We start from the raw sequence: 57671 nt of genomic DNA, 5'->3' as shown, positions 1-57671 counted from the left end.
CGCGCCCGGTACGCCGCCGAACGGGGCACCCCACCGTCCCTGATCTACGTCCACCGGCCCGGACCGAATGCGCTGACCGCGGCAGGCCCACGACCCAGAATCGGGGAACTCACCGCTACGGACCGTTCGCGGTGAAGCTGGCTCTAGCGGCATGAGATTGGAAGTTCCGGCCGGCGTTTCGTTGATGGAGACCCTCGAAAAAGCAGGAAAAAGCATTCCGAACATGTGCGGCAAAGGCATCTGCGGCGAATGTTCCCTGTCAGTGCTTCAACGGGCACCCCTGCACCGGGATCTCTGCCTGACCGACCAGGAAAAGGCCGGGAACACCACCATGATGTGCTGCGTTTCCCCGCAGCCCGGACCAAGAATTGGAGTTGGACCTTGAGTACCACCACCATCGACAAAGACCCAGACACCGCCGAACTCATTGAGAACCCCGGGCCAAGGGTCAACTGGCGTGTTTTCATCATCGCTTCAGCCATCATCGTAGCCTTCTCTATCTGGGCGATGCTGGCGCCCGCAAACGCGAACGGCACCATGAAAACGGTGGTGGCCTGGATCGCAGAAAACCTCGGCTGGTTCTATGTCATCACCGTCACTGTAGTAATCATTTTTATACTGTGGGTGGTGCCTTTTTCACCACCGGCACCCTCGACACCGTGGCCGCAGATAAGACCCACCGCGGGCACGCGATCATCGAGCAGGTCAACGCCGATCTGAACGACAGCGCCCTGGGAAACCCCCTGGACGGACCTGTTCAACCTGATCGTTCCGCGGCTGGCAAAGACCTGACCGGCCGCCCCGTACCGAAACAACCAAGGACCACGGTGGGACACCACCGGCAGCGGTGCCGGGCGACCCGGCCTGCCCCGAACCCGACGCGCCCGGCCAAACCAAATCCCGGGGTCCCAACGGGCCCGTCGGCGGATCAAGGCTACGGGCCGGTTGGGCAGAGAGTCGGTGAGGCCGGGACGTTGGAAGTCAGGTGGCCGGCTCCGGGGGAGCCGGGTACAAGCTCACCGCCTTAGTGGGTGTCCACTGCCTCGATTTCGGACTTGTCCTCGCCCCAGAGGGTGTGGAAGGTGCCCTCGGCATCGACGCGGCCGTAGGTGTGGGCGCCGAAGAGGTCACGCTGGCCCTGGATCACGGCGGCCGGGAGGCGCTTGCGGCGCAGGCCGTCGTAGTAGGCCAGCGAGGAGGAGAACACCGGCACCGGGATGCCGAGCTGCACGGCCGTGGAGACCACCCGGCGCCACGCCGGAAGGACCTCCGCGATGGCCTTGGTGAAGGCCGGGGCGAACAGCAGGTTGGCCGGCTTGTCCTCCAGGGCGTAGGCGTTGGTGATCTCCTTGAGCAGCTCCGCGCGGATGATGCAGCCGCCGCGCCACAGCGAGGCGATCTCGTCCAGCTTCAGGTCCCAGCCGTATTCCTTGGCCGCCGAGGTGAGCATGTCCAGTCCTTGGGCGTAGGAGACCAGTTTGGAGGCGTAAAGGGCCTGGCGGACGTCCTCGACGAAGCCTTCGGGGACCTGGACGTCGGCCTCGCCGCCGGCCAGGAGCTCCTGGGCCAGCTTGCGCTGCTCCGTCTGGGAGGACAGGGCGCGGGCGAACACCGATTCGGCGATTCCCGAGACCGGGGAGCCCAGTTCCAGGGCGGAGATGACCGTCCAGCGGCCGGTGCCCTTCTGGCCGGCGGCGTCCACCACAATGTCAACGAACGGCTTGCCGGTCTTCGCGTCGACGTGGCCGAGGACCTCGGCGGAGATTTCGATCAGGAAGGAGGCGAGGTCTCCCTTGTTCCATTCCGTGAAGATCTTCGCCTGTTCGGCCGGTTCGATCCCCGCGCCGGAGCGCAGCAGGTCGAAGGCCTCGCCGATGACCTGCATGTCGGCGTATTCGATGCCGTTGTGGACCATCTTGACGAAGTGTCCGGCGCCGTCGGTGCCGATCCAGGCGCAGCACGGCTTGCCGTCCACCTGGGCGGCGATCTTTTCCAGCAACGGTCCCAGGGCGTCGTAGGACTCCTTCGAGCCGCCGGGCATGATCGAGGGGCCGTTCAGCGCGCCCTCCTCGCCACCGGAGACGCCGATCCCGACGAAGTGCAGGTCCTTCTTCGCCAGCGCCGCTTCGCGGCGGCGGGTGTCCTCGTAGTGCGAGTTGCCGGCGTCGATGATGATATCGCCGGCCTCCAGCAGCGGCTCAAGCTGCTCGATCACGGAGTCGACCGGCTTGCCGGCCTTGACCATGATCAGCACGCGGCGCGGTTTCTCCAGAGAGTCAACGAGCTCCTGGAGCGTCTCCGTGCGGACAAAATCGCCGTCCTGGCCGTGCTTTTCCAGCAGCGCGTCGGTTTTCTCCACCGAGCGGTTGTGCAGGGCAACGGTGAAGCCGTTCCGGGCCAGGTTGCGGGCGAGGTTGGCCCCCATCACCGCAAGGCCGGTAACACCGATGTGTGCTGACATCAAAACTCCAAGGTTAGAGGGTTACAAGTGATTGAAAACGAGGTATTGCCGTTTTTGCTGTGTCTATTGACGCCCGGAGGACATCGCCGAAGACTTCGTCGGGGTCGAGGCGGCGGAGTTCTTCGGCGAGGCAGTCTTTGAGGGTGCGGCGCGGCAGGGAGATGCGTTGGGCGGGCTGGCCGGGTTGGGTGAGTTCGGCGATGGTGGGGCCGGGCCGGTACAGCTGGATGTCGCCGGAGGTCCGGGTCAGCCGCACACGCCGGATCCCGGTGCCGGCGGGGTCCGCGACGATAGTGACGGGGGCGTCCAGGGCCAGGGTGAGCCAGGCCGCGAGCAGGATGGTGCTGGGGGAATCGGAGGCGCCTTCGACGGCGACGGCGGTGACGGGTGAGCCGTCGGCCTGGTCCAGGACCGCGGCGAGCTGGATCCGCCAGTTGGTCAGCCGGGTCCAGGCGAGGTCGGTGTCGCCGGCCTTGTAGGTGTTCCGGATTCTGTCCAGGGCCGCCTGGGGGTCGGCCTCGTTGGCCGAGTCCGTGATCCGGCGGTGCGCAATTTTCCCGATGGAGGTCTGGCAGGCGTTGTTCGGGGCGCCGTGCGGCCACCACGCCACGATCGGGGCGTCGGGCAGCAGCAGGGCCGCGACGAGGGATTCGCTTTCCTGGGCGAGTTCACCGTAGCCGCGGAGCAGGATCACCTCGGAGGCGCCGGCGTCCCCGCCCACCCGGATCTGGGCGTCCAGGCGGGTGGGTGCGTCGGCGCCGGCGTCGGCGAGCACGATGATCCGGCAGGGGTGTTCCCGGCTGGCCTCGTTGGCGGCGTCGATGGCCTCCTCTTCCAGTCCGGATTTGGTGACGACCACGAGGGTCAGGACCCGGCCCAGGGCGATCACGCCGCCCGCCTCGCGCAGGGCCATGATCTTCTTGGAGATCTTCGAGGTGGTGGTGTCGGGCAGGTCTACGATCATGGCCTTCTCCAGGTTCGTCCGTCACGGGCCAGCAGCTCGTCGGCGGAGGCGGGGCCCCAGCTGCCGGGGGCGTAGGGTTCGGGCTGTCCGGGCAGGGACGCCCAGTAGTCCTCGAACGGGTCCAGGATCTTCCAGGACAGTTCCACTTCCGCGTGCCGGGGGAACAGCGGCGGTTCGCCGAGCAGCACGTCCAGGATGAGCCGTTCGTAGGCCTCGGGGCTGGATTCGGTGAAGGAGTGGCCGTAGCCGAAGTCCATGGTCACGTCACGGACCTCCATCTGGGTGCCCGGGACCTTGGACCCGAACCGGATGGTGGCGCCCTCGTCGGGCTGGACCCGGATCACGACGGCGTTCTGGCCGAAGTCGTCCTCGCCGTGGTCGGTGAAGAGCAGGTTGGGGGCGCGCTTGAACACGACGGCGATCTCCGTGACCCGGCGGCCGAGGCGTTTGCCGGCGCGCAGGTAGAACGGCACCCCGGACCAGCGGCGGGTGTTGATGTCCACCCGGATCGCGGCGAACGTCTCGGTCCTGGAGTCGGCCGGGATGCCGTCCTCCGCCAGGTACCCCACGACTTTTTCGCCGCCCTGCCAGCCGCCGGTGAACTGGCCCCGGGCCGAGTGCGCGGACAGGTCCGCCGGGAGCCGGACCGCGGCGAGGACCTTTTCCTTCTCGGCGCGCAGGTCATCGGCGTTGAACGAGATCGGCTCCTCCATGGCTGTCAGGGCGAGCAGCTGCAGCAGGTGGTTCTGGATCACGTCGCGGGCCGCGCCGACGCCGTCGTAGTACCCGGCCCGGCCGCCGGTGCCGATGTCCTCGGCCATGGTGATCTGGACGTGGTCCACGGAGTTGGCGTTCCAGAGCGGCTCGAAGAGCTGGTTGGCGAAGCGCAGCGCCAGGATGTTCTGCACCGTCTCCTTGCCCAGGTAGTGGTCGATCCTGAACACCGCGTCCGGCGGGAAGACCGACTCGACGATGTCGTTGAGCTGCCGGGCCGATGCGAGGTCGTGCCCGAAGGGCTTCTCGATCACCACGCGGCGCCACTTGTCCCCCTCGGCCTGGGCCAGTCCGTGCTTGGAGAGCTGCCGGCAGACCAGTTCGAAGGCCTTCGGCGGGATGGACAGGTAGAACGCGTGGTTTCCCCGCGTTCCCCGGTTTTCGTCCAGTTCCTTGATCGTGTCGCGGAGCCGCTCGAACGCGGCGTCGTCGTCGAACTCGCCCTGGACGAACCGGATGCCCTGGGACAGCTGCTTCCACACCATGTCATCGAACGGGGTCCGGGCGTAGGCCTTGACGGCTTCCTTGACCTCGGCGGCGAAGTCCTCGTTGTCCCATTCCCGCCGGCCAAAGCCGACCAGGGCGAAGCTCGGCGGCAGCAGCCCCCGGTTCGCCAGGTCGTACACCGCAGGCATGAGCTTCTTGCGGGCAAGATCCCCCGTCACCCCAAAAAGCACCAACGACGACGGCCCGGCAATACGGTTCAGCCGACGATCCCGCGGATCCCGCAACGGATTACCCCCCGGGATCCTGTGCGGGTCAACATAGGTTTGAGGCATTATTACTTTCTTTTCCGGGGCCGGTAGGGTTCAACAGCGGCCGGATGGGGCTTGACGCCCCGTCATACGTTCGGACACAGCCGCCTTAGGAGAGGTATTGAGGCCCGAAGGGCCGACTGAAGGCACTCCTCCTCGGCGCAGGCCCAGCGGCAGGTTCGGCTCTGGTAATAGCCAGGAGAGCAGTGGATTTTCGTATGTGGCCCCTCATCGAAGCGAGCGACCATGCGTCTTAGACCAGATACAGCGTTACAGGATCACCAAGAACAAAGAGACGGCGGCAGCCGGTGCCGTTCTCGATAACCCATACCAGCCGACCGTCGTCACCGCGGTCATCGACATAGGCCACATAGTATGACGAATCCGTGGACCAGACCTCAACGCAATCCCCGTGCCGAAGGGAGTCCCATCGCCGAACAGACTGCTGATTGGGGAGTCTGCAACTTCCGCTCAATGTCGCCAGTGATTCCTGACTCATGTTCTGGTCCTTCCCGCGGCCCATATCAGCCTGCGCGACGCCTCGACGTTCGGCGGCGTCGAATTTGGTGGGGCACGCAGTGACTGCAATACCTGACAGCTACGATGCCGGGTGCATGGGGCCGCTGCTCGTTGGGCGTGGATGCGGCGGCCCGCGCCGTTGTCAGGTGCGGGACGCCGCGGTCATTGGGGCGGCCGGAGGGTTAGTTGATGGCGTTGCGGAGTTGCTTGGCGGCCAGGGCGGGGTCGGCTGCGCTGTAGATGCCGCCGCCGACGACGGCGACGTCGGCGCCGGCCTGCTGGACAGCTTCGATGGTGGCGAGCTTCACGCCGCCGGCGACGGAGAACGGGACGCGTGCTTCTGCTCCGGCGCTCAGGAGTCCGGTCAGGTCGAAGCCGGGCTTGGCCTGTTCGTCCAGGCCGGCGTGCATCTCGACGAACTTCGCACCCAGGGCGCGGGCTTCCTTGGCGCGGGTGACCTTGTCTGCGACACCGATGAGGTCCACGACGATGCCCTTGTTGTGGGCCTTGGCTGCCTTGACGGCGCCGGCGATGGTGGAGTCGTCCGCGGTGCCGAGCACGGTGACCAGGTCGGCGCCGGCCTTGAAGGCGATGTCGGCTTCGAGTTCGCCGGCGTCCATGGTCTTCATGTCGGCGAAGACGATCTTGTCCGGGTGGGCGTTCTTGACGGCGGTGACGGCGGAGAGCCCTTCGGCCTTGATCAGCGGGGTGCCGAGTTCGATGATGTCGACGTATTCGGCGACCTGGCCGGCCAGTTCGAGGGCGGCTTCGGTGGTCAGAACGTCCATAGCAACTTGGAGCTTCATGATGTTTCTACTTTCTGTAAGGAACTGCGGTTCTCTGCAGGTAACTGCGGTGGGTGTGGAAAAAGAGGGGCCCCGGTTATTCGAGGTTGGCGTGCCGGAGCCAGAGCTCTTCGGCGGGCACATCGGTGTTGTCCCACAGGGACTGGAAGAGGGCCTCGGTGGCGAGGAAAAGCACCTGTTCGAACAGGGACCCGGAGTACTGGCGCGAGACGCTGGAGCCGTGGTCGGTCTTCTGCGCGGCGGGAATGGTCACCAGGGCGTCGGCGAGCCCGGCGAGCGGGGAATCCGGGTTGGTGGTGAACGCGGCGATCCGCGCCCCGGCCTTCGCCGCCGTTTCCGCTGACTTGACCACCCCCGAGGTCGTCCCCGATCCGGAGGCCACCAGGAGCAGGTCCCCGGAAGCGATTGCGGGCGTGGTGGTGTCACCGGCGATGTGGACATTCAGGCCCAGGTGCATCAGCCTCATCGCCGCCATCCGCAACACCAGCCCGCTCCGGCCCGCGCCGGCAACAAACACCCGGCCCGGCTGGGTGAGGTGACGGGCCAGGCCGGCCAGCTCCTGTTCGTCGATTCCAGCGGCCGTGACCGCAATCTCGTCCTGGACAAGAGAGAGATTGGGGGTGACGGTATACGCGCCGGTTGCTGCTGGACTCACGATGTGTCCCTTTCGATTCGGTCATTGGGCCTGTAGCGGGCCGGACGAGGCTTTCTGGTTGATATCCATAATCCCGAAGCAAACGGGCAGGGGTAACACTGTTTTCTGACGGTTCTGACTACACTTTCGGATAGTCAGCGCGGACTATTCCCGATAGCCTGTACCGATGAGCCCGGGGTATCAGGCATAAGGGCCAGCTCGTGTTGGTCCTGGCCCTGCCATCGGCCGCCGCTGAAGAAAAACGGACCCGCAACGGCGAGCCCTGCCGATTGCCACGCCAGGGTGGCGACGGAAAACCGGGCCGCGAGCACGCCCGCGTACGCCGCCACCGCGGCCAGCGCCCGGCCGGCCGGTGCCGGGGTCGGGCAGGCCAGAGTCCGGCCGCGTCGGCGCCGTCACGGTGGGAAAGGGCGGTGAACACTTCGGTGATCGGGCCGGCGGAAGCGGCGAATGCGCGCAGCCAGCCGCGCACCGTGGACGCCGCCCGGCCCAGCAGGGCCGCGATCACCCGGTGCCCGTGGCCGGTGGCAGCCTTGGCCTCGATGGCGGAGGCGATCACCGCGGCCGTATCGGCCCGGCGCGCAGCCAGGCCCGCTTCGAGCAGCACATGCGTCCCCGCGCCCAGCCCCACGGACGCAGCACCCCCTCGCAACCAGGACACGCCAGGCGCCCGCCGGCCAGATCCGACTCGACAGAGACACCCTCATGATTTACCGTGAGCATCAGCGCGGCCTTTACGCGTCGGAACGGCCAGCGTGGTGCTTCGAAACTCTCATGCCGGCCGTTCGTCTTATCCGGTCATCGTCAGCCTGACGCCGCCCACGACACTAAATCAAGACCCCACAGCAAAAACCAGCGTCGTCAGCGGCAAAGACACCCCCACCGCCAAACACTGCGACGCGTAACACGTGTGCAGCGAGCAGCCGGTCGGGCGGGCAGCGGGTCGACCATATTAAACACGCTGCTGGTCGGTGCGCCGAAGGCACCTGCCTGACGCCAGCTCATCGCTCGCACCCCCATCTTTCGAGTGTCACGCCCGGGGGAACGTTGCTGTTCAGGCGCGCTTCATAGCGTCCCGGGGCGAGCCGCGTCACCGAGATGCCGACCTGTTCAGTTATCGCCGCCGGTTTCAGGCGATCCACCGCTTCATTCAGGGCGGCGTCTAATTCCCTTCGGGTTTTTACGGCTACGACGAGACAACGGTTTGCTGTGTGCATGGTGATGAAGTCCTTACTCTCAGGGGGGATCTGTACTTTGGACACACCAGATGCCCTTGGCGTGGAAGGGAGATGTGCTGGCCACTGGCATGGTCAACAGGAGTCTGGATCGAGGCGGCCGGCGGCCCCGGGGGAACTAGGGGATCAGGTTTCCAGCAGAAGAAGGGGCCGGGCCCCGGGGCGCTTCAGAACGGTGCGGCTTACTTCCGACAGTCCAATGATGGTGGCTTCCACGTCCCCGGGGCCGCTGGATCCACGCGAGTGCGGCCAGGTCGTCGGACCTTTGAGCCGGGTCATTCGCTGATGTCTCCAGGAGAGCCGCCCTGCGGTTGATCTTGACGGAAAGCCCGCGTCGAGCTCGGCCGCGCCAAAGGCTTCTGAGTGCAGCAGGCCCTCCGGCCAGCCAAGATCCCGAGCCTGCCCGAGGACTGAATCCATGAAGGCATCCGGCCCGCAGACATAGAGGTGGGTTCCGAGTTTCTGGGTGGTGGGCTTTTCCGTCAGAACCTTCTGGAATCTGCCGCGATCACTGCATTCGGTCAGGGCCGGTCCCAGCCGTTCCCTGGCTTCCGCCGCGCGTGCCCCTTCCCCGGGCCGGTGGACGTAGATCAGGGACGGTGGGGTGCCCCGTTCGGCGGCGTACCGGGCGCGCGACAGCCCCGGGGTGATCCCGGTTCCTGCCGCAACAGGCAGTTGATGAGTGGCTGTTGCGGCCGGGGCGAAGGCACTGCGGGGACGCGAAACCTGGACCCGGTCACCGATGGCGAGCCGATGCATGGCCAGGGGGCCGCTGGCGCCGTCTTCGATTTGGAGGACCGAGATGGTGTATCCGGAAGGGGCGCTACCTGAACCGGTGAGCGAATAGGCGTTGGCGTCCCTTCCGTAGTGGACCACAAGGTGGCTCTCCGGGACACAGGAAGGCAGCGGTTCCCCCGACCTGGTTTGCAGCCGGTGCCTGCTGCCGGCGGCGTGGACGGGGAACCCATGGAGTGTCCCTAGGGTGCGAAGGTGCGGTCGCCGGCGAAGAACCCCAGGGCGTACTCGGGGGTCTCGAACTTGACGGTGGTGCCCTTGGGGAAGAACAGCACATCGCGTTCCTTGGCGTGCGTCACTTCTCCCGTCGTCTGGTCAGTGAGGATGAATTCACCCTTGATGACGACCTTCATTTCGTCGTAGGTGTACGTGTACACCAGCGGATCTGAAGCCTTCAGCTCGAAGAATCCGGCGCACATGACCGAGCCCTCGGGGTTGTGGAGGGAATCGCCGATCGCAGCGACCGTCCCCGGCTCGTTCATCGACGGCAGCCCGATATAGCCGTTTTCTACCTTGTGGATGGATCCGGCCTTGCTCAGTGTTCCTACGAGGGTGGTTTCCATGGTCTCTCCTGTGAATAGTGGTGTGAAAGATTTGTCAGAACTGTTCATCTTTGTCAGAACTGTTCATCTTTGGTGCATAGGGGACTGCGCTGACGATCACCTCAGAAACCCCGGTTGGGGCTCCGGAAGGGATCGTCTGCAAACCGGCATCCTCTAACTGTCAGAGGCCCAGCCGAGCTCTGTTCTGAGCCCTGCCGGCGTGATGACAGTCACGTACGTTCGTTCCAGAAACTTTGACATGAACAGAGGTTCAAGTCAATCGTTCAAGTTGAAGATGTAGAACCTTTTTTATGGCCCATGCGAGGGTCTTAAGGAAGGCTCTCGCGTTTGGTGAGGCCGGGGCGCAGGTCTACAGGCGGCTCGGCTCGGCCAATAGCCCAGGAAGTCCACAACCGGATGTACGCCCCTGACTGCCGGCCACAGCCGTCAGGCCCGCCGCCTTCCAATCCAAACGAGCACTCCTGGGACATGGAACCTGAGAGGACGAAGGGCGCCTTCCCGTGGGCCTCGCTTTCCTGGAGCTCCTCGGCCGCCCTGGCAAGAGTCTCTCCTCAGGGCAGGACTCCCAGAGTTGTTTGGCGCGGTTGGTGACTACAGCGACCTGAACATCGCGCTGCATACCGATCACTGCCCGAAGGACAAGCTCGACGATTTCGTGCTGCCACTGCTCGTCCGAGGACGCTGTGAAGAACGGCCGTGACCCGATCTTCAACTCTCATATGTGGGATATTTCGGCTGCGACCCTTGAGGAGAACCTGCGGATCGCGCAGGAGATTCTGCCTCGCGCGGCTGCGGCGAAGATCATCCTGGAGGTAGAGATCGGCATCGGCGGTGAGGAGGATGGCGTCGAGAATGCCACCAATGACAAGCTCTACACCACGGTTGAGGACGCCCTGGCGACCATCGACGCCCTCGGCGCCGGCGAGAATGGCCGCTACACCTGACGGCGTTGACCTTCGGTAATTGCACGGTGTCTATAAACCCGGCGGTCCTGACATCCTCAAGGACATCCAGGAGCAGGTGGGTCAGAAGACCGGTAAGGATAAACCGTTGACTGATGTTCCACGGTGGATCCGGTTCTTCCGATTAGGAGATCGCTGACGCGGTGTCCTACGGTGTCATCAAGATGAACATCGACATAGACACCCAGTACGCGTTCGCGCGTCCGATCGTTGATCAAATGTTCAGGAACTACGACGGCGTCCTGAAGGTCGACGGGGAGATCGGTAAAAAGAAGACCCACGACCCCCGCGTCTGGGGGCCTCAGCCGAGGCAGGCCTCGCGGCCCGCCTCGTCGAAGCTGCCGTGTCGCTCGGCTCAGCCGGAAGGAAGCTCTAACCATGTCCGACCAGCTCCGGAAGAACCTGCTGGACCCCGAGCCCACCCTCCTGCCCGACGAGTTCGAGCCAGGCAAACCGAAGCGTCAAAAAATAGCGCCAGGGGTTGAGCCGTCTCCTGCTGACTCCGGCGAGGGCGCGACCCCCACACGAGAGCGCAAGCCGGCCAGCAAGACCAGCGAGGGTGCGGTATCGATGACCAGGCGGCTAATTGACGGCTTTGACGGAGTGCTCGCGGACCTCGACGGCGTCGTGTATACCGGACCGAGGGCGATCGACGGCGCCACCGACGCACTCGATAAGCTCGCAGGAGAGGGCAAGAGCCTGGCCTATGTGACAAACAACGCGTCTCGCTCACCCGAGGAGGTTGCCACCCATCTCCGGGAATTAGGAGCACCTGCCACCGCTGAGCAAGTGTTCGGATCCGCGCTGGCCGGTGCAGAGCTGCTGGCTGGCGAGGTGGCCGCAGGCGCGGCTGTGCTCGTCGTCGGCAGTCAGATCCTCGCAGACTCCGTCAGGGCGCAAGGACTCGTCGTCGTGCCCACCTCGGATGATCGGCCAGACGCTGTCATTCAGGGGTTTTCCCCGGCCCTCGGCTGGAAGGATCTGGCAGAGGCCGCCTACGCGATCACAGCGGGCGCCATCTGGGTAGCGACGAACATGGACATGACCCTTCCTCAGGAGCGGGGGTTCGCTCCCGGCAACGGGTCACTGGTGGCAGCGGTTGCCGCTGCCACCGGCAAGTGGCCCCTGGTGGCAGGAAAACCAGAAGCAGCCCTCTTCGAGACGGCCGCGCGCCACTCCGGCGTTGAGCGCGCCCTCGTCGTCGGCGACCGACTGGACACCGACATCCTGGGTGGAAATCGCGCAGGCATGGCCACGGTCCTCGTCCTCACGGGCGTGGACTCGGTCCAAACGGCCCTGGCGGCACGCTTGGACGAGCGTCCGAACTACTTGATCCGTTCCCTGGGCGAACTTTACGAGGAGTACCCGGCGATCACGGCCGACGACGGAGCCTACTTCTGTGGCGCCGCAGTGGCCCGGGTGTCGGGATCGACGGTGGGCATCAGCGGCCGTGAAGACGACCTTAACAGCTGGCGCGCTGCCTGTGCCGCCTGGTGGGCATCTTACCCGGACATGACACCCGCCGCTGCGCCGGAGATCGTGTTCGCGACGGCTGGATAGGGACCGACAGGTCATCCGGTCATCAGGAAGGAACCGCCGGGGGATGATACGCCCGTCCCACTCCGGCACGAGCACCTGCTGCTCTCCCCGCCGCGTCAGTAGGTCGGAACCGGGTGAACGCGCTCCGCAGTACCGGGGCGGCCGATACCATGGCCGGCCGGCCCAGTGGACTCATCACATTACCTTGAGGTCGCGGTTCGTCGACTAAGCGATCAGTGGCGGACGACCCGGCGGTTACCGGGCAGACACGTGAAAAAGGCAGGTTGCTCGATGGGCGCAAATGGGACTACGAGCCATTGGCCGCCGTAAAATTCCACGTACGAATCCGAGGGGCATCCTGCGAAGGCTTCTTCTCGTGTCATATCGATCTGTCTTTCTTGCTAAGTAGTGAAGTTGATCACTTGACCGACTTCACGGAGTTTCTTTCTGTCGGAACTGCGGGGGTGTGTATCCATCGTCCTGTCATTTGCGGGTAGGGGAAACGCTAATTCGGGATGGTTTAAACTACCCTTTGGGGTGGGCCGTGCCTGGGTCTTCCCGTACGGGGGCTAAATGAACGACCCCACAGCATTCGTTTTCCCCTGCAAAGGTGACCGAGCCCGGGCGGCCGTGGCCGCTCCTTCGTTCCAGCGCCCGGATCGCGGACGCACAGGGTGGCCGCAGAAAAAGGCAGGCGGTGAATGTTAGCTGCGACTTTAAACTGACCGTAGACGGCATTTTGGATTGACCGTTCGGGCGAGTTCTAGCGATGGTGTGCACCACCCCGAACAATCGGGAGTCGCAACACCCATGGAGTTACCATCAAGAAATAGTCCTTCCTTAAGGAAAAAATCACCTTCACCGGAGGAATCGGCGCCTCTGGCCGGAGCAGCCAGCAAGCGTCTGCAGCAATCCCATACCCGTGCCCAACGACAGGATTTCCTTTCCGCCGTGGCGCGCCTGGGAACTGTCGCCGCGGCGGCCAAGGAACCCGGCATCAACAGGAGTACCTGCCAGAAGTGGGCGAAACGCCCGCGCGGGCTGCCGGCCGGCGGCAGCGCCTGGTTCCTTTAGCCGATGACGGGTTGCCGCAGGGGGCTTGCTCCAAAGTGGCGTCCGCCGGGATGAGCCGGGGCACAAAACGATAAGAGGAGGGTCCCCGCTGCTGGAATTCCAGCAGCGGGGACCCTCCCCTTATTCGGCGTGAAACCAGGCGTGAAGCCGGGCAGGAAGCCCTGGGCGGGTCAGGCCTCGGCGGGCCGGGGCGCGGCCTGGTTCCTTTTCTTTTCTTCCGGCCAGGGGCCAATCTTGTCCCTGGCCACCGGAACCCCGCCGAGGCTGCCGGCGTCGGCCAGGTCGCCGACCTTGTGGACCTTGAGCATGTTCGTGGAACCGGCCTTCCCGGGAGGGGAACCGGCGGCGATGACCACCAGGTCGCCGTCGTCCACCACCTTCAGTTCCAGCAGGCTGCGGTCAACCTGGGCGGTCATCTCGTCGGTGTGGCCCACCATGGGGACCAGGACCGGCTGGATGCCCCAGGTCAGGGCGAGCTGGTTCCAGACGTGCTCCACCGGGGTGAAGGCGAATACCGGCCGGACCGGACGCAGGCGCGAGAGGCGCCGGGCGGAGTCACCGGACTGGGTGAATGTACAGATGTACTTCGCCTCCAGCTGGTCGGCGATTTCGACGGCGGCACGGGTGATGGCGCCGCCGCGGGTCTTGGGCCTGGTCCCCAGCGGCGGGACGCGCTCCAGGCCGTGGACCTCGGTGGACTCGATGATCCGGGCCATGGTCTTGACCGTCTCGATCGGGTACTTGCCCACACTGGTCTCGCCGGAGAGCATGACCGCGTCGGCCCCGTCGAGCACGGCGTTGGCGCAGTCGGAGGCCTCGGCCCGCGTCGGGCGCGGGTTGTCGATCATGGACTCGAGCACCTGGGTGGCCACGATGACCGGCTTGGCCCAGCGGCGTGCCAGCTCGATGGCGCGCTTCTGCACGATCGGCACTTCCTCCAGGGGAAGTTCCACGCCGAGGTCGCCACGGGCCACCATGATGGCGTCGAAGGCGTCGATGATCTCGTGCAGCTGCTCCACGGCCTGCGGCTTTTCGATCTTGGCGATCACCGGCACGCGGCGGCCTTCTTCGTCCATGATCTCGTGGACGCGCTTGATGTCCGCGGCATCGCGGACGAAGGACAAGGCCACCATGTCCACGCCGCGGCGCATGGCCCAGCGCAGATCGTCCTCGTCCTTTACGCTCAACGCCGGAACGTTGACGGCGACGCCGGGCAGGTTGATGCCCTTGTTGTTGGAGACCATGCCGCCGACCGTCACCCGGGTGACAACCTTGACGTCGTCGACCTCAAGGGCGCGCAGGGCGACCTTGCCGTCGTCGATGAGCAGGGCATCGCCCGGATTGACGTCCTCGGTGAGGCTCTTCAGCGTCGTGGAGCAGATGTCCTTGGTCCCCGGAACGTCTTCGGTGGTGATGGTGAAGATGTCGCCGGCGGCCAGGAGGTGGGGACCGTCAACGAAGCGGCCGAGGCGGATCTTGGGCCCTTGCAGATCGGCCATGATGGCGACGGCCTTGCCGAGCTGTCCTGCCGCCTTACGGACGTTTTCGTACGTGCTGTCATGCACGGTGTAGTCGCCGTGGCTCATGTTCATGCGGGCCACGTCGACGCCGGCTTCCAGCACCGCGAGGGTGTTGTCAAAGCTTGCGATTGCCGGTCCGAAAGTGGCCACTATCTTAGCGCGTCTCATATACCTGCCCTTGTCTTTCTCTTGCATGGTTGGGGTTATAGCCGGAGCAGGCGAGGCGCCGCCACGAAGGGTTCGGCTCTCGTACCTGGCGGGTGGGGCGGATCTGGCGGGTGCCGTTAGCTGGTCCGTTCCGCCTGTTAGGACAGGCCGGTCTCCAGTTCGTCGAGGGTCGGCGGATTGGCGCCCCGGCGCCGCACGGGGAGGGCGGCGGCCATGGAGGCCGCTCCGGAACGGCGACGCGAGGCCGTCGGTGAGAAGTCCCATCAGGGCTGCGATGTACTTGGTCCGCCATCGCGGTATCTGGTCCGTCTTTCAACCGAGGCCTTGGAGACAGCTGGGCAGCATGCACTTTCGACAACCACACCCGGGGCTTTGCATGTCTTGATTCTCTGTGTCTGACCGGGAAGCCCTATCAGGCGTGCCGGATCAAGTTAGGAGACAAACCCGACACGACTCGCGATAGATCACACAGGTCCCCCGGATGGCGTCTGGCCCTCGAAAGCGGCAATGCCAGCGAATTCGGTGGCGTCCAGGCTCGCGCCGCCTACCAAGGCGCCGTCGACGTCGGCTTCTTTCAAAATGGCAGCGGCATTGCTGGCTTTGACGGAGCCGCCGTACAGGAGCCGGGCCTTGACGGCTATGGTGGTGCCGAAGATCGTGGACAGTTCGGCACGGATTGCCGCGCACATCTCCTGCGCCTCTTCCGGACCTGCCACTTCCCCGGTTCCGATCGCCCACACGGGCTCATACGCAACCACCAGGCCGGCAGCCTGTTCAGGGGTGAGTCCTGCAACGTTGGCGCGCAGCTGCGTCAGGGTGTGCTCGATGTGGGCTCCGGCCTGGCGGATATCCAGGCCTTCTCCTACGCAAAGGACGGGGGTGAGTCCGTGGCGGTAGGCGGCCTTGACCTTGGCGTTCAGGACGTCGTCTGTTTCGTAGTGGATGGTCCGGCGTTCGCTGTGCCCCACGAGCACATAGGTGCATCCGAGGCTGGCCAGGAACTGAGCGCTGATATCGCCGGTGTAGGCACCGGAATCGAACGGGGAAAGGTCCTGGCCGCCGTAGTTCACGTCAAGGCCGCCGCTTTGGACGAGGGACTGGATGGCGCCGAGGGCGGTGAAGGCAGGGAAGACTGTGACCTCCACGCGGCTGGGATCATGCTTTATCTCGGACAGGGTCCGGGCCAGTTCGGACAGGAGGGCCGGGCCTTGGACGTGGTCCAGGTTCATTTTCCAGTTGCCGGCGATCAGGGGCGTGCGGTCGGTGGCGGCATCCGTGGGCGGGGTCATGTTTGTCTCCAATGTGTCTGTATTAATACGGGGTAATACGGGCGGCATTAATACGGGGTAATACGGGCGGCATTAATACGGGGTAATACGGGCGGCAGGGCCTGCCCCTGCCGGTGCAGCGCTGGCGGGCAGCGGTGTGAAGGTCTCTGATCGCCGGGGTGCCTCCGGCCGGTCGGGCCGTGCTCCCCGATGCAGGATTCCTGCGGGACCCCCGGCTGCCGACAGCACCCTAAGAGGGGACCTGCCACGCTGTGCCCGGGCGCCACACGTTCACCCCATCCTTCACCGCCTGGTGCCGCACGGGACGTGGCCGGACAGCTGCCGGGAGAAACTGCAAGAGTACGACGGCGGCGGGGACCGCCCGGAACCGCAGGGCCAGTGTCCACCCTCCGCGGCCGTAGAGACCGGGCAGGTGAAGCCCGCACCGGGTGGTGCTGAGGCGCAGACGGTGCGGGAATCCGCGTTTGACCAAGCCCGCAGGAGCACGTTGCAATGGCGGCCCCGCGTGCCCTGCCGTCAGCAGGACCATTGCGCCGTGGAGGACCCGCTCGGCCCCGAACCGGCGGACCAGGAGTGGTGCCGGCGGCGCGAACAGGCCCACCAGGGGCACCGGGACGGTTGTGAGCACCACAACCGCCGACCCGGGCAGTCCCGCCTGCGAGGTGAGCTCGGGAAGCACCGCGGAGAAGCTGGAAAAAACCGACTGCAGGTTCAGGCCGATCAGGACGAGGCGCAGACCCAGATAAACGAGGGCCCCGCCGGCTCCCTACCAGTGGGGGTTCCGGTGCCGGCAGCTCATCAACCCCGGCGCCCACCAGGGTGCCAGGGTCTTTGAGCCCCGCGGCGTACTGGCTCTTTCCGGCCCCGGCGCCCGTCACGTGCCCTTCCGCCCTGCAGCACGAGCACCTGCTGGTCTCCCCGCTGCGTCAGCAGGCCCGAACCCGGTGGACGCGCTCCGCAGTACCGGAGCGAGCGATACCCTGCCCGGATGTCCCGGGGGGCTCCTCACGTTACCTCGAGGCCGCGGTTCCTCGACTAGGCGGTCAATGGCGGGCGACCCGGCCGTTGCCGGGCAGACACGTGAAAAAGGCAGGCTGCTGGACGGGCGCAAACGGGACTACGAGCCATTGGCCGCCATAGAATTCCACGTACGAATCCGGGGGGCATCCTGCGTAGGCTTCTTCTCGTGTCATATCGATCTGTCTTTCTCGCTAGGGACCAGCCGAGCTCCGCTCCGAGCTCTACTGCTGTGATGCCAGTCACGTTTTGTTCGTCGCGTCCACTGTGACATGAACAGACGTTCAAGTCAATCGTTCAAGATGAAGATGTAAAACCTTTTCCATGGCCCCAGCAATAGTCTTAAGGAAGGCTCTCGCGTTTGGTGACCCCTGGCCGCAGGTGGACACGCGGCTTGTGGTCATTGCGGAGCTCAGACTCCCAGCATTTGGCCAGACGGGCTATCGCCGGTACCTGGAGGGTTGCACGCAAATCCTTCGCGAAGTGAGGACGGGAGAGGAGCCGGATTTTGATATGGAGACCCTTTCTCGCTTGCTCTTTGGCGTCGTGGATGGTCTCATGCTGCAGTGGCTTTCGCTGGATGATCCACCAGCAGGCATATGGGCGGAAGAATCGGCGAGGATGCTGCAGAACGCTCTTCCCACTATGAAATACGAACCCGGCCTGGCCGCCCGGAGGTAGTTCCTTCTCCACTTCCGAGCTCAACTAGATCGCGGATGAGGAAACTACCGGCCTGGCGGTTCCGCGCCGACCGGGTTCACATACAGCGGGCCTAACCTGAATGTGAAAAAGTTGTGATTGAGTGGAGCATGGCTGCACTCATAGAGGATTATGCGTTGCTTTCGGATCTTCAAACCGGGCCTCTCATCTCCCGGGACGGCAGCGTGGACTGGCTCTGTTTCCCGCGCTTTGACTCACCGTCCGTGTTTAGCCGGCTTGTAGGCACCGATGAGCACGGCCGCTGGCTGTTGGCTCCCAGTGAATCAGGCGCTGTCGTTGTCGACCGGCACTACATTGACTCGACATTTGTGCTCCAAACCCTTTGGAAGACTGTCAGCGGAAGCGTCCTAGTTACCGATTTCATGCCGCTGGGGGATAACGGTTCGTCCCTCATCCGCCGTGTTACCGGATTGGCCGGCAGCGTTGAAATGCGCCAGGAGCTTCGGATCCGACCAGGATATTCAACGGTATTGCCTTGGGTGAGTCGGGTCCGTGACAATGCGCCGACGACGGCGCCGGTCCTGTTGGCCATGGCCGGTCCGGATGCTCTCGCACTGAGAGGACCTCATCTTCCACAAGCCCATGCGCATGGGCATGAGGGAAAATTCCTCATTTCAAAGGGCGAGAAGGTCGATTTTGAACTAACGTGGTTCCCCTCGCACCGCCCCTTGCCAGCAGCGATTGACGTTGATGTCGCCCTTGAAGAAGCCACTGAGTATTGGAGCCGCTGGGGAAGCCACTGCCGGCAAGACGGTGCGTATGGGGGTGCGGTAAAGCGTTCGCTGTTAGTACTGCGAGCCCTTACGCATTTGGAAACGGGCGGCATTGTCGCAGCGCCCACGACGTCCCTCCCGGAGGAATTCGGTGGACCGCGGAACTGGGACTATCGGTACTGCTGGTTGCGCGATGCGGCCCTGACACTGGAATCGATGCTGACCCACGGCTATGAAACGGAGGCCCTTCAGTGGCGCAACTGGCTCCTTCGGGCACTGGCCGGCGATCCCGAGCAGATGCAGATCATGTACGGGGTTGGGGGAGAGCGGGAACTCCCCGAACGCGAGCTCAGCCACCTCCCCGGTTATGCGAACTCCAGGCCTGTTCGCATTGGAAATGCGGCCGTTTCGCAGTTCCAGGCAGATGTCGTCGGCGAAGTGATGGTGGCATTGGAAAGACTGCGTATGGCCGGAGGTAAAGAAGACCATTTCTCTTGGGCCCTTCAGCGGGCGCTCTTGGGATTCGTAGAAAAACACTTCGACGACAGGGACTTTGGCCTTTGGGAGATGCGCGGCGAGGCACAGTACTTCACCCACTCCCGGGTGATGATGTGGGCCGCCTTCAACAGCGGGATCCGGGCGGTACGGATCCACGGATTATCCGGAGATGTTAAGAAGTGGGAGCAACTCCGTGAGCGGTTGCGTGAAGAGATAATGCGCGAGGGATTCGACCGGAGGATTGGCTCCTTTACGCAGAGCTATGGCGGAGGTCAAACAGACGCTGCGTTACTAGTCATGCCACAGGTCGGTTTTCTCGCCTACAACGACGAGCACATGCTCGGCACTGTCAGACGGCTGGAAGAAGAACTCCTTACCGACGACGGCCTTTTGCTGCGCTATCGAACAGAGAGTGGCGTTGACGGCCTGGAACCGGGTGAACATCCTTTCCTCGCATGCTCGTTCTGGCTCGTGGAGCAGTATGCGCGTACAGGCCGACGGGCCGAGGCAAAGATCCTTATGGACAAACTCGTGGGGCTTGCCAACGAGCTCGGTCTGCTTAGCGAAGAGTACGCAACGAACGAAAAGCGGATGGCCGGCAACTTTCCCCAAGCATTCTCACACCTGACCCTGGTCAGGGCCGCCGACGCCATGCATGGGGTCGATCGCCTCAGTCTGGCTGTCGACGCTGCCGTTTAGTGGCACGGCGTCGGAGAAGACCGGTTCCGGTCCGTGTGCTCCTTCCAGGACCCGGCAACACAAGCGTGACACCGTTCGAACCTTGGATGACAACGATCGCGGACCTGGACACCGGCCAGGCCCTTGGTGGCGTCGACGGTCGGGACCAAAAGGGTGTCGGCACCGGTTGTTCGCCCCGTCCCTGGCATGGCGCGCCTGGCCGTGCAGGCCGTCGCGATCGACCCCTCCGCGGCCTTCCGCGTCCTGCAGGCTGCCGCCCCGGCCCCTTTTCATAGCCCAGCGCAACGCGCCAGACTTCCGCTATCGCCGTCGGTTCGGGCGTGTCGATACCGACTGCACAGCCAGCCTCTGAGGCCACCCCGGTGACGGCTGCCGCGGACTCGATGTCACGTGGCGTCACCTCGCCGCCCGCGTTGTGCGAGGTGAACCGGATGAATACACGGTTGTAACGCTACCGAAGGATCGCCCGGCGGCGGGGCAAGAAACGCGCCATCGTCGCCGTCGGACGTTCCATCCCGTCATCGTCTGGCACCTCCTGAAGGACCCGGACGCACGGTTCCATGACCTCGGCGCCCACAACTTCACCCGCCGCACCAACCCGGACACCAAAAAACGCGGCCACATCCGCCAGCTCGAAGCCCTCGGCTACACCGTCACCCTGACCCCGGGAGCCTGACACCCGCCCGCCTTCATACCGCGGACCCACCCCGCCGGACCCCGGCGGGCACACCAGCACGCCACCCGCCGCAGCCAGCTCACCCCCATTTTCGGATCAGCTCGAGCACGCTGGCCGCCGTCGGCGTCTTGTAGACAGTGACCCGCCGCCCAGGCGGTAGCGCCGGTCCGGCAGGCCCGAAAGGGACTCGTCAATTTGCGGCGGGTGAGGACCTCGTCCTTAGGTGCCACGGCTGAGTCTTGGTGGGGAGCGGGTGAGCCTGCCCATCGCCGCACCCGCACAGTCAGAACCCTGGTCTAGAGGAACTCGGCCCGGCCTTCCATCGCAGAAGACGCCAGCGCATGCTCGCGGCGCGGGATACGCCCGGCCGCCTTCGCCAGCCTACCGGCGATAACAGCGTGTTTGAAGGCTTCACCCATGAGCGCAGGGTTCTGCGCGCGGGTCACGGCCGTGGCCAGCAGAACGGCGTCGCAACCCAGTTCCATAGCGAGGGCGGCATCCGAGGCGGTACCGATGCCCGCATCCAGCACCACAGGCACAGAGGAGCGCGACACGATCAGCTCAATGTTGTGCGGGTTGAGGATTCCCAGGCCCGTCCCGATCGGAGAGCCAAGCGGCATGACTGCGGTGGCCCCCAGGTTCTCCAGACGCAGCGCCAGGACCGGGTCGTCATTGGTGTACGCGAAGACTTTGAAACCACGGTTGACGAGCTGCTCGGTGGCATCCACGAGTTCCACGGCGTCCGGCAAGAGCGTGTGCTCATCGGCAATGACTTCGAGTTTGACCCAGTCCGTTTCCAGCGCGTCGCGGGCCAGTTCCGCCGTCATGACCGCATCCCTTGCGGTGAAGCAGCCGGCGGTGTTCGGCAGGACCCGGATGTTGTTGTCCACGAGCAGCCGGAACAGGGAACCCGTTTCGGCGGGCGAGTAGCGGCGCATGGCTACCGTGGTCAGTTCCGTCCCGGAGGCCAGGAGCGCGGCACCGAGTCCGTCCAGGCTAGGCGCTCCGCCCGTGCCCATAATGAGCCGGGAGCTCAATTCCACGCCATCGATGACCATGCGGTCAGTCTCTGTTCCAGGCCCGGCTGGAAGCGCAGTTGTTTCAGTCATCATCCTCATCCTCCCTGAATTGCTGTAACGAGTTCAATGCCATCGCCCTCAGCAAGCGCCGTGCTGTGCCACTGGCTGCGGGGCACCACCTCCGAGTTGCGCGCTATTGCCACACCCAGCCGCTGGCCGTCCGCGGCCTGCCCGCTGGGGGCAAGTTCGCGGCCTGTGATCTGGCTGACGAGCGTTGCAGCGGAGGCCATTGCCCCTACGGCGTGGGGCTTGCCGTTCAGTGTGATGTTCATGCTGATTCCTTGTTTCTGGTCAAATATGATTGAGGGTTGCAGCGGCTGAGCCTGATTCGGCGGGGACTGGTCCGGCGTGCCCGGACGCGCCCGGGCGGTTGCTGATGTCTAGTTCGTGGGTTTGCCCATGGGACTTCGGACTTGCCACAGTGAAGTGGACGTGGCCCTGCCGGGATGGGTCAGTGGAGAGGCTTATAGGACTATCCATTGTCCGGGACGCCTACGGTCGGCCGTTCCAGTCCGAGGTGTCCGCGCAGCATGTCCGCCGTGTAGCTGCTGCGGAAGAGCCCACGCCGTTGTAATACCGGAACCACCCTGTCCACGAACTCGTCGAGCGAATCGGGCAGCAGCGGCGGCATGAGGTTAAACCCGTCTGCGGCACCGGAGCGAAACCACAGCTCAATCTGGTCGGCGACGTGCTCTGGAGTTCCGAACACGGTGCAGTGGCCCCGCCGGCGGCCAGCCTTCCCAGCAGTTGCCACTGTTGGCTTCTCCGCCTCGATGATCCGCAGGATCAACGAGGCGGAGCCGTTCGGGCATGGCCCAGGCGTGGTCAGGCGTCAGGCGAATAGTCATCCGCAACATCCCTTCGCTAGTACGAACTAGATCAGGTTCAACGGGTGTTCTCTCAGCCCCGGCCAGCAGGGCACCCCGTGTCACTGGAATAAACCCTACTCGCAACCAGGCGGACAGAACCGTGGAGTCCGGAATGCTTCATCAAGTCCTCAGCCGACACCGTCAAACGGCTCACCCTGGAGTTCGGCGGCAACGACGCCGGTATCGTGCTGCCGACGCCGACGCCGACGCCGATCCCAACGCCATCGCCCAAGACCTGTTCTGGGTGCCTTCAGCAACGCCGGCCGGACCTGCGGCGGCCCTCAAACGCCGCTACGTCCACTAAGACATCTACGAGGCCGTATGCGAAGAACGCTGTCGCAGTCCATTGCGTGCGGACACGGCGGACCTCCGTCCATCATGACCGGCAGCAGGCGGACAATGGCCGTGGCTGCGTAGCTACCTCCCCGGGCAACGCCCTGCCATTCAACGGGGGATCGATGGACTGCACACCCATGCCGCTGAATCTCGTCAGGGCATACCGGACGATCCACACACCCACCTACCCAAACGGGCAGTTTAAACCATCCCGAATTAGCGTTTCCCCTCCCCGTAAATGACAGGACGATGGATGTCAGGCCCACCTCTGGAGGAGGAGAAGTGAATTTGACCGTGATGACCGGACCCGCCCCGGACGTATCCGGGGAAGCCTTCGCCGGCAGCGTCTCCCTTGTCCTGGGGGAGATCGCGGATACCGCCGCAGGCATCGACCGGCAGCAGGTGGCCGGCCTGGCCCGTCACCTTAGCCAGCCGGGCCGGGTGTTTGTTGCCGGCGCGGGCTGGTGTTGCGGATGGCGGCGATGAGGCTGATGCACCTGGGCCTGAATGTCCACATCGCCGGTGACACCACCACTCCCGCAATCGCTTCCGGGGACCTGCTCCTGGTGGCCTCCGGATCGGGGACGACCTCGGGGGTGGTCAAGTCAGCGGAAACGGCGGCGAAGGCCGGGGCGCGGATCGCCGCGTTCACCACCAACCCGGATTCCCCGCTCGCCGGGCTCGCCGACGCCCTGGTGACCATTCCCGCCGCGCAGAAGACCGACCACGGCTCCAGCGTCTCGCGCCAGTACTCCGGGTCCCTGTTCGAACAGGTGCTTTTCCTCGCCACCGAGGCCCTCTTCCAGTCCCTGTGGGACAACACCGATGTGCCCGCCGAAGAGCTCTGGCTCCGGCACGCCAACCTCGAATAACCGGGGCCCCTCTTTTTCCACACCCACCGCAGTTACCTGCAGAGAACCGCAGTTCCTTACAGAAAGTAGAAACATCATGAAGCTCCAAGTTGCTATGGACGTTCTGACCACCGAAGCCGCCCTCGAACTGGCCGGCCAGGTCGCCGAATACGTCGACATCATCGAACTCGGCACCCCGCTGATCAAGGCCGAAGGGCTCTCCGCCGTCACCGCCGTCAAGAACGCCCACCCGGACAAGATCGTCTTCGCCGACATGAAGACCATGGACGCCGGCGAACTCGAAGCCGACATCGCCTTCAAGGCCGGCGCCGACCTGGTCACCGTGCTCGGCACCGCGGACGACTCCACCATCGCCGGCGCCGTCAAGGCAGCCAAGGCCCACAACAAGGGCATCGTCGTGGACCTCATCGGTGTCGCAGACAAGGTCACCCGCGCCAAGGAAGCCCGCGCCCTGGGTGCGAAGTTCGTCGAGATGCACGCCGGCCTGGACGAACAGGCCAAGCCCGGCTTCGACCTGACCGGACTCCTGAGCGCCGGAGCAGAAGCACGCGTCCCGTTCTCCGTCGCCGGCGGCGTGAAGCTCGCCACCATAGCAGCTGTCCAGCAGGCCGGCGCCGACGTCGCCGTCGTCGGCGGCGGCATCTACAGCGCAGCCGACCCCGCCCTGGCCGCCAAGCAACTCCGCAACGCCATCAACTAACCCTCCGATTGACGGTGGCGTCCCGCACCCTTAAAGCCGCGGGACGCCACCTCCGGAGTCCAGCCCCTGCAACTTCAGGGGGCCCGCAGCCGAGGAATTTCTTGCCTGGGCCCCCGCGGAGAGCCCCCACCGCGGGCAGTACCGCGCCGACGACGGCCGACTGATACGGGTCATCGAGAACGGCACAGGCTGCCGTCGTCTGTTTGTTTGTGATGATCCCGTCGTGCTGTATTCGATCTAAGACGGGCTAGTCGACGACGACGAACTCAACGCCGGCGGGCATCCTTCGGAAAAATGCCTGCGGTGGAACAAGCAAGGGCCACGGAATCCCGGCCACAGAGACGGGAAGGCAGACCGTTCCTTGACCGGTCTGCCTTCCCGTCTTTGAGAGATTAGACCAGTGCGGGTGCAAGCTGATCGTCAGCGTCAGCGGAGTCCGGCACGGCTGCCGCATGTTCTTCCAGCACACCCGTGCGGTGCCTGATACGCAGCCTGTACAGCAGGAGACCGACCACAACGACGAATCCGACGAAGATGACCCCGCCCCACTGGAAATACCACTCGAACGGTGGCTCGGAGTTGTAGATCTCCGGCCGAGGCCAGATCAGGTTGACGGTCATTGCGGCTCCCCAGACCACGGCAATGAGATTGACGATAAAGCCCCGCTTCTTACCCAGGCTGAAGCCTGACTCTGCCCCATCGTCAGCCAGCGGCCACTTTTTCAGGAACCTGTTACGGAGCATGGGAGCGGTGACCAGCAGGTAGGCCAGGTAGATCAGCACGATTCCAATGCTGGAAAGAATCGTAAAGATGGCGGGCTGGCCGATATTGATCAGCAGCGGGATGATTGCGAGAACGCCGGTGGTGATGGCCGCCGTCGTGGGGGTCTTCCGAACCGGGTGGACTTTTGCAAGCTGGCTGCTGAATGGCAGGTTATTGTCCCGCGCCATCGCGAACATCATGCGGATGGCCGCAGCATGGACGGCGAGTGCGCAGACAGTGATTGCCACCACGACGCAGAGCAGGAAGGCCTTGCCGAAGGGTCCTCCGAGGACCGACAGGACGATGTACTGCAGGCCTCCGTCTGCTTCCCCGAGCTTGGGGTCAGACAGGTCCGGAGCAGCGAGGAGGGCAGCGAGGAGCACTGCTCCGCCCAGGATGAAGGATGCCGTTACGGCCCTGATGATTGCCCTTGGCGCGGTCTTCTTCGGGTTCTTGGTTTCTTCTCCGAGGGAACCGGCGGTGTCGAAACCGTACATGGCGTAGCCGGAGGCCATGGCTGCGATAAGGAAGACGCCGAAGTATCCGAGGGGTTGGCCTTGACCCAGACCCTGGGTGTCGAAAACGACCTCGGGCCCGCGTACTGCGTGCCATGCCAGAGCGAGGACCAGGAATACAGCCGCGAAGAGTTCCACAAATACGCCGATGCTGTTGATGGCGGTCGTCAGTTTGACGCCAAACGCATTCACGAGGGTGGTGAAGGTGATCAGGATCGTTGCAAGCAGGACGCCGTTGACCGCGAAGTCGTAGGGGCCGGTTCCGTCACCGACCATCTGGAAGCCCTGCCAGATCTGCGGCATCGTAATCTGAAGAGACAGTGCGACAGCGCCGATTGTGACGATCGACGCGATCAGCATCAGCCAGCCTGCCATCCAGGACGTCGTTTTCGAGGCAAGCTGCTTGGACCAGTTGTATACGGCGCCCGCGACCGGATACCGGCCCGCGAGCTCGGCAAAGACGAGCGCGACCATCAGCTGGCCGACGAATACTCCGACCCAGGTCCACCAATAGGCCGGTCCTGCGGTGCCGTAGCCGAAGTAGAAAAGCTGAAAAACACTAGTGAGGATGGAAATGTAGCTGACGCCAGCCGCGAAGCTGGCGAATTTACCGATACTCCCGGTCGAGAGCGACTGCTTGTAGCCAAAGTCGCTGAGACCGCTCGTATCGTGGTGCTTGAGTTGAGACATGGGGGAGTCCTTAGTCGAATCTGAATGATTGCGCCGTTGGGGTCGTTGAGGAGGATGCCGGTGGGGGCCGAATTCGGGGGTGTCGTATCCGGGGGAAGTGCTTCTTCGTCCGGTCTGCGATCTTTGCAGGACTTCGGACCGTTCCGGCAGCGTCTCCTGTGAAACAGATCACTGAAGAGATTACAGGCTTAAACTCAGTGCAAGTGTTTTTATGTGGATCACTTTTTGTTACTTGATTGACCGTTTTTCAGAAGCTGTTCTCGCCAACCCCCGGATCGGGCCGGCGGGGCCGGAAGCGAGATCGGGGTTCGCAAAGCGCTGCTGGGGTTCAATTGAGCTGGTGGAAGTACTTCATGACTTGGTCTGGCCGGTAAACCCTTAAGGTGCCAAGCGGGAACTCGTCCTTGGTCCTGTCCTGTGAGCCGGCCCGCGAGGATGGTGGTCTGGAAGTGCCTGCTGCACGGCAGCCGTTGCCGCCACACGATCCGCTGCGTCGGTTTATTGTTCGGTTCCGCCACGGCAATTCGTGAGGGGGTAAATCAGATTTCGGAGTATCGGAAGGAGTGCGACTCCAAACCTTCGGGGTTGGGGCCGTAAATGGTGACCATGCGCGCGTAGACCGGTGCCCAGTATCGGCCGGTTCGTCCTGGGTTGACGCGTGCCGCATCGCCCGGCCTCAGGATGACAGTCTTGCCTTCGCTCTCGATGTGGAGCTCGCCTTCCAGCACGAAGTTCGTCTCGGTGTGGGGATGGAAATCCTCCCAGCCACAGGCCTCCAGCTCCCACTCGGAGAGTATGACATCCCCCCATGGGCCTACGGGATTGGCGTTGATGAACCTGCAGCGCAATCGCTGCCATTCGTCTTTCATGACCTTCATGGACTTCGCCGGCCAGAAATCGACCGCTTCGCGCGTCGTCGGTGTCGGGAGCTGAGGGGTGGTTGTCGTCATTGTCTTTTACCCGTTTCTCGAATGGGAAAGCTGCGTTGCGCTTCCGGGCGACTCAGAATGCGTCATCGTGATCTGGGTCACCGCGCTGCCAACACTGTGACATGGACACTTGTTCCAGTCAAGGGTTCAGCGTGAACGGCTGGAACCAATTCATATGAGCCCGGTTTAGAGAAATGTCCTTCATGGACGATTGACTTATACGTCTGTTCATGTCACAGTTTCTGCCACGAGCAACCGTGATCGGCATCACACCAGCCGAGCTCTGCTTACCCTGCAAATCAGAAATCCGGTATGCAACCGATCCCGCGGGAGCAGCCGCGATCGGGCTACTCAGCTGCTTCTCAGGCGGCCTCACATCTGCCGCCCAGGAATGACAGTTCTGTCAAAGATGATCAGGTCTGGCAAATCCTTCACAACGCTATTTACAGGAGAGACAATGGAAACCACCCTCGTAGGAACACAGAGCAAGGCCGGATCCATCCACAAAGTAGAAGGCGGTTACGTCGGCCTGCCGTCGATGAACGAGCCTGGGACGGTCGCTGCTATCGGTGACTCCCTCCACAACCCTGAGGGCTCGGTCATGAGCGCCGGGTTCTTCGAGCTGAAGGCTTCCGAGCCGTTGGTGTACACGTACACCTACGACGAAATGAAGGTCGTCATCAAGGGTGAGTTCATCCTCACCGATGAGGCGACAGGGGAAGTGACGCACGCGAAGGAGCGCGACGTGCTGTTCTTCCCCAAGGGCACTACCGTCAAGTTTGAGACCCCTGAGTATGGTCTAGGGTTCTTCACCGGCCACCGCTCCTTCGCACCCTAGGCCCCCTGCGTTCCAAATCCGTGACTCCGGCAGCAGGCATGGACTACAGGTTCATTCGGGTGTCGTTCGGAAAAGCAGATTCCCTCACGGCACACTGCAACGGCGGCCAGTCCCGCGCCGTGACTTCCGTTTCGTATCTGCAACCCAGGGAAACCTCTCGGACCTGAGATCCGTGCTCGATGGCGTTCGCACGTCGGGGCCCGGCTCCTACTCGCCGGTGCCGGACGTGCCACCACCCTAGCCATCACTGATCACCTTCCCGCCAAGTTGGCGCCTACCCGGGATTCGCGCCTGTCACCTGCTGACCGAGCTCGCGGGCGAGCCGGCCGAGAACAAAGGCATCACCCGCTACCGCAAAGCGGCATCTGTTTAGCTGCCGGCTTGACACGTAGCGCAACTTACCGCGTCGCGCACCCGCGACCCCGCAAGAACCATTTGGAAGAGGAGAGCAACATGACATTACGAGTCGGAATCATTGGTGCCGGCCCCAGCGGCCTGGCACAACTGCGGGCGTTTGAATCAGCACGCCAAAAAGGCGCCGCCATCCCCGATATCTTGTGCTTTGAGAAGCAGGACGACTGGGGCGGGCAGTGGAACAACAGCTGGCGGATCGGCCTGGACGCTCACGGCGAGCCGGTGCACTCCAGCATGTACCGCCACCTATGGTCCAATGGGCCGAAAGAGTGCCTCGAGTTCTCGGACTACTCCTTTGACGAGCACTTTGGCAGCGCCATTTCCTCCTTCCCGCCCCGCGAAGTTCTCTTCGACTACATCAAGGGCCGTGTGGAAAAGTCCGACGTCCGCAAGTACGTCAAGTTCAACAGCGTTGCCCGCCACACCAGCTACAACGAGGCAACGCAGGAATTCACGCTGACGGTTGAAGACCTCAAGACGAACCTCACTGAAACCCACGTGTTCGACAAGCTTGTGGTCGCCACCGGCCACTTCTCCGTCCCCTCCGTCCCCGAGTTCAAAGGCATCAAAACCTTCCCGGGTGAAGTTCTGCACGCCCACGATTTCCGCGGAGCCGAACGCTTTTATGGCAAGAACCTGCTCATGATCGGCAGCAGTTATTCCGCCGAGGACATTGGCATGCAGGCCCACAAGATGGGCGCCGCGTCCATCACCATCAGCTACCGCACAGCCCCGATGGGCTATCACTGGCCGGAGAACACGGTAGAGCGCCCGCTCGTCACCCACTTCCAAGGCCACACCGCGCACTTTAGCGACGGCACCCAAGATGACTTTGACGCCGTCGTACTTGGCACCGGATACCAGCACAAGTACCCGTTCCTGCCCAGCGAGCTGTCACTGAAGTCACCAAACGTGCTGTACCCGGGCAACCTTTACAAGGGCGTGGTGTGGCAGCAAAACACCAACCTGTTCTACCTTGGCGCGCAGGACCAGTACTACACATTCAACATGTTTGACGCGCAAGCGTGGTTTGCCCGCGACGTCATGACCGGAGCGATTGACATACCGTCCCTTGCTGAGCGCGAGGCGGACATCCAGCTCTGGCTCGAGCGCCAGGCCGCGCTGCCGGACCACGACGCGGAAGCCGACTTCCAGACGGACTACCTGCGGGAACTCATCAACGCCACCGATTACCCGCCCTTCGACCTCGACGCTGTTTCCCAACTCTTCAAAGACTGGATGCACCACAAGCACACTGACATCCTCGGGTACCGCGACATGGTCCACCGCTCCGTCGTCACCGGCACCATGGCGACCAAACACCACACCCTCTGGCTCAACGCCATGGATGACTCCATGCAGCGGTACCTATACGGCCCTTCGCAGGATATAGACACCGGCACGCCTGCGAATGTCACCGACACCCTGGCCGCAAGGTAATTTCGGGCCGGCGGCCAAATTCGGACCCCCTCCAAAACACAGCTTACATTTTTAGGATATGGACTCATGCTGTGGGGCGGGCCTCATCGCCACCCAGACATCAGGTCTCGAGAAGTTCACCAATAACCTGAGCAATTGAGCGGGCTGCCTTGGAGCTAGAATGTCGGTTTGTCCAGCAACCCGAAGATGTGGCCCCGCCCGCGGTCCAACAGTGGTTGGACCGCGGGCGGGTCACACGACAGCCTGTTCATCCACTTAGACTGTGCCATCGTGACGTGGGGCACGGCGTGACAGGGACATTTGTTCCAGTCAACGGTTCAGGACAAAGGCGTAAAGCAGTACTCTTAAGGAACTGGCCCCTGTCGGGCCGAAACCGGGAGACTGGAGAGTGAGCTATGCGGGTACCCGCAGAGGAACGGAAAGAACAGCTAATTTCAGCGACAGTTGAACTGATGCGTCGTGAGGGCGTTCAGTCGGTGACCATTCGGGCTATAGCCAAGGAGGCCAACGCCCCCTTGGCTACGGCACATTATTGCTTCAGCAATAAAGAAGAGCTCATGGACGCGGCCGCCGAGGCCTGGCTGAAGAACTTGAGCCGCTTTTCCAGCGACGTTCCGAAGCATTTGGGCCTTCGCAAGGCTGTGGAACAAGTAGCCGAAGGCTACTGGCGCGCACTAGAAGAAGAGCCGGCCAGCCTCCTTGCAGAGATCGAACTCATCCTGTGGGCAACACGCAATGCCCCCGTCAGCCCGCTGGCCGCGAAAATTTATCCCGCCTATGAAGTGGAGCTGGGAAACATATTCGCTTCCGCAGCCCAAAGCAGCGGCGAAGAGTGCCTCATAGGCTTTCCTATGCTTGTACGATCTTTCCTGATGATTTACGACGGAGCGGCCATTCAATACATGACCGACCCGAAGGCTACCGATCACCGCGGCCAGTTCTTCATGATGGTTGATGCACTTCTGATCAAGGCTGGCGTCTAAAGCTCCTCCGCCACCGAGGCTTACAGGACTTATTCCGAGGTGATCCTCAGCGGGAGACCCACTGCCGCCGAAGCTCTCGTCGAGTCGCGCCTCGCACCGCTGTTCGCCCATCCACACCTTCTTGAGACGCTCGGGTCATTATTCGAAGAAGACCTGTCGCAGCCACGGGCAGCGAGCAGGTAAAAATCGGTTTCACCGCAGGTTTGCACGCCCGGCCGGCCTCCGCATTTGTCAACGCGGGCGCGGCATCTGAACACGACGTCACTATCAGCTTCGGCACCGAGGACAGGGTGGATGCCTCCAGCCTGTCCTCGGTCCTGGCTCTCGGCATCGAGTATGGCGACGAAGTCACTCTTCACGTTGACGGCGACCGCGCCCAGGAGGCATTGAACGAGCTTGGTGATCTCCTCCGGCGGAACCTGGACTAAGGAATCGCGGGTGCGCGGGCGCGCCCAGTTCAGCGCCCCCGCCCCCGTCTGACAACCCGGACCGATCAGCGCTCGGGGGCTAAGAAACACCGCCGCACCAATGAAGTCCTAATCATTCGGCCGCTCGCGTTGAACGGCAAGAAACAGCCCACCAGGAGAACTCATGACCTTCGCTTTCGTCCGGCACGGCCAAACCGACTGGAATTTCGCGCAACGCATGCAAGGCTCCAGTGATATCCCCCTCAACGCCACCGGACGGAAGCAAGCGCTCGAAGCGGCACGCAGCCTCAGCTCCGGCATCAACGGCAGGCCGTGGGACATCATCGTGAGCTCCCCCCTGATCCGCGCGAGAGAAACCGCCAGCCTAATCGCAGTCGGGATCGGCCGCGACCTGGGGCCAGCCTACCCGGCTCTCACCGAGCGCGACTACGGAGACGCGGAAGGGGCCACTCAAGAGGAGATCAGTGCGCGGTGGCCGCAGGGCACCATTCCCGGACTCGAGCCGATTGAATCCGTCATCGCCCGCGGGACACATGCGCTCGAACGCCTCGCGCGTCTATATGACGGCGACAACGTCCTCATCGTTTGCCACGGGACACTCATACGACACACGCTCTCCGCGCTCACCGGAAAGGACACCGGCGAAATCATCAATGGTTCGATCGCCACGCTCTCCTCGGTGGAGGGAGGTTGGTCGGTGCACACAGTTAACGACCGCCCATTCCTGCCCAAAACGGAGGCCACTGACAAGGCGGAACGGACAAACCTGGCCGCGGGGATGTCGTAAAAAGGAGCGAAATAACGCGAGCCGCCACCCAACGAAATAACAACGATCGACTCCCCGCCCATCAAATAGCAGCTCTCTTTTGGCGGATCCGCCCCCCAGCCTTTCCCTATCCAGCACGCAAGCAGATCCGGATAAAACGGACAAGGCGAGCGTGGAAAACACTGTCTCGCACGTCGCCACCTGGGTGATTGCCGGGTTGAGGAAAGAGGTGTTCACGAGCCTGGCGCAGTTGCGGAGACGGATTCGGGAGCAGATCGATGCCTATAACAGGCAGCCGTTCCAGAAGCGGGAGGGCTCCCGGCTGAGCGTGTTCACCGCCGAGGAGAAGCCGGTGTTGCAACCGCTGCCGGCGGTGGCGTTCGAGATCAGCACCTGGACCTATGGGCGCAAAATTGGGCGCAACGGCCACGTGGTCTGGGCGAAGAACTTTTACTCCGTGCCGTTCGCCCACATCGGCTCGAATGTTGATCTTCGTGTCACGGAGACCATGCTGGAGATCTATCGCAGCGATGAGCGCCTCACCAGCCACCTGCTGCTGCCAGCGACGACGGCGAACCAGCATCAGACGAACGAGGCGGACCTTCCGGAGGGTCGCAGCTGGCAGGCGTGGGACCGGGCCCGGATCGATGAATGGGCGTTACGGATGGGCCCGGCAACCGTGACGGTGATCAGCAAGATCTTCGAGTCCGTGCCGGTCGAGGAGGCCGGATACGACCCCGCGCTGGCGGTGCTGCGCCTGTCCCGCCGGTTCTCCCCGGCCCGGGTGGAAGCGGCCAGCCAGCTCGCGCTGCGAGGGCCGATACGATCGCCCCGCTACGCCCACCTGCGGCCGATCCTGGATACCGGGCAGGACAGAACCGGGATCGTCCCTGATGAGCCGGAGGGAGACGATGGCGGATACGTGCGGGGCGGCGCCTACTACGCCGGAGGGGCTCGATGAGCCGCCTGGATGCGGAGACCAAACGCAAGCTGCGCGAGATGAACGCGGGCGAGTTGCTGGAGGCCATCGATACCCAAGACGAGAGGCTGAGTATCAGCTTGCCGTTCGAGGATCGTGTCCGGCTGGTCGTCGATGACGCCTATTCGTCGTTTACGCATTCCAAGGTGACCGGCTTGATCCGGCGGGCAGGACTGCGTTATCCGAACGCGGATTTGCGCCGCATCGATCGTCTCGACGAGCGCGGTCTTGACCGGCAGCTGCTGACCCAGCTGGGCACCTGCTCGTTCATGGGCAGGCAGCAGAACGTCGTCTTGCAGGGGTTCACCGGGTCGGGGAAGTCGTATCTGGGATGCGCGGTCGCCAAACGCGCCTGCGAGCACCGAATCCGCGCACATTACGTCCGTATGCCAGACCTCGAGGAAGAACGGGTCGCCGCGCAAGACAGGCCCGGCGGTTCCGGTAAATTCCTGCGAAAGTATGCGGCATTCACGCTGCTGGTCATCGACGAGTGGCTCCTGGATCGACCCACGGAACCGATGCGAGGCATGCTGCTGGAACTGATGGAGCGCCGCTACGGCGAGACCTCAACAGTGTTCTGCACTCAGTATTTGCAGAAGGACTGGCACCAGCGGCTCGGCTCCGGCGTCCATGCGGACGCGATCATGGACCGGATCATCCACAACACGAGCTGGGTCGAGACCGGCAACTACAACATGCGCGAACACGCAGCACTCGTGAGCGCCTAATCCTGTGACAGAGAGCGTCAGCGGCGCCAAGCCACGCGACTGCTGGCGCTCTCTGGCACGATCCCCGGCGTGGTTGAGCCACCAGGTGCTGATTCCGAGGGCGGGTTCCAGGCGGTGGTGTTCCCAGGCGCGCCAGATTGATTCCATCCGGATGAGGGCTTCGGGGTGTTTGTACCATTCGGGGCACCAGGCGAAGGCCGCCCCTTCGTTGACTTCCCGGACATAGGACTGGGCCAGGAGCTCGGCGAAGAACTCCACGGCACTGGCATAGACCAGCTCCGGCTCAGGCGCGTCATGGCTGTGGCCGCCGCTTGAGGACTGGACCTCTTCGTCGCCGAACGCGTCCCCGAACTCCTGACTCATGCCGTGTCACCGTCCGTCCACGGGTTGCGCACCGGAACGGCCACAGGCTCACGATCATCTTTCACCGTGGTGGCGAGGGAGTCTTTGACTTTCTGGGCGTGGGGTCCGTTCATCCAGGGGATGGTTTCGATCATGGTGGCCGGGGCGCCGGAGGCGAGAAGGATGGCCCGGAACCTGGGCAGTGCCGTCAGGTCGGCGACGGAGAGGATTTCGTCCTTGTTCTCCTGCCGGGAGGATGAGGACCCGGTTTTGCTGTGGCTGCGGGAGACGTTGATGTAGCTGTACTGCCCGATCAGGCGGGAGAGCTCGTCGAGGTAGCCGACTTCGGAGACGCCGCCGCCGTAGATTTTCACGTTCGACGCGGACCAGAGTTTCCGCATGCGGGACTGCTGAAGGCTTAGTTGACAGCTGGGGTTGATAATTTCCTATGCGGCTGAGGCCACGTTTTTTATTGTCTCAAACTCGATGGGTGTCAGCCGTCCGAGGGCGCGTTGACGGCGTTTGCGGTGGTAGCTGCGCTCGATCCAGGTCGTAATGGCCAGCCTGAGCTCGGCACGGGTCTCCCAACGTTTCCGGTTCAGGACGTTCTTTTGCAGCAGGGAGAAGAACGATTCCATCGCGGCGTTGTCACCGCAGGCGCCCACTCTTCCCATCGATCCGCTCAGCCCGTAGGCGTTCAGGGCCAGGACGAACTTTCTGGATCTGAACTGGGAACCGCGGTCCGAGTGCACCACCGTGCCCGCTGGTCTCCTGAGTGCCACGGCATGGTCCAAGGCAGTGACGGCCAGGGACGCTTTCATCCGCCCGGCCATGGAATACCCGACGATCCGGTTCGAATGCAGGTCCTTGATCGCGCACAGGTACAGCTTTCCCTCCCCGGTGTGGTGCTCGGTGATGTCCGTGAGCCACTTCCGGTTCGGCGCCGCCGCACTGAAGTCCCGCTCGATGAGGTCATCGTGGACCGGAGGGCCGGCCTTGATTCCGGACCTGCGCCGCCGGTGGATCACGGAGTGGATGCCGTTCTGAGAGCACAGCCGCCAGATCCGGCGTTCACTGGCCACAGGACCGGCACTGGCGTTGATCTCATCGGCAATGAACCGGTATCCGAAGGCAGGATCGTCGCGGTGGTGATCGATGGCAGCGTTGATCAGGTGCGCTTCTTCCCAGTCCCGGGACGGGACGGGGTTGGCGGCCCACTGGTAGTAGGCCTGTCTGGAGAAATTCAGTACCCGGCAGGACACCGCCACGGGAACCCGGATCGGGGCGTCCCTGGCAGCCAGCTCGCGGACCAGCGGGTACATCATTTTTTTGGATTGATGTCCCGGGACAAGTAGGCCACGGCACGGCGCATGACTTCGGCTTCCTGCTCCAGGAGCCGGATGCGCTTGTTGGCCTCCCGCAGCTTCGCGGCGTCATCGGACACGGCCCCGGACTTCACCCCGTCTTCTCTGTCGGCGATCTTCATCCAGCGGTGCAGTGCGGCCGGTGAGACACCGAAGTCTTTGGCGATCTGGGTAATGGGCGCTTCGCCCTTGCGGGCGATCGCCACGACATCGCGGCGGAACTCTTCGGGAAAGGCTTTGGGCATGATGAACATCCTTCCACCCGCAAGGATCAAATCCTCACAGGCAAAGTGTCAATCAAACCTTCAGCAGTCCCTGCCTTCCAGGGACCAGACCTCGACGCCCTGGGACCAGGACTGCAGGATGGTCATGAGGATGATGCCGCGGGAGCCGTAGTGGCTGTACTGGTCCGGCAGGGCCTTCCACCGGCACACGTTGGCAGCCTCATCCAGGATCCCCAGCAAAGGTGTCGCGAGCCGGCCGCCGGGCTGGGAGGTGGCGTACTTTTCGGCTGCTTCCACGACGGCGACGGTCAGGGCGGTGACCAGGGGGCCGGCGGTGCCGACCCCTTCGCGGGAGAGGCTGTAGAGCGTGCCTTTTCCGCGCACGAAGTCCTCGGGGACGAACCGGGGACGCGGGTCGGTGTCCACGGTCGTGTCCCGCAGCGGGTGACCCATTGGCTGACCTCCCGGTCGGTCAGGCAGGAAACCATCTGGCGGGCGGTGCCGTAGACACCGGCCCGCTGCTTTTCCGGTTCCCTGATGTGGCCCATCACCATGTCGGCTGTAGGCCCGCCTCGTGGGCTCAGTGCCAGGACAGCCCGAACAATCTAAATACTTCCCGGATTTCGGCCGAATCGGCTGACATGTCGTGGTGAGCGAAGTGGGTGAGGCGTGGACTGGCGGCCGGGTCTCCTGCCTGTTCGAAGATGGCCCACAGCTTCAGGTCATCGCCCAGGCGGGAGGTGAAGGCGATCCCGTCGAGGTTCGAATGCCCGTAGACGTGCGTGGCCACGCGTTGGGTCAGGACCCGGGGACGTGCATCGCGCAGGGCGGCGGCGTCGAAGTCCTTGAGCCCGAAGACTAGGGCTTCCCGCAGGAAATGCGGGCGCAGGGCCGCGATGGTCGTCGATGCGGAAATGTCGCAATAGCGCCCGGTGATGGTTGCCGTTGCGGCCGTGCGTGGTTCAAGCCAGCTGTAGGGGACCTGTCCGGGAGCGTTGGTGGGGTGCCAGGCCTCATCCCGGGGGTCGACCTCGATGTCGTCCAGGTCATCGAACAACAGCGGGTCGGGGCGGAAGCAGGCCAGAACCTCCATCAGGCAGGCCTTGAGGCTGGATCCGGCATAGACGGTGCGGAAGTTTCCCTCCGCGTCATCCCACCGGCCGGGAAAGCGGCCTTCAGTGGCCCATTCCCATCCAGACCAGGCCCACGGCTCGGGTTTGAAACCGACGCCACACGGTCCCGGCGGCCTCAACCGCGGCCGGTTCCAGTCCTGCGGGCGTCACTGGCCGGAGGAGGCGAAGGCCCGCGCAGCGGCCAGGGCGCGTGCCCCGGTCTCGTCCAGGTTGCCTTCGCGCAGCACCCGCGCCGGGGACAGGTCATCGAGCTGGGGGTTCATGCCCTGGAACCACGCCTGCACCACGGCCGGCGCATCCTTTTCCGCCAGCAGGGCCGCGATCTGGTAGGCCGCGCGCAGCCGGAGCAGCACCTCCTCCGAGGGTTTGCGTTCGTCGTCGGCCCACTGGCGCACCGCGCGGGTTTCCTTCACCGATCCGATATAGGCAACCAGGCGCGCGCCCAGCAGATCGCGCAGCGCCTGCACCAGCCGGGGCGCCGGCAGGCGCACGGAATCCTGATGGGCCTTCAGTCCGCCCCGGGCAGCTACCGATGTCATAGCCCTATCGTTTCGTATTCCATGCCAAATAACAACAGGTTCACCAGACCAAAATACACACCTGATCCCACCCTGAATCACCGATAACTTATCTTATGTAAGGTAGTACTCTGCGTATCTCATCGGATGAATCATTCAGACCCTCTCCTGTCCTGTCTCAGTCATTCCGAGACAGTCTCAGTCAAAGTGAGACAAACGCTGGGTTGTCTCACCATATCTGAGACATTACGCGGCGTGTCTCAATGTAGTTGAGACAACTGTCGGCCGGCTCGCGTTAGCGTAGGGGCATGGCAGGCGCCACAGCTGTCGTGGAGATTCACCCGTGGAACTCCTTGTCGGAGTGCCTTGTTTCTGCGCGCGAACTTCCGTTCGAGTTGCCGTTGTCCTCGACGCTGTCGAAATCATGGATGCTGCCGTTCGAGGACTACTCTCCTGTGCGGCGGCTGCGCTCATACAAGGGCCAGCGGAATTTCACGGGCTCGTGGTGGTGCGCCACGACCGGACGGCATGTGGGTTTTGAGTCCTGGCTTGAGCGCGATCACCTCATGTTCAGGGATTTCGACCCGGCCGTCACCGGAATCTCCTCGCAGCCGTTCCGGCTGGATTTCGAACTCGCCGGCAGCCGCCGCTGCCATGTCCCTGATTACTTCCTGCGGCTGACGGACGGCGATGCCGTGGTGATCGATGTCCGGCCCGAAGCCCGGATCAAAACTCGAGACCGAGAGATCTTCGAAGCGACCAGGCAAGCCTGCGAGACAGTCGGCTGGTCGTATGAACTCGTGGGAGAGCTATCCGGCGCACGTGTCGCCAATGTCCGCTGGCTCTCGGGATTCCGGCATGAACGCTGCCTGGATCCGGGCATCATCGCACCGCTCCTGGAAGCGGTCTCGTCGTCCGGCCGGCCCACGATCGAATCCGTGGCCAGGAGCGTCGGAGACCCGATCGCCGTCCTGCCCTCGGTCTACTATTTGCTCTGGAACCACCGCCTGAGCGCCGATCTGGGTGCCGCTCCCCTGTCCCCACGCACACCGATTACGGCCGGTGCCCCGTGAACGACCGCCGACAGGCCGGGCTCAATATCGGCGACAGCGTCAGCTTCAAGGGAGCCAGTTATCGCCTGACCGGTCTGGACGGTGCTCTGGCCATGCTGTCGGCCCCGGGCTTGGCACCCATCGCCATCCAGGTCAGCGCCCTGGTATCCGATCCGACATTTTCCCTCGCCGTGGCCTCGGGATCCCGGCGGCGCCCGCTGTGCAGACCACGGATTTTCGGCGCCCTGCCGGCCACTGTTCAGGATGAGGCTCTGGCCATGGAGCGTCATATCACCGAGATGCTGGACGGAATCCCTTGCGACGCCGACCCGGGAACATCGCCAAGAGCCGAGTACAACGTTGACGCGACATCGCTGCGGCAGCGGACCCTGGCCAAACACGCCGAACTGGCTGCGGCCGGTCAGAGCATCGGTGTCAGCACTCTCCAGCGCCTGCGCAAGGACTACGAGACGCAGGGGGTGATGGGCTTGGTCGACCGCAGGATCGTCCGCCGGGGATCACTGACCGGCAACGCGGACCAGCGCTACGTCGACGTCCTGCTGAAGGTCCTTAAACAGAATCTCCAGCAGTCGACCGGATCCATGGACAGACTCCGCAGCCAGGTCAACAAGGCGGTGGTCTCCGAGTATCCGGACGGGCAGGTGCCCGTTCCGTCACGGGCGACTTTCCACCGGCTCGTCGGCCGGCTCAGGGAAGGCAGGCATGCCACCGGATCGGCCCGGACCCGCCGGACCCTCGACCAGCAGCCGTGTGCACCGTTCAGCGCCGTCTACCCGGTGCGGCCGGGGGAACTGATGCAGATCGACTCCACTCCCCTGGACGTAGCCGTCGACTTCGGCGACGGGGTGACCGGGCGGGTGGAGCTGACGGCCCTGATCGATATCGCGACCCGCAGCATCGCCGCGGCCGTTCTGCAGCCGACCACGAAAGCCGTGGACGCCGCGTTCCTGCTGGCCCGCTGCGTCACGCCCGAACCCATGCGCCCCGGGTGGCCGGAAGCGGTGTCCATGGCAGCTTCGGCGTTGCCGTTCAAATCCCTGCGCAGCATCGACGAACGTCTGGCCAGCGCCGCGGCCAAGCCCGTGATCATTCCGGACACCATCGTGTTCGACCACGGCAAGGCGTACCTTTCCGACGCCTTCCGCACGGGGTGCCGTGCCCTTGGAATCAGCCTGCAGCCGGCCCATCCCGATACGCCGACCGATAAGCCCGTCGTGGAACGCACCCTGCAGTCCATCGGCACCCTTTTCGCCCAATACACAGCCGGCTATCTGGGATCCTCCGTGGAACGGCGCGGCAAGGAAGCGGAGAAGACCGCCGTCTTTTCGATGGTGGAGTTGCAGGACCTGTTGGACGAATGGATCATCACGCACTGGCAGAACCGTCCGCACGAGGGACTGCGGGACCCCTTTATGCCCTCCCGGGTCTTCACCCCCAACGAAAAGTACGCCTCCCTGGTGGCGGTTACCGGCTACGTCGCGCTGCCGCTGGGAGCCGAGGACTACATTGAACTGATGCCCTCGCGGAGCCGGGCGATCAACTCCTACGGCATCAAACTCAACCACCGCGTCTACGATGCCCGGGAGCTGAATCCCTACCGCGGCCAAAAGTCCGGGGTGAAGCTGCTGAAGGACCGGTGGGAAGTCCGCTATGACCCGTACGACGTCAGCAGGGTCTGGATCAGAAACGAACGTGACGGCGGCTGGATCACCGCCTTCTGGCAGCGGCTGCACGCCGGCGCGCAGCCCTTCGGTGACGCCGTCTGGGAACACGGACGACGCATCGTGAGCGAACGCGGCATCACCTCTCCGAGCGAAGAGAGCATCAAGGAAGCCGTCGACCAACTGCTGGCCAAGGCAGGAGCGGACACCGGTATCAAAGCGCCGCACGGCAAGAAAGACCGCCGGATCCTGGCCCGCAACCGGGCCACCGCACGGAGCACCCCGGGAGCCGGCCCCGCTGCCCGGACCCTGCAAGGACCCCCGCCTGCTGCCGGGCCGGAAATACCGGACACGGTCCGGGAAGATCCGGAACAGATCATCCCGCTGAAAATATACGATGCCCACGAGAAGGCCAGACAATGGTGGTAATCCCGGAATTCCCCAGTATCAGCCGCGCGCCGACAACAACATTGCAGGGCTGGCGCAGCTATGTTGACTCCGAGGCGCCCGACGTGACCCTCCTGCCCGCCCAGGACCTGGCGGGGCTCGGCCCGGTGGAGCGGGAACAATATAACGAACTTCGCATCAGCTACCACTCCGAGCTCATCATCATTGAGACCTCGACGGTGCAGGACATCACTCAGCAGGGCCGGCTGCTGATGATGCTCAACCAGCGCGAAATCAGTGCCCGGCGCGGACTGGTCGTCTCCGGGCCCTGGGCATCAGGGAAAACCACGGCCATCAAACTGCTGGGCAAGACCCACGAGTTAAAGGTCAGGATGAAATACCCCGGCCAGGAACGCATCCCCGTGGTCTACATCACGACTCCCCCGAAGGGCTCGCCACGGAAGCTGGCCAGTGAATTCGCGAACTTCCTCGGGCTGCCGCAACGGCCCCGCCAGAACATCACCGACATCGCAGACGCCGTCTGCCAGGTCCTCACCGATGCCCGGACGGATCTCGTCATCGTGGACGAGATCCACAACCTCAACCTGGCCACCAGCGCGGGCGAAGACATGTCAGACCATCTGAAGTACTTCGCTGAACACATGCCGGCCACTTTCGTCTATGCCGGGATCGAGGTCGAGAATTCCGGTCTCTTCACCGGCCTGCGCGGCCGCCAACTCTCGGCCCGCGTCGGTGCTCAAGTCCACCGGCGCGTTCCCCTACGCCCAGGAATTCAAGTCTCTCGTTGCCTCCCTGGAAACGGCCCTGCGGCTGCACCGCCATCAACCAGGAACGCTGACCGCCGAAGCAAAATACCTCCACCACCGAACCGGCGGCAGCATCAGCAGCCTCTCGCACCTGATCAGGCAGGCAGCCATCACGACCATCCTTGACGGATCCGAAGCCATCGACAGGGCACTGCTTGACCAGACGCTCATCGACCACGCAGCCGAGACCGCAAGCCCGGGCACGCCGCGGACGGTCAAAGGGCGGTCGTGAATCCCGGCAGCACGTCGACTCCTCAGCTGCGGCCCTTGCCGATCCGGGTGCGCCTCTATCCCCGTGAAACCACCGCATCCTTCATCCTGCGCCTGGAACGAAGGAACCACCTGCCGTCAGGAATCCTCAAAGGCCTGCTGCCGCGGGCCGGGGAACCATGGGGTGAGAGCCTCGGCGTCCTGACCTGCCACGACCCGGGCACCCTGATGCTGGCGATGCCCCAACTCGGTGCATACCGGACAACCGCAAGCCCCCTGCACAAGCTGCCGGCCGGCCCCCTACCGCGGATCACCGGCTTCGCATGCAACCACTGCGCGCTCTCGCGCACCGGGGACAGCCGCATCGAAATCTACCGAACCCATGAACAGGTTCTTTGCCCGATCCACCGACGATGGACCGGGCACGGCACCGACAGCCCCGACGGGCAACCCGGTCTGGGTCGCTGCCCGGAGATCACCGCGGCCAACCGGCACCACCGCAACCTCATCAGCCGCCACGGACGACCATGCGTCCGCACGGCCTTCCATATTTCCAGCCACATCAACTACCGGTGGTTCGAGCAATACCGGCACTTCGGGCCATTCACGGACCGTTACCGTGCCTTGATCTCCGGGACGCGCTCTTCATGCATCCTCGAGCCTGCCGCACTTTGGGCCGCCCTCTACCCGCCGACAATCGAACTGGCCGCTCTGATTGCTTCCGCCCGCTGGGCGGAAATCGCCCACAGCCAGCACCCAGGCCCTTTCCTTGACCGCGTCGGCGAAAGCATCACCGACGGCTGGCACCCCCGCGGTTACCAGGACCCGCTGCAACACTGGATGCAGGAAGACTGGCGGCCAGGATTCACTGGACAGGACACCCTCACCTGAACGCCGACGACGACGGCGAACACACGCCGGAAACACTGCGTATCTCAACTAAAGTGAGACAACCGGCCTCAAACCGTCTCAGAAACCTGAGACAAACCCCGGAAAACAAGGGCCCCCTGTCTCAGATCCGATGAGACAGGACATCTCCCGCGGAATTCCGCGCCACGCGTTGGAGGTGCCTTGCGCCGCGGCGTTCGGGGGTTTTATCCGACTCCAATCGATGTTCCCAGTCATGACTGGGCGGGCCGGGTCAGCGCGCCGAATGACAGAAAAAACGCCTCTGACCTGCGGATTTGCTGAGATGATGCATTTAATGAAACATTGATTCAGATTTTGGAGCAGGTTTGGGAGGCGGAATGGCAGTCGATGGATCCGGTCGGGTGCACCTTCTGGGCTCCGTCCAGCTGCTTCATCCCGAACAGCAGACCTTCGATCAGATGCTGGATGGCTGGCGGAACCAGCAGCTCTCGCGCAACCTGAAGTTCGACACCATTGACCAGCGCATCCGGTACGTTCGCAGGTTTGTAGACCACATCAATGAGTTTCCCTGGCACTGGACCCCCGCCCATGTCGAGGAGTATTTCGGGGATCTGCGCTCGATCCGGCACTTGAGCCACTCGACGCTGCGCGCCCACCAGTCCGCGCTGCGGCACTTCACGTCCTATGTCGCCAACCCCGATTATGGCTGGGACAGGGTCTGCGAACAGCGCTTTGGTACCCATCCGGCCCAGGTTTTCTACGAGTGGAACACCGCACCGCATGTGCAGGAATTCGAAGGCCGACCGTCCAAGCGCCCCTTCACCAGGGAGGAGCCCCAGAAGCTCTTCGACCGCGCCGACGACGAGGTCGAACTCATTGAGGCCACCGGCAAGAAGGGCTGGCAGGCGGCCTACCGCGACGCTGTGATGCTCAAGGTGGCCTATTCCTACGGGCTGCGGTTCAATGAGCTGCGTCACCTGCAGACCATCGACTTCGCAACCAACCCGCACGCACGCAAATTCGGGAAATTCGGTGTCTGCGAGGTCCGGTTCGGCAAGTCCCGCAGGGCATCACCGCCCAAGCCCCGCAGCGTCCTGACAGTCTTCGACTGGACCGCCGGCGTCCTCGAGGACTGGCTCGCCAACGGCCGGGGAACCCTTCACACCCTCGACCTCTTCCCCAGCGAACGCGGCGGCCTGATCGTGGAGTCCACCCTCCTGCGGCGCCTCCGGCGTTACCTCGACGAGCTGGGGATGCCTTCGGACGGACTGGACCTGCATTCCCTGCGGCGCTCCTACGCCACGCACCTTTTGGAGGCCGGATGGGATCCTAGATTCGTGCAATACCAAATGGGCCACGAGTACGCCTCCACCACCGGCATCTACCAATTCGTCAGCGACGACTTCCGCAACACCACGCTGCGGGCGTCCCTGGACCGCACGATGGACCAGGCACTCGGCAAACAATCGGGAGGTCAGCGATGAAGCGCCAGGTCGAATACACGTGGCGGCTCTCCGAACTGATGGCAGCCCGGGGCCTTCACAACACCACCGACCTCATCCCCCTGCTCGCCGAACGCGGAATCATCCTGTCCCGGCCGCAGGTCTACCGCATCGTCAACCAGAAGCCCGAACGGGTCGCCCTGCAGGTCATCGCCGCGATCTGCGACATCTTCTCCTGCGGCCCCGAAGACCTCATCACCGTCACCGCAGCCGACGTCCGGGCACGCAAGACCGGAACCGCCAACTCCCCCAACGTCGTGGACCTCAACCGCACCGTCCGCCCGCGCCGCGCCCGCATCATCGACGATGGCCACTGAACACCCGGAAGGACTCACCCCGCGCAACACCGTCCGCGGCCGGCCCCGCACAACCGGAACCGTCCAGTGCGCCCGCTGCGGCCGCAACGCCGGCAAGACCAGGGCGACCTGGCCGGAAGGCAAGATCTGCGGTCCCTGCTTCACCGTGGCAACCCGCACCCACGGCACCTGCCCCGACTGCAGGCAGCACAGACTGCTCCCCGGCCCACCCGCAGAGGATGGAGGACCACGATGCGCCCCCTGCGCCGGTATCCTCCACAACTTCCACTGCGCCCGCTGCAGCCACGAAGGTGAGTTCTACCGCCGCGGCATCTGCGCCCGCTGCGCACTCCGGGACGACCTCACCGCCCTGCTGCTCACTCATCCGGCGGATCGGACAACTGCAAACCGCCTGGTCGACGTCCTCTGCCAAGCCGATCGACCGGAAAGCATCATCACCTGGAAACGCTCCGCCAAGGTCCAGGCACTCCTGACGGCCGTCGCGAGCGGACAGACTCCCCTGACCCACGACGGCCTCGACAGTCACCGCGAAACGGCAGGACGGGCAGCCGACCATCTCCGGGCCCTACTCGTCCATCACGGGCTCCTCCCCCACCAGGACCCCTACCTGAACCGCTTCGAAGCCTGGATCGACAACAAGCTCCGCTCCCTGCCCGCCGAAGTTGCCAAACCCGTCGAGCATTTCGCCAAATGGCACCACCTCAGACGCATCCGCGCCATGGCAACGCCGGACAAATCGGTCCAAAGCCCGGTGCACGCAGCCAAACAGGAGATCACCGAAACCATCAAGTTCCTCGACTGGCTCTGGCAGAACCACCACCGCACCGCCTCCACCTGCACCCAGCAGGACGTGGACACCTGGCTCACGACAGGACCGACCACCAGAAAAGCCATCCGGACCTTCTTCATCTTCGCGAAAAAGACCGGCACGAATATGCGGGTCGAAATCGGGCACTACGCCGCTAAAGGCCGGCCCGCCATCCCGCAGGAACAACGCCTTGCCTGGTTAAAGGAACTGCTCACAGGCACCAGCGAATCCCTGCCCTACAGAGTCGCCGGGACATTGCTCCTCCTCTATGCCCAACCCCTGGTCCGGGTGGCCGCGCTCCGCACCGAAGCAATCACCGTCAACGACACCACCGACACGATCACGATCTCCCTTGGCACGCATCCGGTGCCCGTCCCACAGCCGTTCGCGGAACTCCTCAGCCAGCACCTCCGGAACCGCCCCAACCTCAGAACAGGATCAGGCTGTTAGCGGCCATGAAAAACTGCCCATAGGCGGCCACGGAACTGCCCGCTGGGGCGAATTCTAGGGGTCGATGCAACACCCGAGGTTAGCTGGCTATCAGTAAACCACGAAGACGCTCGGCTGGGGTGTCCCAGTCCAGTGTTTTGCGTGGTCGGGCGTTGAGTTCCTGGGCGACGTGCTCGAGGTCCTCGGGCCCGTAGGCGTTCAGGTCGGTGCCCTTGGGGAAGTATTGGCGCAGCAGCCCGTTGGTGTTCTCGTTGGATCCGCGTTGCCAGGGGCTGGCTGGGTCGCAGAAGTAGACGTCCATGTCGGTGGCGATGCTGAAGGCCTTGTGTTTGGCCGTTTGGGCTCCCTGGTCCCAGGTGAGGGATCCGCGCAGGTGCGCCGGGAGGGTTCCCATGGTCTTGATCAGCCCGTCGCGGACCGATTCGGCGGTGTGGTCCACCGGCAGGTGCACCAACATCACGTAGCGGGTGGTGCGTTCCACCAGGGTTGCGATCGCCGACTGGTTGTAGGCTCCGGTGATCAAATCCCCCTCCTTACGATTTTGTTGTGGGTGACTTCGGAGCTGTCGTAGTGTTTCGATCACCCTCGGGTGGTGGGTATGGCCCAGATCTCCCTGCCGCTTGGACGGCTCACTGGGAATGGCCGCCCGCTGCCCGCCGATGACTCGACCGCTGATTGAGACTTACGACATTGATCGTTGGGTAAGGACGTGCCGGCGTGGTTATCGACAGGGGCCAACCAAATTGGAGCTGATCGAAGGGACCGAAAGACATGCCGGACGTGTGGGCAGGAATCGACTCGGGCAAGAGTGCCCATCATTGCGTTGTGATCGACCAATCCGGGACGGTGCTGCTGTCAAAACGGGTCGAGAACGACGAAACCGCGTTGCTCCAGCTCATCGCCGAAACCGCGGAGAGCGCGGCCGGTGGTGAGATCTGCTGGGCTACTGATCTGAACGCCGGCGGCGCGGCGCTGCTGATCGAGCTGCTGGCAGCACACGCTCAGCACCTGCTCTATATCCCTGGACGGATCGTGCATCACGCCGCAGCGACCTATCGGGGGGATGGAAAGACCGACGCGAAAGACGCCAGGATCATCGCTGACCAGGCCCGCATGCGCACCGACCTGCAACCCGTTCGCAGCGCAGACCAGATCAGTGTGGACCTGCGTATGCTCACTGCCCGCCGCACCGATCTGATTTGCGACCGTGTCCGGGCGATCAACCGGCTCCGGGCCACCTTGTTGGAATACTTCCCTGCGCTCGAGCGGGCCTTCGACTACTCCAAGAAGGCTCCTCTGACCCTTCTGAGCGGCTATCAGACCCCCGAGGGCATCCGCCGGATAGGACTGACGCGGCTTACTGGCTGGCTGAGAAAACGCGGCTGCCGGAACAGTGCAAAGATGGCGGAGAAGGCACTTGCGGCTGCAAACGCCCAGCACACCGTCCTGCCTGCCCAATCCATGGGATCGGCCCTGGTCGTCCGGTTGGCCGATCAGATCAGCTCAACCGATGCAGAGATCGCAGACGTCGATGCCCAGATCACGGACCTGTTCAGGCAGCACGACAGCGCCGATGTTCTGCTGAGTATGCCTGGGTTCGGGCCCGTACTCGCGGCTACTTTTCTCGCGAACATCGGCGGTAACCTGGACGGATTCGACTCCGTCGACCGGCTCGCCAGCGTCGCCGGGTTGGCTCCGGTCCCACGCGATTCCGGCCGGATCAGCGGAAACCTGCACCGGCCGCGCCGATTCAACCGCAGACTCCTCCGAACCTGCTACCTCGCCGCCCTCTCCAGCTTGAAAAACAGCCCCGCTTCCAGAACCTACTACGACCGGAAACGCGGCGAGGGAAAGTCCCACAAACAGGCGCTTATCGCACTTGCCCGACGCCGCATCAACGTCATCTGGGCCATGCTCCGCGACCACACCGAATACCGGGAGCCGGCCGCCGCCATTTGCGTCCAGGCTGCTTGACAACAGCATTGAGATTCCCAGTGACCCGGGACGGCGCGGTCTTCGATCTCGGCGGGGCGTTCGGAAATGTTGATCATCGGGTCCCGGAAACGGCTGGTGCGTTCTTCGGGATTCTTGTGCTTTTTGCGGCGGGTCCGCCCGGTGCGCAGGGCCTCTTTGACCTCGCGTTTGAGTCCGCCGCGGGCCTGGAGGTAGAGGGCCTGGTAGATCGTTTCGGGGCTCACGCGCATCTGCTCGTCATCGGGGAATTCCTTGATCAGCAGCTTCGAAATCTGTTGCGGGGACCAGCGGGTGAGGAGCCTGGTTTTCACGTAGTCGTGCAGTTCCCCGGGTTCTGCCAGCTTACTGTCCTTGGGCCGCGCCCGGGCCGCGGTGGCGGCCCGGTGGGCGCCGTAGGGCTGGTAGCCGAGCACGGGGTGGCTGTTGCGTTTGATCTCGCGGCTGATGGTGCCCACGGAGCGGCCCAGTGCCCTGCCGATCGCCTGCATTGAGGTTCCTTGGGAGCGCAGGTCCGCGATGCTCTCCCGCTCGGACAGGGACAGGTAGCGGGCGCTGACGGACTGCTCCAGGGCTTCCAGGGCTTCCAGGGCCACCGGAGCGGGTGACGGCTCCGCCGCCGCCGCTGCCGTCAGCTCAGGTGCCGCCGCAGGGGCCAAGGGTTCCGCAAAAGTAGTTGTCACGTCCTGTTTATACGGCAGATCCGCAGTGTGGCCCCCGGCAGCGGCCGTGTCCCTTGCAGCCTGTTGCCGGTCCCATGCGTAGGAGCTCGGTTTGCTGGCGCCGACTGCAAGGGCGGCGTCCCTCCGGCCGGCTCCTTCTTGGCGCAGGCGCAGGTAGCGAAGCTGCTTCGCTGATGGGCCTCGCGGACTGACGGAGACCACGCCCGCGGCACTGGCCCAGTTGGAGCAGGTGGAATGGTTCAGACCGAGTTGCCGGGCTGCCGCGCTGACCCTGCCGGCCCAGTTGTGCGCGGTGCTGATGTTCAATCCCAGCTCCTGGGCCGCCGCGGTGATGGTGCCGGTCCGGTCCAGAACGGCATGGAACTGGTCCTTGTCCGCCTGGGTGTACAGGCGCTGAGGCCTGATCCCGGCAGCGTTCGCCCACTTCTGGCACGTGCTCCGGTTGATGCCGAGCTCCTTGGCCGCCGCGGCAACACTTCCCAACCGCTCCACGGCGGAAAGGAAATCCTGTCTTTGCGCACGGGTATGGGACTGCTGATGACGCTTCCCCGGCGCTCCGGCCAGGCGCGCCGATTTTTCCGTTGAAGGCGATTTTTTCTTTAAGGAAGAACTATTTTTCGAAGGTGATTCCATGGTGTTGCAACTCCCGATTTTTCGGGGGTGTTGCAACGATCGCTAGAACTCGCCCAGCGGGCATTTTTGCTGGCCGCCCGTGGGCACAAACTATTGGCCATTGACATCAGGCGCCGAAAGCCCGTGGCTCTTCCCCGGAACCAGGGCAGGCCAGCACCTCCACCCGAACACGATCATGCTTCGGCTTCGCGGCCTCGGGCTCGACCTGCGCGGCGCACGGAACAGGGCACTGGACGAGCACCTCTCCGTCACCCCGCCACCACTGGTCGCCGACGCACTCGGCTACAGCTACCAAGTCGCGTTCCTCCATGCCGACGCCGCAGGTGAACCGTGGTCCCGATACGTCGACCGGCGAACTGAACCCTGAATGAACAAGTGTGCCCGTCACCTCCGATGCGGGGCACCTCTTCTCAATGCCCTTCGACGATTAGGGAAGCGTCATTCTTGGCCCTCCGCCTAGCCTCGATCTTCGTCGGGTTCAAACAACGACTGACTCCTGGATTCGTAGCGATCAGTGATCTGCGCCGGCGGGACATTACTCACCGACAATACGCACACCTTTGATACGCAGGGGTGCCAGTAGAAGTGAAGTGACGGGCTGTTTTCCGTCACCTTTCCAGCAAACTGGAGTTCCCGCGTATCCATTGGCGTATCCAACGGCGATCCCTTGTATCGACAATGACCTCGTTGACCGAACTCAGCAACGAGTTCGTCGCTGGGTCGTCCTCGGATTCGTACTTACTGCCCCCCTCAGCAGCGCTCCGCTGGTCGAAAATCTGCGGGAGAAGAGAGTGGTCGAAAGTCACATCCTCAACTTCTTCACAGACCGACGCTTCACCGGAGTATTCGTAGGAGACAAAGGCATACCAGTACAGCATCTCTCTTGACGGGCGCTGTAAGTTGTTGTAATTCCCTGCCTCTAGAGCTGCACAGATTAGTCGGGCCAATCCGTAGTCCACTTTTCTAGTTCGGTTCGTTGAAGACTTGAACCGAACAGACAAATCATCCCAAGCAATTGCGGACCCGGGATGCATCGAAGGCCCAAAGAGTGAGTCTGTTATCAGTCCTGGGGCTCCGGTGTTGAACGCCTGAACGGCGAACAGGTCTTGTGATGGAATACCCGCTAAAGTTACATCGCAATCAACGGAATGGCGAAGAATGTAGGTCAGCACTTCCCCTGATTTCCAGGGTTCGTGTTGGTGTCCCAGTAGCACCAGGTCGTCGATCGATTCTCGCCAGCCTTCGTCAGCCAGCGACGTCATGCCGAGTGCATCAAACCATGTCCAGCGTGCAACCAAACCTTCGAGGAATGACAAATTCAGAAGGCTGCGCCGACCGACTTGCGGCCGTGAAGCGTACGATTCTTTGGCACGAAGAATAACGCGCGCTCGAGCATCTCTATTCAATGCGAACAGCGCGAACGATGAATCCCGGGTCATCGTAGCGGGCAAGACGGACCAGGCACTGCGGATCGAATCAACGAGAACATCCATTACGTGGCTTGGCAGCGCGATTGCATCGGCCAAACGAAGGCAAAGTGAGAGCCGTGCTTCGGCAGCCTGATCGACCTCGTGTTCGGGGGCCTTGAGAAGTACAAGCAGTATGTCGGCTCCGCCGTCATACTTGGTGCTGTCGTAATACTGGAGAATTAGGTCACAAAGTACCGAACTTGGATCGTGAACGAAAGCCGATCGGATAGCAGAAACGATCACACCCAGATGTTCCGACCTTTTCACTATCGCTTGCGCAGCGTAGTACTCCAAGAACGTACGATGTGTAAAGCTGAATATCCGCTCACCGCGATCGTTCCGGTATTGGGCGGAAAGCAGCCATGCCCTATCGGCACAAAACTCAAGGAAACGACGCGCCCTGGACGATGATTCACTAACGTCCACGCCGGCGTTTCGTCGAAAGAACTCCGCGAGGAGTCGAACCAGCTGTCGCTCTTCAACTCCCGATCTGGCATTTTGACTAGAATGAAATAGCCATGCTAGTTCTTCGAAGAGTCTTGCCCCGTATCGCATATGGTCAGGGGGCGTTTCGATGTCCCTCATCGAGTCCCATCGGGTAAAGAGTAGTTCTGCACAGTTTCCATACACTTCGAAGCGGTTCCGAGGCAGATAACCCCTCGCGCGGTACACATCGCAAAGCAGGGACAACATGAGTGGATTTGACCGAATGTCCTTGATCGACTCCGAATTCATGAGAAAACGGCGGGTGACTTCCGGAGCATTTCTCTTTAGAAACCAGAGACTGGCATATTCTGAGACCTGATCGTCCGTGAACTCCCGAAGACCAAACACCCTGAAGTTCTCTTTCAGAGCAATCCGCTCATACCCAACTCGGCGGGCTGTTGCAAGGACCGGGCACAGTGGGTACCTGCGCACGAAGGCTTCAATCTCGGAGACGAGTTGACTGCGACGACCGGGGTCAATAACTTCATCAATTCCATCGAAAAGCACGACAGCCTGACCGGTCGCCAGAATGTCCTTGATCACCCCTCCCCCTATATTCAGACTTCGCACCACCCTAAAGTCTCTGGTAACCCACTTATCCATCTCAAATGCAGAATCCGGACTAAAATTTCTGCAGGTAACCAGAATCGGAACCATGGCGCCGTCTTCATCTGACGCGATCTCCGCAACCATGTGACCGAGAAGTGTCGTTTTCCCTACTCCCGGATCGCCGAGGACCACAACGCGCCCAATACCATTTGGGCCGATAGGCAACTCAGATGTCTCGATATTTTTCGCAGACTGCCCTCGTTCGGTGAGGGTGCGGTGGATAAAAACGTCCTTCTTATCTACACGGAAGTCCCCTTCGAGGAGATGGTCCATGTTCATTACCCCGAATGAGCTCTTGATCTCACGGCGGATATCAAAGGCTGCATTCCTCGCGGCCTTGATACGCTCCAACCCAGAAATAGACTCCAGAAGCTGTCGGACATACAAAGGTAGCGGAGCGCTGTCCTGTAGTATTTCGGAAGCAGCGTCCGTGGATCTCCGGGCAGTGAGGAGACCTTTGACGTTGCTGGAGAGAGCGTCTGAACCGACGTGGGCCACAAAGTTCTCAAGTAGTGGCCAAAGGGATTGTGCTAACTCGCGCGCAATAAATTCTTGTTCTTTGAACTCGATTTCTAACAGTCGCTGGAACGCGTCCGTGAACTCGATACGTACCTCGGCTAAATCATGGGGATCTAGGGTCATCTTCGAAAGAATAAATGTCTGAATCAGACGTCCGCACTCCGGGGACCGCAAGGCGTTGAGGACAAGTCTTTCTTGTTCGCCGGTAATGATTATCGCGTTTTCATCGGCGTCGAGATCTCCGATTTGGATGAACTCCTCTAAAACGAGCCGGTCTTCCAGCCTGTGCTGAGGGTCCAATAGGGCGTCGGCAGTACGCTTGGCAATAGTCCCCAGAGCCGCGCTAATCAGTGGTGTAAGAAGAGTCAATGCCTGTCCCCTACGTCTTTGCCGCCGGCGGCAAGCCGGATAACGATGGTTTCCCGCTATCGTAGCCGCCTGAGGCAACGGGCTCGTTGTCCAGACTGCTTTCCGCCGTGTCGGAGAGCCACACAGTGTCCTCTGCGGTTCGTCTGCGGAGGTAGCTGGCTGCGTATGAGGCCACTGCAGAGCTTGTCATATCAGCCGGGCCGCGGCTCGTTAATGCAGATCCCTGCCCTGTGACAAGAGCGTCAGGTGTATCAACCCGGAGCCCGCAACGACGACCGCCGATAAGTGCCGTTACAGCCGCCAAGTCCAGGTCCTGCGTGTCTGCTCCGTCGGCCCACGCGGTACTCGTATCGTCAAGATATGCCAAGGGGACGGATGGAGAATATGCCGGGCGCTCCTCGCCTCTTGCCTGGTCAAACATCGATCGATGACGTTCTCAAGGAACAGTACGACCTAACTCCCCAGCTCCCTCTGCGTTGGGCCTCTTTTGAAACCACTCCGCAGACCGGTGTCTCGACGCCGCCGACTCAGACCGGATAACTCCGACAGGTCTCTCAGAGGGCCGCTAGGAAGGACAATACGGGGGGCAAATTGTCCCAGGGTATGGCACATGGAACGCCAAGGTGCGCGGGGCGAGGATCGCCGATGGCTGCCTTTGCTCCAGGCCCCTTTCCGGTCTAGGGAGTCCGGCCAGTTCGCCTGTGCAGAACCAGAATGAGTTCCCGGTTGATGGCTTCGACGTCAAGGAAGGCGGGATCAAAGGGCTCATCGGCGCCGGTCATCTCGGCGACCCACGCCAAATATTCAATGTGTTCAGGATGGGACTGGTCGGCCAGAGCGTCCAGAATCTCCTCGAACCCGGGCATGCCCCCGGAATCTTCCAGCGGGCCGCGCCGGGCGCCGCCGATCAGCCGCGCCGGCGGAGTACTGATCGTCGCCGGGCGGCGGGAAATGAGCTCGATCCGGTGAAGCCAGTTGTCGCCGAAGTCGTACTCATAGAACGCCATCCCCGATCCCCTAGCGAGAAGTTGATCCAGCGAGCAGTCCTCCTCGGGCCTGTCCGCCGGTTCTTCGCACCACTGCGTTGGGAGCCATTGGGGGGCCTCCGGTATTGCGCCATTGATCGGCCGCAGAGGCGCGAAGGGATCGCTGTCGGTGAATCTGTGTAGATGAGCGTCCTCCCAGCCAAAGGCCACCTGCAGGACCCCGTGCATCTGATCCAGCGATGTTGAGCCCCGGAGCTCCAGCTGACGCCAGATCTCCGGATGGCTGCCGACAAGAAGCACCCGTAACTCCAGGAGCGAATCCTGTCCGTCCGGGTTCGTGTCGACGGTATGTTTCATGACCCAATCGTCTCAAACCACCCGCAGTTCAATGAATGAGGGAGCCCGCGGGCCACTGTCGCCGCTGGGGGAGCTGTACAGAGCCAGCGCAGGGAGGGGGACGGTCGTGAAGTTCATGCGCCGGCGGGATTCCGAGAAGGGGTTAGTGCGTTTTTAGTGGCTTTTCGGTGGTAATTCGTGCCTGTTCCGCTAGGATTAAGGCACTAGTGGAGGGAGTGTGACAGCCGTGAGCATATCCATCGACGTCGGGGCCGCCCATGGCGGAACCGCACGCTTGGGGATCCGGGAGATCGTCAGACAACTCAACAGCGCTCTGGGGGCGACGCTGGTCGCAGCGCTTGCCGGCAGTAAGGACCCGAAGATCAGCTACCGCTGGGCCCGCACGGACGGACCCGAACCGCGGGCTGAAGCGCAGGCCCGGCTCCAATTGGCGCATCGCGCATGGACAGCTGTGGCGGGTGTGGAAGGTGAACACGTGGCGCGGCTGTGGTTTGTCGGCGCTAACCCGTGGCTGGGCGAGGTCTCCCCGATCGAAGCAATCCGGGACATGCGCGCCAAGGACGTTATGGGCGCCGCTGCCGCCATGACCGAGGACAGGTTCTCCGCTTGACGCAGGTCTGTTCCGCCGCGGGGCTTGCCTTTGTGGATGGGCCGGTCCTCGGGCACAGGATCGCAAAATCCTCGTACGGCCCGCTAAGCCCGTTGCCGCGCACCGTGGGGTCCACCGACAGGTCCTCGTGGTCACGTTTCGACACTCCTGGATCGACGGTGTACCTGGCCGGGGACAGGAGGACGGCATATGCCGAGGCCTTGGCCATGGCGAGGGTGGCCAAGGACTTCCGCAACGCTATTGCTTTCGCCGCCCGGCAGTTCGGCGTGCCTCTGGAGGATGCCAGGAGAATGATTCAGGACGACTGGACCAGGAACGGAAACATGGTGCCGGGCTGGCTGCCGGCCAACTGGCGCGACGGACGCCTGATGTACAGCCTGCAGATCAATGGCCCCAAGCGCTGGGTTGATCTCACCGCCGCTGAATCGATCGCGGCCTTGAACCGCCACCTCGGTCAGCAGCTCGAGGACACTTTCGGCATCGCGGACATTACCTTGGCGACGCTGGCAGGCGAGGACCGCGAACCGACGACACACATCGCTGCATGGCTGCGGGAGCAGGTCCTGGACGACGGCAACTACGCGGCCGGGGTCCGGGCCCATTCGAAGTACGGCGGCGGCGTGTGCTGGGCATACTGGATGCGCCGCAGAGACGACAACCTCGGCACTGATCCGGTCGAAGTCCTGGACGAGACAGAAATCCACCGCACCGACCCGGACCTGGACTACGTCCTCGCCATGTACGGACTGGACTGCCGCTAAGCCTGAATCCACCGGCCTGCCGGGGCGTGTAGCCTGATTCCGGTTTCGGCGGAAATTGTGGCGTGCGGGCAGGGCTGGGTACCGGGCCTTTCTGCCCGTCGGTGTTCCACTGCTGGTCCTGGTTGCGCCGTTGCGGCTGGGTTGACCGGGGTTCAGGCGGTTAGCGGTGGCGGGTAGACGTGGTCGAAGAGCCGTTGCCAGGGTGTTTCCCAGGGCCAGGCTTCGGTCAGGTGGAGCGTGATGCGCCGGGCCGGGGATGCGACGCGGGCGGGCACGTTGATGAGCTTGTCGCGGATGGTCGCGGTTTCGGCTTTGCTGAAGCGCCCGGCGGCGAGGGTCCCTGCGGCGCGGGTGAGGTTGAACGCCATGGTTGCGGCCAGGAGCCAGGCGGCGTTCGCGTTGAATTTCCCCGAGGGCATCGAAGCCAAAGCGGAATTCTTCAGGTCGGCGTGCACCTGCTCGATCACCGCGTGGGCGCGGTGGGTCTTGTCCGCGGTCACCGTGTCCAGGACCGTGGCGTCGACGGTGGTGAAGAACGCATGGAACCGGTGGGCCTCGAACAGGGTTTCCTGCCCGGTGGCGGCCTTGGCGTTCAGTTCCGGGATCCGGCGGACCACGAGGCGGCCGGTGACCTGCTTGGCCTTCTTTTTCGAGGTGAACGCGGTGAATCCGATTTCGGCGGCTTCGGCGTCGGAGATCCATTTACCGCTGTCTTCGTCGAAGAGGGCGTTGGTGTATTCGATCTTCTCCCACGCGGTTTCCGGGATCTTTGCGATGGCCCTCTTCACGGCCGGATCCATCCGCACGGTCAGGGAGATCTCCGCGCCGGCCCGGGCCGCGGCAGCGGCCACCGCATGGGCGTAGAAGGCCGAATCGGAGCGCAGCAGGACCATGCCCGTGGCACGGGCCGAGCGCAGCCGGGCCACGGTGGCCAGCAGGTCGGCGGTGAACTTACCGGCACCGCGGGCGGAGTTCGCCGCGCCCTTGCGCAGCCTCGCGGCGGCAATGACAGGGGCGGCCTGCCTGGTGGTGACGGTGCCGATCAGGGCGTTGATCCCGCGGACGCCGGAGTAACCGTAGCCGGAGCCCTGTTTCTTATAGCCGTAGACTTCCTTGATCGTGTCGTCGATATCGACCAGCGCCAGGTCATCGATTCCTTCGGCCAGCGGTGTGGCCGCGGCGAGGCCGGACAGCCAGCGGGCCGCTGCTGCCTCGAGCTGGCGGACGTGTCCGAAGGTGAACCTGCGCAGGAACGAGCCCAGCGTCGAGGGCGCGTAGGTGCCTTGGAACAGTTTGCCCGTTCCGCCGTGGCGCAGGATCCCCATGTCGTCGATGCAGTCCGCGCCGGCGGCCATCCCCGCGACCAGGGCCGAGACCTTCAGCCCGGCATTCGCGCCGTAATACTCCGGCAGCTTCAAGTGCCCGTCGACCAGGTCGCTCAGGCCTGTGTCGGCGGCCAGGGCCATGACCGGGACCAGCCCGGCCGACGACACGAGATTCGGATCATCGAACGCGCTGGAAACCGCCGCCCGGGTATGGAAAACTTGCATCTGCGGGATGCCCTTCTGAATCACGGAAAATTGCTCTAGACAAGCTCTATTTTCCCTGTTCAGGCGGGCATTTCCCGTCTAAAACGCCGGGCTGCTCTCAAACCCAACCGGTGGATTCAGGCTAAGGCACCCATGAGGATAGCAAAGACCGACACCATCGCAGGACTGCCCGCGCCGGCCGCCAGAGATTTCCTGCGCCGGGTCAGACTAACGGACTTTGATGAGGGATGGGCGCTATCTCTGCTGGAAACACTCGGTGCCACAGACCCCAGGTCCACCCTGGACAGCTTCGAAGGCGACCGGTACATCGAACGGGCAGACCACTCCCCCGACGGGTGCCTCTGGTGGACGACCACAACCCTGGGCAACGCCGTCGCCATGGCCAGCTTCGGGAAACCAATCACCCGGAAAACAGCGGATCGGCTGGTCGCTGAAATGCTGGACCGTGCCCGCGCTTACAACGCAGATCCCGGCAAGCCCAGCTATGTGCAGCGCCTGAGGATCTTTGGGAGCTACCTCGATCAATCGGTTGATCCCCTGGGAGACGTCGACGTGGAACTCGTCCTCGGCCGACGCGTGAACGACCCCAAGGAAGTCCTGCGATACACCACCGCAAGCGGCCGCTCGTTCGCCACTTACATCGACAGGATCCTATGGCCACAAACGGAGGCGGTGCAGATCCTGCGCAACCGTTCGGCAGCCATCAACATCACCACAGAAGACATCGGCCGGCTCACCGACAACGTCGAAACGGTCTACTCAATCTATGAGGACCCTGGTGCCGTCCCGCCACCGAACCTCTAGAACAGTCAATTGAACGGGGCCCGACGTCTTGACGAACTGGCCTGGTATGTGGGGTCACGACCTTGGAAAATAGCCGAGCACCCGCAGATCCGTGACGGAAATCCACAGCCACGCCGGAATCACGGTTCCTTCCGTCCCCTGACATAGGAGCTCTCTTCACCCCACCTAAAGTTCGCGAAGCCGAGAAGACGTTGGCTCAGGGCTGAGGAAAGCCCAGGGTCTGCCGGTACCTCCACCAGAGGGGTTTTCGACGAGTCGAAAGCTCTGGCATCGGGGAGCAGGCAAGAGTAGCGTCGGTTGGAGAATTTGGCGGCGACCGGCAGCAGCATGACCTGAGGGGCCAGGGCACGCTGGTGCCAGTGTCTTGAAGGCCGGGAAGGAGCCAGCATGGCTGGATGGAATGCTGACACTGCGGCTGGCCCCTTAGGAGCCGGGACGGTCACTTTGG

General features: G+C 63.2%; 47 protein-coding genes, 11 pseudogenes and 1 riboswitch (2 of these 59 cut by a window edge). Of the genes and pseudogenes, 32 read left to right on the top strand and 26 right to left on the bottom strand.

The window, feature by feature from the left end:
- The 3 genes and pseudogenes from ACQCSY_RS23100 to ACQCSY_RS23090 all read left to right on the top strand — a co-directional run.
- Positions 1–135, top strand: partial view of a hypothetical protein gene (locus ACQCSY_RS23100; RefSeq protein WP_427136083.1) — the final stretch only. It extends 243 nt beyond the left edge of the window; the window shows 135 of its 378 coding nt (coding positions 244–378); its start codon lies beyond the left edge, outside the window; the stop codon is at positions 133–135.
- A 16-nt stretch (positions 136–151) separates the two neighbouring features.
- Positions 152–385: a 2Fe-2S iron-sulfur cluster-binding protein gene (locus ACQCSY_RS23095; RefSeq protein ID WP_427136081.1), complete on the top strand. Its 234-nt coding sequence runs from the start codon at positions 152–154 to the stop codon at positions 383–385.
- Positions 386–396: 11 nt separating this feature from the next.
- Positions 397–627, top strand: a pseudogene (locus tag ACQCSY_RS23090) (BCCT family transporter); the annotation flags it as partial.
- 397 nt (positions 628–1024) lie between these two features.
- On the opposite strand, the gene gndA reads toward ACQCSY_RS23090, so the two are convergent.
- The 8 genes from gndA to ACQCSY_RS23050 form a co-directional block, all read right to left on the bottom strand.
- A complete protein-coding gene (gene gndA / locus ACQCSY_RS23085; protein WP_211883174.1) occupies positions 1025–2461 on the bottom strand; it encodes an NADP-dependent phosphogluconate dehydrogenase in 1437 nt (478 codons plus the stop codon).
- Between the two features lie 13 nt (positions 2462–2474).
- Positions 2475–3425 carry a glucose-6-phosphate dehydrogenase assembly protein OpcA gene (locus ACQCSY_RS23080; protein ID WP_427136079.1) on the bottom strand — a complete coding sequence of 317 codons (951 nt, stop codon included), beginning with the start codon at positions 3423–3425 and terminating at the stop codon, positions 2475–2477.
- Positions 3422–4978 carry a glucose-6-phosphate dehydrogenase gene (gene zwf / locus ACQCSY_RS23075; RefSeq protein WP_427136077.1) on the bottom strand — a complete coding sequence of 519 codons (1557 nt, stop codon included), beginning with the start codon at positions 4976–4978 and terminating at the stop codon, positions 3422–3424. The genes ACQCSY_RS23080 and zwf overlap by 4 nt, the downstream gene beginning before the upstream one ends.
- Positions 4979–5655: 677 nt before the next feature.
- Positions 5656–6279 (bottom strand): 3-hexulose-6-phosphate synthase, encoded by a 624-nt coding sequence (gene hxlA / locus ACQCSY_RS23070; RefSeq protein WP_427136075.1) that lies wholly within the window; start codon positions 6277–6279, stop codon positions 5656–5658.
- 76 nt (positions 6280–6355) lie between these two features.
- Positions 6356–6934, bottom strand: coding sequence for a 6-phospho-3-hexuloisomerase (hxlB, locus tag ACQCSY_RS23065; RefSeq protein ID WP_427136073.1), 579 nt, complete (start codon positions 6932–6934; stop codon positions 6356–6358).
- A 118-nt stretch (positions 6935–7052) separates the two neighbouring features.
- Entirely contained in the window at positions 7053–7595 is a 543-nt protein-coding gene (locus tag ACQCSY_RS23060) for a hypothetical protein (protein ID WP_427136072.1), read from the bottom strand.
- Positions 7596–8295: 700 nt separating this feature from the next.
- Entirely contained in the window at positions 8296–9045 is a 750-nt protein-coding gene (locus ACQCSY_RS23055) for a hypothetical protein (protein ID WP_427136070.1), read from the bottom strand.
- A gap of 101 nt (positions 9046–9146) precedes the next feature.
- Positions 9147–9527: a cupin domain-containing protein gene (locus tag ACQCSY_RS23050; RefSeq protein WP_427136068.1), complete on the bottom strand. Its 381-nt coding sequence runs from the start codon at positions 9525–9527 to the stop codon at positions 9147–9149.
- Between the two features lie 601 nt (positions 9528–10128).
- On the opposite strand from ACQCSY_RS23050, the pseudogene fbaA reads away from it, so the two are divergent.
- The 3 genes and pseudogenes from fbaA to ACQCSY_RS23035 all read left to right on the top strand — a co-directional run.
- A pseudogene (fbaA, locus tag ACQCSY_RS23045) lies at positions 10129–10865 on the top strand (class II fructose-bisphosphate aldolase); the annotation flags it as partial.
- A gap of 194 nt (positions 10866–11059) precedes the next feature.
- A complete protein-coding gene (locus ACQCSY_RS23040) occupies positions 11060–12049 on the top strand; it encodes an HAD-IIA family hydrolase (protein ID WP_427136610.1) in 990 nt (329 codons plus the stop codon).
- Positions 12050–12979: 930 nt separating this feature from the next.
- A complete protein-coding gene (locus ACQCSY_RS23035) occupies positions 12980–13102 on the top strand; it encodes a hypothetical protein (protein WP_427136609.1) in 123 nt (40 codons plus the stop codon).
- A gap of 170 nt (positions 13103–13272) precedes the next feature.
- Here ACQCSY_RS23035 and pyk read toward each other — a convergent pair whose 3' ends face one another.
- Both pyk and tpiA read right to left on the bottom strand, forming a co-directional pair.
- Positions 13273–14790 (bottom strand): pyruvate kinase, encoded by a 1518-nt coding sequence (gene pyk, locus ACQCSY_RS23030; RefSeq protein ID WP_427136608.1) that lies wholly within the window; start codon positions 14788–14790, stop codon positions 13273–13275.
- Positions 14791–15254: 464 nt separating this feature from the next.
- Complete coding sequence (gene tpiA, locus ACQCSY_RS23025) at positions 15255–16079, bottom strand: triose-phosphate isomerase (RefSeq protein ID WP_427136607.1); 825 nt, start codon at positions 16077–16079, stop codon at positions 15255–15257.
- 1341 nt (positions 16080–17420) lie between these two features.
- On the opposite strand from tpiA, the gene ACQCSY_RS23020 reads away from it, so the two are divergent.
- The 3 genes and pseudogenes from ACQCSY_RS23020 to ACQCSY_RS23010 all read left to right on the top strand — a co-directional run.
- The gene (locus ACQCSY_RS23020; protein ID WP_427136606.1) at positions 17421–17777 is read left to right on the top strand and encodes a hypothetical protein; all 357 of its coding nucleotides are present in this window, start codon (positions 17421–17423) and stop codon (positions 17775–17777) included.
- Between the two features lie 128 nt (positions 17778–17905).
- Positions 17906–19726, top strand: a complete 1821-nt coding sequence (locus ACQCSY_RS23015; RefSeq protein ID WP_427136605.1) for a glycoside hydrolase family 15 protein — start codon at positions 17906–17908, stop codon at positions 19724–19726.
- A 449-nt stretch (positions 19727–20175) separates the two neighbouring features.
- Positions 20176–20402 (top strand): annotated as a pseudogene (locus ACQCSY_RS23010) (IS110 family transposase); the annotation flags it as partial.
- A gap of 296 nt (positions 20403–20698) precedes the next feature.
- Here ACQCSY_RS23010 and ACQCSY_RS23005 read toward each other — a convergent pair.
- The 3 genes and pseudogenes from ACQCSY_RS23005 to ACQCSY_RS22995 all read right to left on the bottom strand — a co-directional run.
- Positions 20699–21511 (bottom strand): thiazole synthase, encoded by an 813-nt coding sequence (locus ACQCSY_RS23005; RefSeq protein ID WP_427136604.1) that lies wholly within the window; start codon positions 21509–21511, stop codon positions 20699–20701.
- A gap of 5 nt (positions 21512–21516) precedes the next feature.
- Positions 21517–21753: a sulfur carrier protein ThiS gene (gene thiS, locus ACQCSY_RS23000; RefSeq protein WP_427136603.1), complete on the bottom strand. Its 237-nt coding sequence runs from the start codon at positions 21751–21753 to the stop codon at positions 21517–21519.
- A 200-nt stretch (positions 21754–21953) separates the two neighbouring features.
- Positions 21954–22274, bottom strand: a pseudogene (locus ACQCSY_RS22995) (LLM class flavin-dependent oxidoreductase); the annotation flags it as partial.
- A gap of 46 nt (positions 22275–22320) precedes the next feature.
- A riboswitch (TPP riboswitch) is annotated at positions 22321–22417 on the bottom strand.
- 43 nt (positions 22418–22460) lie between these two features.
- On the opposite strand from ACQCSY_RS22995, the pseudogene ACQCSY_RS22990 reads away from it, so the two are divergent.
- The 3 genes and pseudogenes from ACQCSY_RS22990 to hxlA (ACQCSY_RS22980) all read left to right on the top strand — a co-directional run.
- Positions 22461–22651, top strand: a pseudogene (locus tag ACQCSY_RS22990) (aldehyde dehydrogenase family protein); the annotation flags it as partial.
- A 332-nt stretch (positions 22652–22983) separates the two neighbouring features.
- Positions 22984–23558, top strand: a pseudogene (hxlB, locus tag ACQCSY_RS22985) (6-phospho-3-hexuloisomerase).
- 76 nt (positions 23559–23634) lie between these two features.
- Positions 23635–24258: a 3-hexulose-6-phosphate synthase gene (hxlA, locus tag ACQCSY_RS22980; protein WP_427136602.1), complete on the top strand. Its 624-nt coding sequence runs from the start codon at positions 23635–23637 to the stop codon at positions 24256–24258.
- Between the two features lie 392 nt (positions 24259–24650).
- Here hxlA (ACQCSY_RS22980) and ACQCSY_RS22975 read toward each other — a convergent pair whose 3' ends face one another.
- Together ACQCSY_RS22975 and ACQCSY_RS22970 are read right to left on the bottom strand one after the other, a co-directional pair.
- Positions 24651–26225 (bottom strand): APC family permease, encoded by a 1575-nt coding sequence (locus tag ACQCSY_RS22975; RefSeq protein WP_427136141.1) that lies wholly within the window; start codon positions 26223–26225, stop codon positions 24651–24653.
- A 539-nt stretch (positions 26226–26764) separates the two neighbouring features.
- A complete protein-coding gene (locus tag ACQCSY_RS22970) occupies positions 26765–27175 on the bottom strand; it encodes a cupin domain-containing protein (RefSeq protein WP_427136601.1) in 411 nt (136 codons plus the stop codon).
- Between the two features lie 436 nt (positions 27176–27611).
- Between ACQCSY_RS22970 and ACQCSY_RS22965 the strand changes: the two genes are divergently transcribed.
- The 7 genes from ACQCSY_RS22965 (at position 27612) to ACQCSY_RS22935 (ending at position 33730) form a co-directional block, all read left to right on the top strand.
- Positions 27612–27992, top strand: coding sequence for a cupin domain-containing protein (locus ACQCSY_RS22965; protein WP_427136600.1), 381 nt, complete (start codon positions 27612–27614; stop codon positions 27990–27992).
- Positions 27993–28445: 453 nt separating this feature from the next.
- Positions 28446–29846, top strand: a complete 1401-nt coding sequence (locus ACQCSY_RS22960; RefSeq protein WP_427136599.1) for an NAD(P)-binding domain-containing protein — start codon at positions 28446–28448, stop codon at positions 29844–29846.
- Positions 29847–30241: 395 nt separating this feature from the next.
- Entirely contained in the window at positions 30242–30829 is a 588-nt protein-coding gene (locus tag ACQCSY_RS22955; RefSeq protein ID WP_427136598.1) for a TetR/AcrR family transcriptional regulator, read from the top strand.
- A 137-nt stretch (positions 30830–30966) separates the two neighbouring features.
- A complete protein-coding gene (locus ACQCSY_RS22950; RefSeq protein WP_427136621.1) occupies positions 30967–31257 on the top strand; it encodes an HPr family phosphocarrier protein in 291 nt (96 codons plus the stop codon).
- A gap of 163 nt (positions 31258–31420) precedes the next feature.
- Positions 31421–32044, top strand: a complete 624-nt coding sequence (locus ACQCSY_RS22945) for a histidine phosphatase family protein (RefSeq protein WP_427136597.1) — start codon at positions 31421–31423, stop codon at positions 32042–32044.
- Between the two features lie 151 nt (positions 32045–32195).
- The gene (locus ACQCSY_RS22940) at positions 32196–32984 is read left to right on the top strand and encodes a Mu transposase domain-containing protein (RefSeq protein WP_427136596.1); all 789 of its coding nucleotides are present in this window, start codon (positions 32196–32198) and stop codon (positions 32982–32984) included.
- Positions 32981–33730 carry an ATP-binding protein gene (locus ACQCSY_RS22935; protein ID WP_427136595.1) on the top strand — a complete coding sequence of 250 codons (750 nt, stop codon included), beginning with the start codon at positions 32981–32983 and terminating at the stop codon, positions 33728–33730. Before ACQCSY_RS22940 ends, ACQCSY_RS22935 begins: the two co-directional genes overlap by 4 nt.
- 108 nt (positions 33731–33838) lie before the next feature.
- On the opposite strand, the pseudogene ACQCSY_RS22930 reads toward ACQCSY_RS22935, so the two are convergent.
- The 6 genes and pseudogenes from ACQCSY_RS22930 to ACQCSY_RS22905 all read right to left on the bottom strand — a co-directional run.
- Positions 33839–34093: pseudogene (locus ACQCSY_RS22930) on the bottom strand (DUF4913 domain-containing protein); the annotation flags it as partial.
- Positions 34090–34473: a TraM recognition domain-containing protein gene (locus tag ACQCSY_RS22925; RefSeq protein WP_427136594.1), complete on the bottom strand. Its 384-nt coding sequence runs from the start codon at positions 34471–34473 to the stop codon at positions 34090–34092. The gene ACQCSY_RS22925 and the pseudogene ACQCSY_RS22930, both read right to left, overlap by 4 nt.
- A gap of 45 nt (positions 34474–34518) precedes the next feature.
- Positions 34519–35681, bottom strand: a protein-coding gene (locus tag ACQCSY_RS22920; RefSeq protein WP_427136593.1) for an IS3 family transposase whose coding sequence is annotated in 2 segments (ribosomal slippage) — positions 34519–35400 and positions 35403–35681 — 1161 coding nt in all. Because the reading frame shifts where the segments join, the coding sequence is not laid out codon by codon here.
- Between the two features lie 72 nt (positions 35682–35753).
- Positions 35754–36223 (bottom strand): annotated as a pseudogene (locus tag ACQCSY_RS22915) (type IV secretory system conjugative DNA transfer family protein); the annotation flags it as partial.
- Between the two features lie 17 nt (positions 36224–36240).
- Positions 36241–36912 carry an RES domain-containing protein gene (locus ACQCSY_RS22910; protein WP_427136592.1) on the bottom strand — a complete coding sequence of 224 codons (672 nt, stop codon included), beginning with the start codon at positions 36910–36912 and terminating at the stop codon, positions 36241–36243.
- A 27-nt stretch (positions 36913–36939) separates the two neighbouring features.
- A complete protein-coding gene (locus tag ACQCSY_RS22905) occupies positions 36940–37332 on the bottom strand; it encodes a hypothetical protein (RefSeq protein ID WP_427136591.1) in 393 nt (130 codons plus the stop codon).
- 287 nt (positions 37333–37619) lie between these two features.
- Between ACQCSY_RS22905 and ACQCSY_RS22900 the strand changes: the two genes are divergently transcribed.
- The 7 genes and pseudogenes from ACQCSY_RS22900 (at position 37620) to ACQCSY_RS22870 (ending at position 45416) form a co-directional block, all read left to right on the top strand.
- On the top strand, positions 37620–38384 hold the full coding sequence (locus tag ACQCSY_RS22900) for a TnsA-like heteromeric transposase endonuclease subunit (RefSeq protein ID WP_427136590.1): 765 nt from the start codon (positions 37620–37622) through the stop codon (positions 38382–38384).
- Positions 38381–40474, top strand: coding sequence for a Mu transposase C-terminal domain-containing protein (locus ACQCSY_RS22895; protein ID WP_427136589.1), 2094 nt, complete (start codon positions 38381–38383; stop codon positions 40472–40474). Before ACQCSY_RS22900 ends, ACQCSY_RS22895 begins: the two co-directional genes overlap by 4 nt.
- A pseudogene (locus ACQCSY_RS22890) lies at positions 40465–41491 on the top strand (TniB family NTP-binding protein). Before ACQCSY_RS22895 ends, ACQCSY_RS22890 begins: the two are co-directional and overlap by 10 nt.
- Entirely contained in the window at positions 41488–42360 is an 873-nt protein-coding gene (locus ACQCSY_RS22885) for a hypothetical protein (protein WP_427136588.1), read from the top strand. The pseudogene ACQCSY_RS22890 and the gene ACQCSY_RS22885 overlap by 4 nt, the downstream one beginning before the upstream one ends.
- A 356-nt stretch (positions 42361–42716) precedes the next feature.
- Positions 42717–43823 (top strand): tyrosine-type recombinase/integrase, encoded by a 1107-nt coding sequence (locus ACQCSY_RS22880; protein ID WP_427136587.1) that lies wholly within the window; start codon positions 42717–42719, stop codon positions 43821–43823.
- The gene (locus ACQCSY_RS22875) at positions 43820–44158 is read left to right on the top strand and encodes a helix-turn-helix domain-containing protein (protein ID WP_427136586.1); all 339 of its coding nucleotides are present in this window, start codon (positions 43820–43822) and stop codon (positions 44156–44158) included. The genes ACQCSY_RS22880 and ACQCSY_RS22875 overlap by 4 nt, the downstream gene beginning before the upstream one ends.
- Positions 44148–45416 carry a recombinase XerD gene (locus ACQCSY_RS22870; protein ID WP_427136585.1) on the top strand — a complete coding sequence of 423 codons (1269 nt, stop codon included), beginning with the start codon at positions 44148–44150 and terminating at the stop codon, positions 45414–45416. The genes ACQCSY_RS22875 and ACQCSY_RS22870 overlap by 11 nt, the downstream gene beginning before the upstream one ends.
- Positions 45417–45495: 79 nt before the next feature.
- On the opposite strand, the pseudogene ACQCSY_RS22865 reads toward ACQCSY_RS22870, so the two are convergent.
- Positions 45496–45948, bottom strand: a pseudogene (locus ACQCSY_RS22865) (IS30 family transposase); the annotation flags it as partial.
- Positions 45949–46187: 239 nt separating this feature from the next.
- On the opposite strand from ACQCSY_RS22865, the gene ACQCSY_RS22860 reads away from it, so the two are divergent.
- Positions 46188–47390 carry an IS110 family transposase gene (locus ACQCSY_RS22860; RefSeq protein WP_426996965.1) on the top strand — a complete coding sequence of 401 codons (1203 nt, stop codon included), beginning with the start codon at positions 46188–46190 and terminating at the stop codon, positions 47388–47390.
- Positions 47391–47404: 14 nt separating this feature from the next.
- On the opposite strand, the pseudogene ACQCSY_RS22855 reads toward ACQCSY_RS22860, so the two are convergent.
- Positions 47405–47968, bottom strand: a pseudogene (locus ACQCSY_RS22855) (IS30 family transposase); the annotation flags it as partial.
- An 835-nt stretch (positions 47969–48803) separates the two neighbouring features.
- Between ACQCSY_RS22855 and ACQCSY_RS22850 the strand changes: the two are divergent.
- Positions 48804–49070: a hypothetical protein gene (locus tag ACQCSY_RS22850; protein ID WP_427136584.1), complete on the top strand. Its 267-nt coding sequence runs from the start codon at positions 48804–48806 to the stop codon at positions 49068–49070.
- Between the two features lie 241 nt (positions 49071–49311).
- On the opposite strand, the gene ACQCSY_RS22845 is transcribed toward ACQCSY_RS22850, so the two are convergent.
- Complete coding sequence (locus tag ACQCSY_RS22845) at positions 49312–52155, bottom strand: NACHT domain-containing protein (RefSeq protein ID WP_427136583.1); 2844 nt, start codon at positions 52153–52155, stop codon at positions 49312–49314.
- A 677-nt stretch (positions 52156–52832) separates the two neighbouring features.
- Positions 52833–53498, bottom strand: a complete 666-nt coding sequence (locus tag ACQCSY_RS22840) for a plasmid pRiA4b ORF-3 family protein (RefSeq protein WP_427136582.1) — start codon at positions 53496–53498, stop codon at positions 52833–52835.
- A gap of 226 nt (positions 53499–53724) precedes the next feature.
- Here ACQCSY_RS22840 and ACQCSY_RS22835 point away from each other — a divergent pair, with 226 nt between their 5' ends.
- Both ACQCSY_RS22835 and ACQCSY_RS22830 read left to right on the top strand, forming a co-directional pair.
- Complete coding sequence (locus ACQCSY_RS22835; protein ID WP_427008505.1) at positions 53725–54108, top strand: hypothetical protein; 384 nt, start codon at positions 53725–53727, stop codon at positions 54106–54108.
- Positions 54105–54869 (top strand): hypothetical protein, encoded by a 765-nt coding sequence (locus ACQCSY_RS22830; RefSeq protein WP_427136581.1) that lies wholly within the window; start codon positions 54105–54107, stop codon positions 54867–54869. The genes ACQCSY_RS22835 and ACQCSY_RS22830 overlap by 4 nt, the downstream gene beginning before the upstream one ends.
- 152 nt (positions 54870–55021) lie before the next feature.
- On the opposite strand, the gene ACQCSY_RS22825 is transcribed toward ACQCSY_RS22830, so the two are convergent.
- A complete protein-coding gene (locus ACQCSY_RS22825; protein WP_427136620.1) occupies positions 55022–56419 on the bottom strand; it encodes an IS1380 family transposase in 1398 nt (465 codons plus the stop codon).
- A gap of 132 nt (positions 56420–56551) precedes the next feature.
- Here ACQCSY_RS22825 and ACQCSY_RS22820 point away from each other — a divergent pair, with 132 nt between their 5' ends.
- Both ACQCSY_RS22820 and ACQCSY_RS22815 read left to right on the top strand, forming a co-directional pair.
- On the top strand, positions 56552–57223 hold the full coding sequence (locus ACQCSY_RS22820) for a hypothetical protein (protein ID WP_427136580.1): 672 nt from the start codon (positions 56552–56554) through the stop codon (positions 57221–57223).
- 387 nt (positions 57224–57610) lie between these two features.
- Positions 57611–57671: the 5' end (the start) of an amylo-alpha-1,6-glucosidase gene (locus tag ACQCSY_RS22815; protein WP_211878378.1), read on the top strand. Its footprint extends 2132 nt past the window's final position; only the first 61 of its 2193 coding nucleotides appear in the window; the start codon lies at positions 57611–57613; its stop codon lies off the right edge, out of view.

The organism is Pseudarthrobacter sp. S9, assembly GCF_050156545.1.
Classification (GTDB): Bacteria; Actinomycetota; Actinomycetes; order Actinomycetales; family Micrococcaceae; genus Arthrobacter.
This window is presented reverse-complemented; position numbering and strand designations above follow the sequence as displayed.

What these genes read in the sequence shown, in the direction of transcription:
- ACQCSY_RS22955 (WP_427136598.1), top strand. Translation starts at nt 30,242, where the DNA reads ATGCGGGTACCCGCAGAGGAACGGAAAGAACAGCTAATTTCAGCGACA.
- ACQCSY_RS22905 (WP_427136591.1), bottom strand. Translation starts at nt 37,332, where the DNA reads ATGACATCGGTAGCTGCCCGGGGCGGACTGAAGGCCCATCAGGATTCC.
- ACQCSY_RS23040 (WP_427136610.1), top strand. Translation starts at nt 11,060, where the DNA reads ATGACCAGGCGGCTAATTGACGGCTTTGACGGAGTGCTCGCGGACCTC.
- thiS (WP_427136603.1), bottom strand. Translation starts at nt 21,753, where the DNA reads ATGAACATCACACTGAACGGCAAGCCCCACGCCGTAGGGGCAATGGCC.
- pyk (WP_427136608.1), bottom strand. Translation starts at nt 14,790, where the DNA reads ATGAGACGCGCTAAGATAGTGGCCACTTTCGGACCGGCAATCGCAAGC.
- ACQCSY_RS23095 (WP_427136081.1), top strand. Translation starts at nt 152, where the DNA reads ATGAGATTGGAAGTTCCGGCCGGCGTTTCGTTGATGGAGACCCTCGAA.
- ACQCSY_RS22870 (WP_427136585.1), top strand. Translation starts at nt 44,148, where the DNA reads ATGGCCACTGAACACCCGGAAGGACTCACCCCGCGCAACACCGTCCGC.
- ACQCSY_RS23020 (WP_427136606.1), top strand. Translation starts at nt 17,421, where the DNA reads ATGGCCCCAGCAATAGTCTTAAGGAAGGCTCTCGCGTTTGGTGACCCC.
- ACQCSY_RS23005 (WP_427136604.1), bottom strand. Translation starts at nt 21,511, where the DNA reads ATGACTGAAACAACTGCGCTTCCAGCCGGGCCTGGAACAGAGACTGAC.
- ACQCSY_RS23080 (WP_427136079.1), bottom strand. Translation starts at nt 3,425, where the DNA reads ATGATCGTAGACCTGCCCGACACCACCACCTCGAAGATCTCCAAGAAG.
- ACQCSY_RS22965 (WP_427136600.1), top strand. Translation starts at nt 27,612, where the DNA reads ATGGAAACCACCCTCGTAGGAACACAGAGCAAGGCCGGATCCATCCAC.
- zwf (WP_427136077.1), bottom strand. Translation starts at nt 4,978, where the DNA reads ATGCCTCAAACCTATGTTGACCCGCACAGGATCCCGGGGGGTAATCCG.
- ACQCSY_RS22935 (WP_427136595.1), top strand. Translation starts at nt 32,981, where the DNA reads ATGAGCCGCCTGGATGCGGAGACCAAACGCAAGCTGCGCGAGATGAAC.
- ACQCSY_RS22945 (WP_427136597.1), top strand. Translation starts at nt 31,421, where the DNA reads ATGACCTTCGCTTTCGTCCGGCACGGCCAAACCGACTGGAATTTCGCG.
- ACQCSY_RS23015 (WP_427136605.1), top strand. Translation starts at nt 17,906, where the DNA reads ATGGCTGCACTCATAGAGGATTATGCGTTGCTTTCGGATCTTCAAACC.
- ACQCSY_RS22825 (WP_427136620.1), bottom strand. Translation starts at nt 56,419, where the DNA reads ATGCAAGTTTTCCATACCCGGGCGGCGGTTTCCAGCGCGTTCGATGAT.
- ACQCSY_RS22820 (WP_427136580.1), top strand. Translation starts at nt 56,552, where the DNA reads ATGAGGATAGCAAAGACCGACACCATCGCAGGACTGCCCGCGCCGGCC.
- ACQCSY_RS22880 (WP_427136587.1), top strand. Translation starts at nt 42,717, where the DNA reads ATGGCAGTCGATGGATCCGGTCGGGTGCACCTTCTGGGCTCCGTCCAG.
- ACQCSY_RS22975 (WP_427136141.1), bottom strand. Translation starts at nt 26,225, where the DNA reads ATGTCTCAACTCAAGCACCACGATACGAGCGGTCTCAGCGACTTTGGC.
- ACQCSY_RS22970 (WP_427136601.1), bottom strand. Translation starts at nt 27,175, where the DNA reads ATGACGACAACCACCCCTCAGCTCCCGACACCGACGACGCGCGAAGCG.
- tpiA (WP_427136607.1), bottom strand. Translation starts at nt 16,079, where the DNA reads ATGACCCCGCCCACGGATGCCGCCACCGACCGCACGCCCCTGATCGCC.
- gndA (WP_211883174.1), bottom strand. Translation starts at nt 2,461, where the DNA reads ATGTCAGCACACATCGGTGTTACCGGCCTTGCGGTGATGGGGGCCAAC.
- hxlA (WP_427136602.1), top strand. Translation starts at nt 23,635, where the DNA reads ATGAAGCTCCAAGTTGCTATGGACGTTCTGACCACCGAAGCCGCCCTC.
- ACQCSY_RS22840 (WP_427136582.1), bottom strand. Translation starts at nt 53,498, where the DNA reads ATGAAACATACCGTCGACACGAACCCGGACGGACAGGATTCGCTCCTG.
- ACQCSY_RS22925 (WP_427136594.1), bottom strand. Translation starts at nt 34,473, where the DNA reads ATGCGGAAACTCTGGTCCGCGTCGAACGTGAAAATCTACGGCGGCGGC.
- ACQCSY_RS22960 (WP_427136599.1), top strand. Translation starts at nt 28,446, where the DNA reads ATGACATTACGAGTCGGAATCATTGGTGCCGGCCCCAGCGGCCTGGCA.
- hxlA (WP_427136075.1), bottom strand. Translation starts at nt 6,279, where the DNA reads ATGAAGCTCCAAGTTGCTATGGACGTTCTGACCACCGAAGCCGCCCTC.
- ACQCSY_RS22875 (WP_427136586.1), top strand. Translation starts at nt 43,820, where the DNA reads ATGAAGCGCCAGGTCGAATACACGTGGCGGCTCTCCGAACTGATGGCA.
- ACQCSY_RS22900 (WP_427136590.1), top strand. Translation starts at nt 37,620, where the DNA reads ATGGCAGGCGCCACAGCTGTCGTGGAGATTCACCCGTGGAACTCCTTG.
- ACQCSY_RS22860 (WP_426996965.1), top strand. Translation starts at nt 46,188, where the DNA reads ATGCCGGACGTGTGGGCAGGAATCGACTCGGGCAAGAGTGCCCATCAT.
- ACQCSY_RS23050 (WP_427136068.1), bottom strand. Translation starts at nt 9,527, where the DNA reads ATGGAAACCACCCTCGTAGGAACACTGAGCAAGGCCGGATCCATCCAC.